Source organism: Streptomyces sp. NPDC046335 (assembly GCF_055587985.1).
This window is the reverse complement of sequence record NZ_JBVJFF010000013.1, coordinates 1-57,671: the sequence shown is the minus strand read 5'-3', so window position 1 is coordinate 57,671 and position 57,671 is coordinate 1. Positions and strand designations below refer to the sequence as shown.

Genomic DNA, 57,671 nt, shown 5'->3' with positions numbered 1-57,671 from the left:
ACCCCGACACCGAGGCGCCGGCCGGGGAGGCTCTGGAGACGCTGGACGAGCTGGTGCGCCAGGGCAAGGTCGTACACATCGCCTCGTCCAATGTGGACGCCGGGCAGCTCGACGCCTCCGCGGGCCTGGCCGCCGCCCGGTCGCTGGCGCCGTTCCGCGGCACCCAGTTCGAGTGGAACCTGTTGTCCCGTGCGGCGGAGCGAGAGCTGGTGCCCGCGGCGCGCAAGCACCGGATGGGCTTGGTGCCCTACTTCCCACTGGCCTCCGGACTTCTCACGGGGAAGTACCGCCGGGGGCAGGCGTATCCGAGTGGGTCCCGGCTGGACACGCTCGCGTTCTTCGCCGACAGGGTCGACGAGACCGACTTCGACCGGGTGGAGGAGCTGACCGTGTTCGCGCGCGAGCGGGGGCACACGATTTTGGAGCTGGCCATGGCCTGGCTCGCGGCGCAGGACGGCGTCACGTCGGTGATAGCCGGTGCCACCACGCCGAAGCAGGTGCGGGCCAATGTCGACGCGGTGTCCTGGACGCTGAACGGGGAGGATCTGGCCGCGATGCCCTGATGAGGGCCGGGGGGGGCCACGGCCCGGCCCGGTTCCTCTTCTGCCGTCCCCGGCTGGAGAGGCCGGGGGCGGACCGAACGCGGCGCGGGGCACCGGACGACCGGTACACCGCGCCGCGGGCTCAGCGGGTGACGCTGCCGCCGTTCAGATCGATCGTCTGGCCCGTGAGCCACGCGGCCTCTGGCGACACGAGGAACGCTACGGCGGCTCCGGCGTCCTCGGGGCGGCCCCGCCGTCCGACCGGGATACCGTCCGAGATATCGGTGACCCCGGGACCACCCGCACTCTGCATCAAGCCGAGGGCGAGTGTGTTGGCCGTGATGCCGGCTGACGCCTCCTCCTGGGAGACGTGCCGGACGAAGCCCTCGACCCCGCTCTTGCCGGATCCGTACAGCGACACGCCGATCGACAGTCCGGTCCGCCCGGCCCCCGATGAGATCTGCACGATGCGCCCCCAGCCTGCCTCCCGCATCCCCGGAAGGACGCTGTGCACACAGTTCATGGCTCCGAACAGATTGATCTCCACCGGCCCGCGCCAGCGTGCCGGGTCGAGGTCGCGAAAGGGCCCGTACCCCATGTCAGCCGGTATACCGGCGTTGTTGACCAGGATGTCGACGGTTCCGCCGAGCATCTCGCCAGCTCGCAGGACACTCGCGCGCACGGCTTCCCGGTCCGTGACGTCGAAGGGCGTCGGCACGGCCGTGCCGCCCTCCTTCACGATCTCGGCGCAGGTGGCCTCGGCGCGCTCCGGACGGAGGTCATTGACCGCCACCGCGGCGCCCTGGGCCGCCAGTGCCCGGGCGATTCCCGCCCCGGCGTTCTGCCCCGCTCCGGTCACCAGCGCCACATGGCCGGTCAGGTCGAACATCGGCATCGTCGATCGGTTCCTCTCGTCGGGAATACTCAACCTGCCAAGCATTTGCTCAGCCTCAAAAGCCGTGGCTCTCGGCGTCGGGGAAGCCGCCGGGCTACTGGTCGTAGCTCACCACGATGTGTCCGGCGACGGGAACGGCCTGGCAGGCGAGGATGTACCCCTCCGCGAGGTCCTGGTCGTCCAGCACCTCGTTGCGCAGCAGTTTCACCTCTCCGGAGAGCATCCGGCAGGCGCAGGCGCTGCAGGCACCCTCCCGGCAGGAGAACGGTGCCTCCATTCCCTGTTCCAGGAGCAGGTCGAGCAGCGTGACACCGGCCGGCCAGGAGAACTCCCGTCGCTCCCCGTCGATTTCCACCACCGCCGTGGCCTCCTGGCCGGTGGGCGCGGTGACGGGATCGGCGGCCTCCGTGGGCTCATTGGGCTCCGTGGCGAAAGGATCCGATTCCAGAGATCGGTAGCGCTCGGTGACGATCCCCTTCCGCGGCAGGCCCAGCGTCGTGAGTGCCTGAGTACAGGCGTCCATGTACGGCTGGGGGCCACAGATCATCGCCAGGTCCACGTCCTCCGTGTACGGCCGGCACAGCCCGGTGAGGTACTCGGCCGTGGGCAGGCCCTGCAAGCTCTCCAGGTGGTGCAGGACGAGTAGCCGGCCCGGATGACGACCGGCGAGCTCACGCAGTTCCCGGGCGAAGATGACGGACTCCTCGTCACGGTTGGCGTAGACCACGACGACGGAGCCCTCCGGCCGGGCCAGTCGCGCCCGCAGGATGGACATGACAGGGGTGATGCCACTGCCTGCCGCGAGCAGCAGCAGATTCCGGTGCTCCTCACCGGTCACGAACGCTCCAGCCGGTGGCAGGGCCTGTATCTCGTCGCCCTGACGTAGGCTCTCGCAGATCCAGGTGGAGGCGACGCCGCCCGGCACCCGCTTGACGGTGATGGTGGGCGCCCCCTCACCGGGCGTACTCGACAGGGAGTAGCATCGGGCCGCCCAGCCACCCCCGGGGACCGGCACCCGCAGGGTCAGGAACTGGCCGGGTCGGAAGTCGAACTCCGCGGTGCCCGACGGTGGTTCGGACGTGAACCGTACAGAGACCGCGTCTCGCGTCTCGCGGACCACCTCCAGCACCCGTAGTCGCAGCGGGGACAGGCCCCTCACTCGGGCACCGCCAATTCACCGCTGCGGACCGCGGACTCGATGGAGTCACGCAGTCGGACACAGGTCAGGGCCACCTCCGTGGTCAGAAGCGTGCCGGAGGCGCGCAGGGCGGCGAACTCCGGGCAGCCGCTCCCGTCCGTGTGCCACTGCACCGAGGTGTGGGCAAGGCTGTGCTTCTCCACCAGGACGCCGGCGCCGCACGCGCGGCACGACAGGGGTTGCACGGTTGGACACTCCTTAACGTTCTCGTACAGTGCTCAAGAGAGGGGGAGCGGAACGCCGCCCTGACGTTCAAGGTTCTCGGCGACCTCCTTCTGCCAGAATCCGGTGGCGCGTTCGGTGTCGAGTTCGAACTCGAACCGGTTGGTCATCTCCGGGGTGACGTCCTCGACGTCCACGTAGAACTGTTCGTACCAGCGCCGCAGTTGGTAGACGGGCCCGTCCTCCTCACAGAGCAGGGGGTTGTCGATGCGTGTCTTGTTCCGCCAGATCTCGACGTCCTGCAGGAAGCCGGCCTCCACGCCCTTGGCGGTGGCCTGGGCGATCTGCCGCGCCAACTCGTCGGACTGGCCGGCGCTCTTCTTGACGATGACGCCCCACTGCAGGACGAAACTCGTCGGCGAGACCGGGTAGTGGCAGTTGATCAGCACGGACTCGGACTGGAACAGCCCGTTGTCACCGTGCAGCCAGTCGATCATGTACGACGGGCCGAAGTAGGTGGCCTCGGACCCGCTGACGCGCTCGGTCTCCCCGTCGGCCTTGCTGTAGTTGGAGTTGAACGTCACATCGGGGCGGCTCTTGGAGGTCATGTACTGGGTTGCCAGGTGCCCCTCGAAGACGTTCTTGAAGTACACCGGGAACGAGTAGTGGACGTAGAAGAAGTGGGCCATGTCAACGACGTTGTCGACGATCTCCCGGCAGTTCGCACCCTCGATGCGGACCGAGTTCCAGGTCCAGTCCGACCACTCGTCGGAGAAGGCCTGGTCGATGCGGGGGATGACCGCCTCCGGTGGCGGCGGATTGCCCTGCGGGTCGTGCCAGACGAAGAGCTGCTTGCTCTCCTCCAGCACCGTCCAGGCCCGAGTCCGGGCACGGGGCGGGACCCTGCGGGAGTAGGGGATCGAGGCGCACCGGCCGGAACCGGACCAGCGCCAGTCGTGGAAGGGGCAGGCGACCTCGTCCCCCTTGACCGTGCCCATGCTCAGGTCGCCGCCCATGTGGGGGCAGTACCCGTTGAGGACGTTGAGCTTGCCGTTGCTGTCGGCGAACACCACCAGCTTGGTGCCGAAGGCCTGTATCGCGTGCGGCTTGCCGTCCCGGAAGGAGTCGGCAAGTCCCAGGCAGTGCCATCCGCGGGCATACCGGGTAGGGGGCGCTCCACTTTCGATGACCCGGACCTCGTTCGTCCCCGCTGACGTCATCTGATCCTCCATTGAACGGACACACACGCTTGGCGTGCACTGCGGTGTGCGGGAGTTTCGGCTCGTCCCGTCACCCGCTCATCCTCGGGACCCGCCGACGGGACTCAAAGTCGTCTTCCCGCTCACCGGGACGGGGCGGCCCGCCACCCGGGCCGGTGCGGTGGTCGGTGGCGATGCCGAGGCGCGGATCGACGGCTGGCGCGAGGCGAGGCGTCAGAGTCGCTCGATGACGGTCACGTTGGCCTGGCCGCCGCCCTCGCACATGACCTGGAGACCGTAGCGACCGCCAGTGCGTTCCAGTTCATTGAGCAGTGTGGTCATCAGGCGGGTGCCGGTTGCCCCGATCGGGTGGCCGAGCGCGATGGCGCCGCCGTTGGCGTTGGTTCTGGCCGGGTCCGCGCCGGTCTCCCGGAGCCAGGCGAGGACCACTGAGGCGAAGGCCTCGTTGACCTCGAAGAGGTCGATGTCGTCGATGGACATCCCCGTCTTGTCGAGAGCGTGTCGGGTGGCCGGGATGGGCCCGGTCAGCATCCATATCGGGTCGTCGGCCCGCACCGACAGATGGTGGATCCTCGCCCTGGGCCGCAGGGAGTGCTCGTTCACCGCCCGCTCGGAGGCGATCAGCATGGCCGACGCCGCGTCGCTGATCTGGGACGCGACGGCGGCCGTGATCGGGCTGTCCGGGGTGAGCGGCGCCAGCGCGGCCATCTTCTCCGGCGAGGTGTCCCGGCGCGGGCACTCGTCGCTATCGAAGTCGCCGAGGGGTTCGATCTCGCCGCGGAAGCGGCCGGCGTCCACGGCGGCGACGGCCCGCCGGTGGCTCTCGTAGGCGAAGGCCTCCATCTCCTGGCGGGACACACCCCACTTGCGGGCGATCATCTCCGCCGCGCGGAACTGCGAGACCTCCTGGTCGCCGTACCGCTTCACCCAGCCCGGGGACTCGGCGAACGGGGTGGTGAAGCCGTACTCCTCGCCCACGGTCATCGCGGCCGAGATGGGGATGGCGGACATGTTCTGCACGCCCCCCGCCACGATGAGGTCGGCCGTGCCGGACATCACACCCTGCGCGGCGAAGTGCACGGCCTGCTGGCTGGAGCCGCACTGCCGGTCGATGGTCACCCCGGGCACGTGCTCGGGCAGCCCGGCCACCAGCCAGGCGGTACGGGCGATGTCTCCGGCCTGCGAGCCGATGGTCTCGCAGCAGCCGAGGATGACGTCGTCGACGGCCGCCGGGTCGGCGCCGGAGCGCCGCATCAGCGCGCTGATGACATGGGCCGCCAGGTCCGCGGAGTGCACCGCGGACAGGGATCCTCCGCGCCGTCCCACCGGGGTGCGGACGGCGTCGATGATGTAGGCCTCGGCCACGGTTGTCTCCTCCTGGCGGGTGGCGGGGTGGGGGTGGTTGTGTGCTCAGGGATGCCGGCTGCTCACCGAGACGACCTCACCCGTCATGTACGAGGAGTAGTCGCTGGCCAGGAAGACCATCACGTTGGCGACCTCCCACGGCTCGGCGGCACGGCCGAAGGCCTCCTGGGCGGTGAGGGTGTCGAGGAACTCCGCGGTGGTCACCTTGGCCAGGTGGGGGTGCATGGCCAGGCTCGGGGAGACCGCGTTGACACGGATGCCGTGCTCGGCGAGGTCCATCGCGGCGCATCGGGTGAGGGCCATCACCCCGGCCTTGGCGGCGGCGTAGTGGGCCTGCCCCTTCTGGGCCCGCCAGCCCACCACGGAGGCGTTGTTGACGATGACGCCCTTGCGGCCGGAGTGAACCATGCGGTTGCCCGCGGCGCGGACGCAGCGGAAGGTGCCGGTGAGGGTGATGTCCAGGACGCGGGCCCATTCCGCGTCGGTCATCTCCAGCAGGGACCGGGTGCCGCCGAGGCCGGCGTTGTTGATCAGTACGTCGGTTCCGCCGAAGGGCTCGGCGACGTCGAGCAGGGCCTGCACCTGCTGCTCGACCGTCACGTCGCACACCGCCGCGGCGACGCGGTCGTCACCGAACTCCTCGGCCAGGGCCTGCCGGGTCTCCTTCAGGCGCCGTTCGTGGACGTCGCCGAGAATTACGGCCCGCGCTCCCTCCTCCAGGCAGCGGCGGACCGCGGCGGCGCCGATGCCGGCCCCCGCCGCCGCGGTGACCACGACGGTCTTGTCGGCCAGCAGGTCGTGGCCGGGCACGTAGTCCGGTGCGGCCGGTCCGTTTCCGGTCGTGGTCATGGCTTCGGCTCCCTCGGCAGACCGAGCACGCGCTCGGCGATGATGTTCCGCTGGATCTCGTTCGAGCCGCCGTACAGGGTGTCGGCCCGGCTGAACAGGAAGAGGCGCTGGAGGTCGTCCAGTGCGTACGGGGGCTCCTGGGCGGTCAGCGACGCCGCGCCCGCCACCTCCATGGCGAGTTCGCCGAGGCCCCGGTGCCAGGTGGACCACAGCAGCTTGCCGACCGCGACCTCGTGTCCCGGAGCGGCGGAGGCCGACCCGGTGAGCATCCGCAACGCGTTCAGGCGCAATACCTCCAGGCCCATGTGGGCCCGGGTGATGCGGTCCTGGACGACAGGGTCGTCGATGGCACCGTTGCGCCGGGCGAGGGCCACCACGGCCTCCAGCTCCCGGGTGAAGCGGAGCTGCTGGCCGACGGTGGAGACGCCCCGTTCGAACCCGAGGGTTCCCATGGCGACCTTCCAGCCGTCCCCCGGAGCGCCGACGACCATGGAGGCGTCTGTGCGGGCGCCGTCGAAGAACACCTCGTTGAACTCCGAGGTACCGGTGAGCTGCCGGATGGGCCTGACCTCCACGCCCGCCTGGCGCATCGGGATCAGCAGGTACGACAGGCCGGCGTGGCGGGTGGATCCGGGGTCAGTGCGCACCACGGCGAAGCACCAGTCCGCCAGGTGTGCCACTGATGTCCAGACCTTCTGGCCGTGGACGACCCATTGCTGCGGGCCACTCACCTCCGAGGCGGCTTCCAGCCGCGCCCGCGTCTTGACCGCGGCGAGGTCGGAGCCGGCGTCCGGCTCGGAGTACCCCTGGCACCAGAGTTCCGTGACCTCGCGGATTCTCGGCAGGAAGCGGTCCCGCTGTTCCTGGGTGCCGAACGCGATCAGGGTGGGTCCGAGCAGTTCCTCACCGAGGTGGTTGACGCGGCCGGGACCGTCGGCGCGGGCGTACTCCTCGTGAAAGATCACCTGCCGGGCGGCGCTGAGGCCCCGCCCCCCGTACTCCTCGGGCCATCCGACGCAGGTCCAGCCGTGGGCGGCCAGATGTCTGTCCCAGGCGAGCCGCTCTTCGTACGCCTCGTGTTCGCGTCCGGAGCCGCCAAGGCCCCGGACGCCGGCGAAGTCGCCGGACAGATATGTCTCCAGCCAGTCCCGGACCTCCCGGCGGAAGGCCTCGTCCTGCGCGGAGTGAGTCAGGTCCACGATCCCCCTCGGTGAATCCGTGTTGGGCCGGAAGCTGTTCGGGAGCGGAAGCCTGACCTACACTACCCCACCAAGCACTTGTTTGGTCAATGGCCGACAGGCCCCCTGAGGAGCTCCCATTGCCTGCCGACGAGATCAGTCCCACGGAGGAAGAGGTCGTCACTTACGAGGTCCGCGGCTCCGTCGCGGTGGTGACGCTGAACCGCCCGCAGTACCGCAACGCGCAGAACTCCCGCATGACGTACGCGCTCGACGCCGCGTTCACCCGTGCCGTGGACGACGACAGGGTGAAGGTCGTAGTGCTCGCCGGCAACGGGAAGCACTTCAGCGGTGGCCACGACATCGGCACACCCGGCCGGGACATCGACCAGAGCTTCGAGCGCAAGGCCGTCATCTGGTGGGACCACACCGGCAAGGAGGGCGTCGACTCCCGGTTCGCCCGGGAGTCCGAGGTCTACCTCGGCATGTGCCGCCGGTGGCGCGAAATCCCCAAGCCTGTGATCGCGATGGTGCAGGGTGCCTGCATCGCGGGCGGGCTGATGCTCGCCTGGTCCTGCGACTTCATCGTCGCCTCGCAGGACGCGTTCTTCTGCGACCCCGTGGTGCGCATGGGCATCCCCGGCGTCGAGTTCTTCGCCCATCCCTGGGTGATGAACCCGCGCGCCGCCAAGGAGTTCCTGTACACCGGCGACCGCTTTGACGCCCGTCGCGCCCATGAACTCGGCATGGTCAACCAGGTGGTGCCGCGCGAGGAGCTGGAGGAGACCGTCTTCGCGCTGGCCGAGCGGATCAGCGCCATGCCGTCGTTCGGCCTGGCGCTGACGAAGAAGGCGATCAACCAGGCGGAGGACCTGCAAGGCATGCGCAGCGGCATGGACTCGGTGTTCGGTCTGCACCATGCCGCGCACGCCCACAACGCCGAGGTGGGTGTCGACTCCCTGGCGGGCATGGACGCCCGGACGATACGCGACGCGTCCCGCGAGAACTCCGCGGGCAACCGGTGACGTCGGCACGCCGGGCGGTGTCCGCGGAAGGGAGAGGTCATGTCGTTCGCCCCGAGTGAGGAACAGCACGAACTGGCGCTGACGGTCCGGCGGTTGCTGGACCGCCGGAGCGACAGTGCCGCGGTACGCGGGGTCACCGAGAGCCCGGCCGGTTACGACGCGGGCCTGTGGCGGACGCTGTGCGAGCAGGTCGGCGTGGCCGCGCTCGCCGTGCCCGAGGAGTACGGCGGTGCGGGCTTCTCCCTGTGCGAGACCCATGTCGTCATGGAGCAACTCGGCGCCGCCCTCACGCCCGGCCCTCTGCTCGGCTCGGCCGTACTGGCCGCGCAGGCCCTGCTGTTGTCGGGCAACACGCGGGCGTGCGAGCGGCTGCTGCCCGGTGTCGCCGACGGCACCTCGGTGGCCGCCTTGGCATGGGCGGGCGAGGACTCCCGCTGGCGTACCGACGGCTCCGACGTACGAGCGGGCCGGGAGGGCGGCGGCTGGATGCTGCGCGGGGCGGCGACTCTAGTACTCGACGCAGTGGGCGCCGACGTGCTCCTGGCCGTCGCCGCGACCGAGACGGAGGGCATCGGCCTCTTCGAGGTGGACCCGGCCGACGCGCGCCTGCGCCGCACCTCCACACCGACGATGGACACTACCCTGAGCCTGGCCCGGATCGACTTCGACGGCGTTGCCGCCGTCCCTCTGCTCCTCGATGCCGGTCCGACGCTGGAAGTGCTGCACGACATCGCCGCCGTCGCGGTCACCGCGCTTCAGGTCGGTGCGGCCCGGCGGGGTCTCGACATGACCGTCGCACACAGCAAGGAGCGGGTCCAGTTCGGCCGGCCCCTCGGGTCCTTCCAGGCGCTCAAGCACCGCATGGCCGACATGCTGGTCCAGGTGGAGACGGCGCAGGCAGCCTCCTGGGCCGCCGCGGCGTCCGCGGCCGAACGGGGGCCGGACCTGGCCCGGCGCGCATCACTGGCGAAGGCCTGGTGCTCCGAGGCGCTGAACGACGTGGCCGCGGAGACGGTCCAGTTGCACGGCGGCATCGCGATCACCTGGGAGCACGACGCCCAGATGGTGTTCAAGCGGGCACACGCCACGTCGCAGTTGTTCGGGCAGCCGCACGAACACCGGCAGCGCCTGTTCCGGCTCCTTCAACCGGCCTCCGCAGCCGCGCCCGTCCCGTCGTGACCCGCCTAGATCCCGACCGTCCGATCCGAGAGGGCTTGCCGGATGCCGTCCGTCAACCATGTGGGCATCACCATCAGCGACCTCGACCACTCGCTGGACTTCTACACGCGGCTGCTCGGCGGTGAGCACGTCGGCTCCTGGGAGCGCAGTGGGCCGCGGATCGACGCCGTGACCGGCTACCCCGGCGTCGTCGTCCGCCAGGCGTTCGTCCGGCTCTCCGACGGAGCGACGCTGATCGAGTTGCTCCAGTACATCAACGGCTCCGGGCAACGCATCGAACCGGACCACGGTCACGCCGGGGCGGTCCACGTCGCGGTCGACGTGACCGGACTCGACGCTCTTCTCACCCGGCTGCACGGCGAAGGCGTGTCGGTGCTCTCCGATCCGATCGTCGCCAGTGAGGGCCCGTTGGAAGGCTGCCGCGTCGTCTACGTGCTCGATCCGGACCGCGTGCGGGTCGAGCTGGTCGAGGCCCCCCATCAGACAGGCGCCGGTTCCGCGACAGAGCGGTCGGCGCGGAACAGGGAGATCGTATGAGCGACAAATCCATGGCCCTGGAGGACTTCTCATCGGCCGTCCGGTCCGGCATGACGATCGGCATCGGAGGGTGGGGCTCACGCCGCAAACCGATGGCCTTGGTCCGGGAGCTCCTGCGCAGCGACGTGACGGACCTGACGGTCGTCTCGCTCGGCGGCCCGGACGTGGGACTGCTGTGCGCGGCGGGCAAGGTCCGCAAGCTGGTCTACGGGTTCGTCTCGCTGGACAGCATCGCCCTCGACCCGCATTTCCGGGCGGCGCGCGAGCGAGGTGACCTGGAGACCGAGGAGTACGACGAGGGCATGTTCGTCACCGGCCTGCGGGCCGCCGCGGCCCGTCTGTCGTTCGCGCCGACCCGGGCGGGCCTGGGCTCCGACGTACTGGCCATGAATCCGGAGCTGAAGACGATCGCCTCGCCCTACGCGGACGAGGAGTACGTCGCGATGAAGGCGCTCCGCCTCGACGTGGCACTGATCCACGTCAACCGGGCGGACGCCGCAGGCAACGCCCAGTACCTCGGTCCCGACCCGTACTTCGACGACCTCTACGCCATGGCGGCGGACCGGTGCTACGTCAGTACCGAACGGGTCGTGCCCACCGAGGAGTTGCTCGCGGACGCCCCTCCTCAGTCGCTGCTGGTCAGCCGCATGTTCGTCAACGGCGTCGTCGAGACGCCGCACGGCGCCCACTTCACCTCGTGCGAGCCCGACTACCGGCGCGACGAGCCCTTCCAGAAGCACTACGCGGCCTCGGCCAAGGATCCCGCCGAGTGGGACCGGTTCCGGACGAGGTTCCTCGACAACGACGAGCATGGCTACCACAAGGCCGTCGCGGAGTTCCATGCCGCGGCCGCCGGTCAAGGGGAGACGGAACGATGACGGACATCACCAGGGCGGACGTCTGTGCCGCGGCCTGCGCAGACGCCTGGCGGGGGGCCGGGGAGATCTTGGCCCACGCCGTGGGCGTCGTGCCCGCCGTAGGAGCTCGGCTGGCCAGGCTGACGCACGCGCCCGACCTCGTTCTGTCGGACGGCGAGGCGTTCTTCGTGAGCGAACCACCGCCGCTGGGCCGGACCGCCGCCGAGGGCGGTGTCGTGGAGAGCTGGGTACCCTACCGCCGGGTCTTCGACGTCGTGGCCAGCGGTCGGCGGCAGAGCATGATGGGCGCCAGCCAGATCGACCGGTACGGCAACCAGAACATCTCCCTCATCGGGGACTGGAAGCGCCCCGACCGGCAGCTCATCGGTGTCCGCGGCGCGCCAGGCAACACTGTCAACCACCGCACCGACTACTGGGTCCAGCGGCATTCGCGCAGGGTCTTCGTCGAAAAGGTCGACGTGGTGTGCGGAGTGGGCAACGACCGGGCCCGCGGCCGATCCGACCGGTCGATGCGATTCCACCACCTCGGCGTGGTGATCACCGACCTCGCGGTCCTCGATTACGGCGACGACGGCGCGCTGCGGATCCGCTCCGTGCACCCGGGTGTCACCGTGGACCAGGTCCGCGACAGCACCGGCTTCGACCTCGACGCCACCGGAGCCACCGTGACCCGGGTGCCCGACGAGAACGAGTTGCGGCTCATCCGCGAGGTGATCGACCCGGCGGGGCTAAGGCACCACGAGGTGCCCACCAACCCGTGATCACGCCGGACGGAAACTCAGTCGTCGAGCAGACCGCCGTACAGGAGCCGCAGGTACTGCTCGGCGACCGACTCGGGCTGGTACCGGCCGCTCGGCCGGTACCAGCGGACCGAGCACCACACAGTGTCCCGGATGAAGCGATAGGTCAGGTTCACGTCGAGGCCGGCGCTGAAGGCCCCCGTCTTCTGGCCGGCCGTCAGAGTGCGCAGCCAGATCTTCTCGATCTTCTTGCTGATCCGGTCGACGTACTCAAAGCCGGCGATCCCGCTCAGTGCTGCGGCCTCGCTCTGGTAGAGCGCGACCGCCTCGGGGGTGTTCCTGATGGCGGCGAAGGCGTGCTTGACGAGTTCCTCGAGCACCCGTTGGGGATCGTCGTGTTCCTGCTCGACAGCCGTGAAAGTCTCCAGCAGGCCGCCGAGGAAGTCCCGCAGGATCTCGTCGAGCATCGCCTCCTTGGAGCTGAAGTGGTGATACAGACTGCCCGACAGGATGCCCGCCTCGTCGGCGATGTCCCGGACCGTGGTGGGCGTGTAGCCGTGCGTGGCGAACAGGCGCGCCGCGATCCGGAGCAGTTCGGCCCGGCGGTCCGAGCCGCTGCGTACGGCGGTCTTCGCGCCGGAGCCACCGTTCCTGGCCGCGGTCTGACCGGCTCCACGTGCCCCCATGTCCGTACGTCCCTTCCAGCAGGGGCCTTCCGGCCCGCAGATCTGCATGCGCCGCGCCCAGCATACCTAGCAAGCATTTGGTTCCGTGGAGGATGCCCGTGAAGAGCACGACGACGACCGCGTCGACCGTACCCCGTCTGCTTGCCGAGGCGGCCGGGCGATACGGGGACCACCCGGCCGTGGTGGACGGCGACAACCGTGTCGGTTACCGACAGCTGGCCGGGCTGGTCGAGACGGCCGCCCGTGCCTTCACGGCCGCCGGCGTGCGGCCCGGTGACCGGGTGGCCGTCTGGCTGCCGAACCGACTGGAGTTCATCCTCGCATTGCTGGGAGCCCAGTCGGCAGGCGCCGTGGCCGTACCCATGAACACCCGTTACCGAGGCCAAGAGGCGGCGGACATCCTGACGCGGTCCCGGGCCGTGGCGCTGGTCCTGGCCGACGGCTTCCTCGGCAACGACTACCGGGGCATGCTGCGTACCGCGGCGGCCCGGTCCTGGAGTGCCGACGCCACCGGGACGGGTCCGGTGCCCGGGTTGCCGCATCTGCGCACGGTGGTCGACGCCGGTACCGGAACACCGTCGGCCGGTGCCCTGTCATGGCCGGCGTTCACGAGTCTGGCTGAGCAGGTTTCGCCGGAGCATGCGGCACGGATCGCACGGGCCGTCGGCCCTGACGACATCTGCGACATCCTGTTCACCTCGGGCACCACGGGCGTACCCAAGGGAGTGATGAGCTCCCACCGGCAGACCGTGGGCGTAGGGCAGGTCTGGGCCGATGGGGCTGCCATGACCTCCGGCGACCGGTACGGCATCGTCAACCCGTTCTTCCACAGCTTCGGTTACAAGGCGGGGTTCATCGCCGCCTTCGCGGCCGGGGCCACCGTCCACCCGGTTCAGGTCTTCGAGGCCGGGGAGGTGCTGGAGCTGATCCGGTCGGCACGGATATCCGTCCTTCCCGGCGCGCCCACACTCTTCCTCTCCCTGTTGGGGCACCCGCGGTTCAAGGAGTTCGACACCTCGTCCCTGCGCTTCGCGACCTGCGGAGCGGCGACGGTTCCGACGCTGCTGTTCCGGCGGATGCGCGAGGAGTTGGGGTTCCGGACCGTGGCGCAGGCCTACGGTCTGACCGAGTGCGTGGTAGCCACGCGGTCGCGGCCCGGGGAGGATCCCGAGCACGTGGCGGAGACGACCGGGCCCGCGGTTCCGGGCCTGGAGATCCGGGTGGTCGGTCCGGACGGCCGGGACATGGCCCTCGGTGAGGACGGCGAGATACTTCTGCGCGGCGAACTCGTGACGTCCGGATACTTCGAGGACGAGGAGGCGACCCGGGCAGCGTTCGACGCGGAGGGCTGGTTTCGTACGGGGGACGTCGGCCGACTGGACGAGCACGGCTGTCTGAAGATCACCGACCGGTTGAAGGACGTGATCACGGTGGGTGGTTTCAACGTCTACCCCGCTGAGGTGGAGAACGTCCTGTGCTCCCACCCCGACGTCCAGGAGGCCGCGGTCATCGGCGTTCCCGATGACCGGATGGGGGCGGTGCCGCGCGCCCATGTGGTACCGCGCCGGGGGGCGAGTCCCGCGGCGGAGGCGCTCGTGGCCTTCTGCGCGGACCGGCTCGCGAACTTCAAGGTGCCCCGTCGGATCGTCCTCACCCCGGATCTTCCCCGCAATCCCAGCGGCAAGATCCTCAAGACGGCCCTGCGCGACGCCTCCTAGACCTGAACAGCCGCCGTGGCCCCGCCCGTTCGGGGCGGGACCACGGCGGCTGGAGACGGTGGGTTCAGCCGAGCCTCTCCAGGACCAGTGCCATGCCCTGGCCGCCCGCCACGCACATGGTCTCCAGTCCGTACCGCTCGTCGCGTTCCTGCAACGCGTGGATCAGGGTCGTGGCCATCCGTGCCCCCGTCATCCCGAAGGGGTGTCCGAGGGCGATGGCACCGCCGTTGACGTTGACCTTGCCCGGGTCGGCACCGAGCTGCCGGATAGAAGGAATCACCTGGGCCGCGAATGCCTCGTTGATCTCTAGCAGGCCGATGTCCGCCATCGTGAGGCCGGCGTGGTCGAGTGCCTGACGGCTCGCCTCCACCGGGCCGAGGCCCATGATCTCCGGGCTGAGGGCAGACACCCCGGTCGCGACGATCCGGGCCATCGGGGTCAGGCCCAGCTCGGCCGCCCGCCGGTCGCTCATCACCACCAGCGCGGCAGCGCCGTCGTTGAGGGGGCAGCAGTTGGCGGCGGTGACGGTCCCGTCGGGCCGGAACACCGGCTTGAGGGCCGAGACCTTCTCCAGGGTCACGCCCTTGCGCGGCCCGTCGTCCGCCTCGACCACGGTGCCGTCCGGCAGGGTGACGGGGGTGATGTCCCGTTTCCAGAACCCGCGGGCGTCAGCCGCCTCTGCCGCCCGCTGGCTGCGCACCGCGAACTCGTCCTGCTCCCGCCTCGACACCCCGCACATGCGGGCCACGTTCTCGGCGGTCTCGCCCATCGAGACGTAGGCGTCGGGGAGGCCCCCGGTGAGCCGGGGGTCCATCCAGTCGGCGCCGCCTCCGGCGGCCCGCTCCTCGGTGCGCCGGGCGGCGTCGGCGTACACCGGGTTGCGGGTGTCCGGCATGCCGTCGGACTTACCCTGTGTGAACCGGGAGACCATCTCCACCCCGGCGGCGACGAAGACATCCCCCTCCCCCGAGCGGATGGCGTGGAAGGCCATCCGGATGCTCTGCAGGGACGAGGCGCAGTAACGATGCACGGTGGTCCCGGGCACGGCGTCGAGGCCGAGGCGCAGCGCGATCATGCGGGCCAGGTTGTAGGCCTGCTCCCCGGCCGGCTGGGCGCAGCCCACCATGAGGTCGGTGATCCGGGCCGGGTCGAGCTCGGGTACCTGGGCGAGTGCGGCTCGGACGATGTCCGCGCCGAGGTCGTCCGGGCGCAGATCCTTCAGCGACCCCTTTCCGGCACGGCCGATGGGTGAGCGGGCCGCGGCGACGATGACAGCTTCAGGCATGGGGAGTCTTCCTCTCACGCTTCGCGCTTGGTCGCGAGCATCCGGGTGTTCGGCGAGTACTGCAGGAAGGCGGGCCATTCGCCGCCGCCGTCGACGTTGAGGACGGCGCCGCTGACGTGCGCGGCGAGCGGGGAGGCGAGCATGACGCATACAGCGCCGATCTCCTGGGGGCGGGCGAACACGCCTCGCGGGATGGTGCCCGCCATCCGGGCGGTCTGCTCGGCGTCACCGTAGTGGTCGGTGGATCCGGGGGTGGCCACCAGTCCGCAGCTGATCGCGTTGACCCGGACCCTGGGCGCCCACTCCATGGCGAGGCTGGTGGTGAGGCTCTCCAGGGCCGCCTTGGCGGCGCCGTAGACGGCGGAGCCGGGGCTGGGGCGGCGCGCGCTGATGGAGGTGATGTTGAGGACCACTCCCCCCTCTTCTTGTGCCTCCATCACCGGGAACACTGCCTGGCAGACGTAGACCGCGGCAAGGAAGTTGAGGTCGGTGATCCGGCGGTGGAAACGCGGTGAGGCGTCCACGAAGTCGGCGAAGGGCGCGCCACCCGCGTTGTTGACGGCGACGTCGACCCTGCCGCGACGCCGGACGACATCGTCGACCCATCCGGTCACCTGCTCCGGCTCGCGGACGTCGGCCTTGGTGAAGTACGCGGACCGGCCGTGCTCTGTCCGCGAGCCGGGTGGCGGTGTGCGTCCGCAGATCTCCACGTGTGCGCCCGCTTCGAGGAACACCTCCACGATGCCGTCACCGACACCTCTGGCCCCTCCTGTGACCAGGACGACCTTGCCCGACATGTCTACTGTGAGCGCCATGGCCGCTTCCTTACGTCTCGTTGCCCCGCAGTACGGGTGCTGATACGGATCAGGCGCCGTAGACAGGGGCCGGGACACGGGCCCGGTCGACCAGGGTCCGGACGGCGGGCCCGATCTCGGCCGGGTGCCAACGGCGGTCGCGGACCTCGCGCGGACCGTGCTGCCAGCCGTCGACGACGGTGATGACTCCGCCTTCGGCCTCGAATACGCGGCCGGTCACGTCACCCGAGTCGGCGGACGCGAGCCAGACCACCAGTGGCGAGACATTGCCGGGGTGCATCGCGTCGAAGCCCTCCGCCGGGACGCGCATCTTGTCCGCGAAGGCCTCGACGGCCTCGGTCATGGGGGTGCGCGCGGACGGGGCGATCGCGTTCACGGTGACCCCGTAGCGGGCGAGTTCCGCGGCAGCGGTCACAGTCAGCGCGGCGATGCCGGCCTTGGCGGCGCCGTAGTTGCCCTGTCCGACGCTGCCCATCAGGCCGGCGCCCGAGCTGGTATTGACGATCCTGGCGGCGACCGGATGTCCCTGCTTGCTGCGCTCCCGCCAGTAGGCGGCCGCGTACTTCAGCGGCGCGGCGTGGCCTTTGAGATTCACGCGCAGGACCTGGTCCCACTCGGCCTCGGTCATGGAGACCATCATTCGGTCGCGGTTGATGCCCGCGTTGTTCACCAGCGCGTCCAGCGTGCCGAACTCGCTGACGGACCTGGCCACGAGCGCCTCGGCATAGGCCCAGTCGCTGACGTCGCCGAGGTCGGCGACGGCGGTTCCGCCGTTCGCTCCGATCTCTTCGGCGACGTTCTTCGCCGCTTCGCCCAGGTCGTTCACGACCACGCGGGCGCCCTCGGCCGCCAGTGCAAGGGCGTGTTCGCGGCCCAGCCCCTGTCCCGCGCCGGTCACCACGACCACGCGGTCCTCGCAGATTCCGGTCACGTCGGTACTCCTTCGGCTGTGTCGGCGGCAGCCGCGGTCGCGGGGCCGCCGGACGGGTCGGTGACGGTCAGGCCGAGCCATTGGGCGATCAGCGCGCGGTGTTCCGCCGGGCCGCCCCAGTCGGCCGCGAGCGCCCAGGCCCGCTTGGCGTGGAGGTGCAGGTCGTACTCGGTGGTGTAGCCGATGGCGCCGTGGCACTGGAGTGCGGTACCGGCTGCCCGACGGGCCGCCTCGGAGGCGAGCGCCTTGGCCATCGAGGTGCGGGGCGCGGCCTCCGGGTCGCCGGTCGCTTCGGCCCATCCCGCGGCGAGGACGGCGGGCCGGGCGAAGCGCACGGCCAGCTCGGCATCGGCGAGCGCGTGCTTGACGGCCTGGAAGGAGCCGATCGGCACCCCGAACTGATGCCGTTCGCGGACGTAGCCGACGGTCGTCTCCACCATGCGGAAGGCGATCCCGACGAGGAGCCCCGCCGTGGCCAGTACCCCACGCCGCCAGTGGAACGCAATGGTGTCGGTGCCCTCCGCGAGCGGTTGTCCCCGTCCGTGGGACACCGTCACCCGGCCCAGGGCGCGCGAGCCGTCCACCGAGTCCAGCGGCTCGACGCTCACCTCGTCGCGTGAGCACAGGAGCAGTTGGTCGGCCACGCGCAGGACGAACAGATCTGCCCGCGTGGCAAAGGGAACCGGCGCACCCTCGGTGAACGACGCGGTGAGCAGAGCGGTTCCGTCGAGAACGTCGGTCAGGTGGCTGCTGCCGGCCGCCGCGAGCAGCGGGGCACCGACGGCGACGGTCTCCGCGGCCGGGACCGGCAAACCGTGGTGGCCCAGCACTTCCATGAGCGGAGGCAACATGTTGGCGTCCAGGCCCAGGCCACCGTCCTCTTCGGGTATCAGCGCGGCGGTGACGCCGACGTCGGCCAGCGTGCGCCAGATGGTGTCGACCCGCTCGGAACGGCCACTCGGCCAGCCGGCCCGGATGTCGTCGGCACCGGCCTGTCTGGCCAGGACGTCGGCGGTCGCCTGGGCGAGCGTCGCGTCCCCTTCGGCTACGGCGAAGCGCATGGCCGGATCACCTCCTCGGCAGGCCGAGCAAGCGCTCGGCGACGATGTTGCGCTGGATCTCGTTGGTGCCGGCGTAGATGGGGCCGGCGAGGGAGAACAGGTGGCCCCTGCTCCAGGGCCCGTCCACCTCGGCCTCGGGGCCGAGCAGTTCACCCGCCGTCTCGTGCAGCCGGATGTCCAGTTCCGACCAGAACAGCTTGTTGAGGCTCGACTCGGCGCCTGTCGGCCGCCCCTCGACGATGGAGGTCACCTGCTGGAGAGTGAACATCTGGTACGCCTGGGCGTCGATCCAGCTTCGCACCACCCGGTCCCGGTGCTCCGCCGCCGCGTCGGGGACACCGCGGGCCAGTTCCAGCAGTCGGTCCGCGGCCTGCAGGAACCGCCCCGGTGAGCGCAGGGTGAGTCCCCGCTCGGAGCCGGTGGTGGCCATGGCCACCTTCCAGCCCTCCCCCACCCCACCGAGTACATCGGCATCGGGGACGAACACGTCGTCCAGGAAGACGTCGGCGAACCCCTCGTCGCCGTCGAGCCGTTCGAAGCCCCGCACGGTGACGCCGGGGGCGTCCAGGGGGAGCAGGAAGTATGTCAGGCCCCGGTGCCGCTGCGCCTCCGGGTCGGTGCGGAACAGTCCGAACAGGTGGGTGCAGAAAGAACCGCGGGTGGTCCAGGTCTTCTGCCCGCTCAGCCGCCAGCCGCCGGCCGCCTCGTCCCGTACGGCCCGGCTGCGGATGCCCGCGAGATCGCTGCCCGCTCCCGGCTCCGACCAGCCCTGCGCCCACAGGTCGTGGGCCGCGGCCATCCGCGGCAGAATCCGCCGCTGCTGCTCGGGGGTGCCGAACTGGAAGAGGGTCGGCGCCAGCAGGAAGATGCCGTTCTGCGTGACGCGGGACGGCGCCTCCGCGCGGTAGTACTCCTCCTCGAGGATGAGCCACTGCCACAGGGACGCTTCCCGGCCGCCGTACTCCTCGGGCCAGGAGACGACCGACCAGCGGGCGTCATGGAGCGTGTGCTCCCATTCGAGGTGGGCCGCGAATCCCTCCCGGGTGTCACCGGACGGCAGTGGCGTGCGGGGCACGTTGCGGGCGAGCCAGTCGCGGGCTTCCCGCCGGAAGTCCTGGTCCTCCGGGCTCCAGGTGAGGTCCATCGTCACTCCTCGCCGTCCGGGCGGCTGCCGAAGGTGTCCCGGACCTCGTGGGCGACGCCAGAGAGGTTGAGCTCGAAGGTGAAGCCCTGCTCATAGCGGTAGCTGCGCTTGACGTCCCATAGGTCGATGCCGTTGAAGGCTTCCTTGGCGGCCCGGATCACCGTGGGGTTCTTGTCCGCGATCTCGGCGGCGACCTCACGGGCCCTCATGTGCAGCTTGTCGCCGGGGACGACGTCCCACACGGAGCCGAAGGCGTGCAGTTCGGCGGCCGTGGCGGTGGTGGTCGTGTACATCATGGCCCTGGCCTTGTGCATGGGCACCAGCCGTGACAGATGGGTGGCTGCTCCGAGTGCGCCGCGTGCCACCTCGGGCAGCCCGAACACGGCGTCCTCCGCGGCGACGATGATGTCGGAGTTGCCGACCAGGCCGATGCCACCACCCAGGCAGAAGCCGTTGACGGCGGCGACGACGGGTACCGCGCAGTCGTAGATCGCGGCGAACGCGGCGAAGCAGCCCCGGTTGACGCCGATGATGGCGTCGTTCCCGGGGTCTGCCTGGAGTTCCTTGATGTCGACGCCGGCGTTGAAGCCGCGGCCCTCGGCGCGCAGCAGCACCACGCGTACGGCGTTGTCCTGCCCGAGCCGGGTGACCGTCTCCGCAAGCCGGTACCAGCCTGCGACCGGCAGGGCATTGACCGGTGGGTGGTCGATGACGACCTCGGCGATGCCGTGCTCGTCGACGTCGGCGCTGATCATTTCGGTGCCCATCAGTTCTCCTGGGAGGACGAGACCCGGTCAGGGGTGGGTACGGGCGCGGACGGGACGTCGGCGGCCAGCCGGCCGAGTGCGGTCTCCGCCTCCGCGAGGATGCGCTGGATCAGTTCCTCGCAGCTGGGCAGGTCCTCGATGACGCCGGCGATCTGCCCGGAGGCGAGGGTGCCGAGGTCGGCGCGGCCGTCGACCATGCTCGCTCGGAGCATCATCGGGGTGTTCGCCGCCATGAGGACCTGGGTCCAGCCGAGGTCGTGCCTGCGGCGCATGGCGAGGCCTTCCTGGATCATGTCGCGCCACGCGATGCCGGAGGTCCTGCGGAAGGCGACGGCGTGCCGCACGGACCGGACCAGGCGGGGGACGGCCTTCTCGTTGAGCAGCCGTTCCACCGGCTCGGTGCGCAGCACGCGCTGGGGGATGCCGTCCAGGACGGAGGTGACGACGGTGTCGGTGACGGAGCGCCGCAGGTACTCGCGTTTCACGGCGTCGGAGACCTTCGAGTCGCTGGTGAGCAGGAAACGGGTGCCCATGGCGATGCCGACCGCGCCCTGCGCGAGGGCGGCGACCAGGCCCCGGCCGTCGCGGAACCCGCCGGCCGCGATGACAGGGATGTCCACCGCGTCGACGACCTGCGGCACCAGGATGGAGGTGGGGACGGCACCCGTGTGACCGCCGCCTTCACTGCCCTGGACCACGACGGCGTCGACCCCCCACGCCTGGACCTTCTCGGCGTGGCGGCGAGCGCCGACCGAGGGGATGACGATCAGTCCCGACTCCTTCAGCCTCCGGATGACCTTCTCGTTGGGGGCGAGCGCGAAGGAGGCGACCTTCACCCCTTCGCGGACCAGGAGTTCACCGCGTTCCAGCACGTCGGGGGCGTCACCGCGGAAGTTGACGCCGAAGGGTGCGTCGGTTCGCTCCCGTATCGCCCGGACGGCGGCCCGGCTCTCGTCGAGGGTGAGGGTGGCACCGGCGAGGATGCCGAGCCCTCCGGCCGCGGAGGTGGCGGCCGTCAGCTCCGGCCCGGAGACGTATCCCATGCCGGTCTGCACGACCGGGTACCGGACACCGACCAGGTCGCACAGCGGTGTGTGCAGTGCGCGATGGGTCGTGGAGGTCATACCGTCACTCCTTCTCGCGCCGCCCTCGTGGTCGGCGGCCTTGTGGGCGGGGTGCGACGTCCAGGGAACCGAACCGCCGTTTGGCGGCACTCGTCGCTGTAGCGGACATCCAGGGCCCACTGGGCTCCCCCGACGCCGCGCACACTACCAAGCGCTTGCTAGGTTTCCAATGGGGCGGCGATGACTGCCACGGACGCCCCGAAACGGATCAGGCCGCCACTCAGCACAGCTTGAGCACCCGGCCGACCTCGCAGGACGCACTCCCTCCGGTTCCGGACCAGGCAGAGATGCCCAACCCCCGGCAGGACCGGCGCATGGAATCGGCTCTCAAGTTCCACCAGGTCGGCGGGGTGAGCGCCGGCGAGACAGGCTCCATCAAACGGCGGTGAAGTACTCACTTTCGACCGTCACGTCGAAGACAGCGGCACTCCCCTAGTCAAAGACATCAGCCACCCGTCGAGAGCAGGTGAGCGCGCCTGATGGCGGGAGCGTGCGGCGCACAGCCAGTCGCTGCGGCCGAGCGGCGTGCGTCCGCACTGAAGGGACCACACCCGGACCGCCCAGAACGCCCGCGGCCCACTGGACAAGGGTCAGCGCGAACGTGGGCAGCACATGCAAACTACGTTCGAAGACCAGGTCCAGATCGTCGACACCGGCACAGGCACCGACGGCGAGGGCGTAAAGGATCACGACCCGCTCGCCGTAAGTCACGGTCCGGCTCCCGAGGTCACGTACGCGCCGCTGGCCCGCAGTCGACAGGTGCGCGAGGGCCGATGTCGACGGCGCGGACAACACCGAGCCGACTTGCAGCAGTCGACCCGCGACACTGCAGCTGAACATCGCCTCGCCCAAGTCGTCACTTCGCCCGCTCCACCGCAAAGGGTGGCCACAGCCACCCCCATGGTCTATCTTCCCTCTTGGATCCAATTCTGCATCACTTCCCGGCCGTGCAGTCCCAGGAGTCATTCATGACCACTCCCCTGTCCGGACTACGTGTTCTCGACCTGTCCACCACGTTCTCGGGTCCCTACTGCGGTCAGTTGCTCGCAGACCTGGGAGCGGATGTCATCAAGGTCGAAGCGCCCGGCCTGGACGTGACCCGGTCGCTGGGAACCATCCGCACTCCGGGGCTGGCCAGCGTCTTCGTCGGCGCGAATCACGGGAAGGCCGCTGTCGTTCTCGACCTGAAGGTCGACAGCGACTACGACCGCTTCCTGCGTCTGGTTTCCGCCTGCGACGTCGTCCTGCACAACATGCGCTCCGACGCCGCCGAGCGGCTGAGGATCGGCTACACGACGCTCAAAGAAGCCGCCCCGCATCTCGTCTACGCTGCCATCTCGGGATACGGCAGCAACGGCCCCTACGCGTCCCGGCCTGCGTACGACGACACAATCCAGGCGATGAGCGGTTTGGCATGGCTCCAGAGCCGCCAGTCGCCCCGTCCCACGTACATGGCGACCCCCCTGGCGGACAAGACGGTCGGTGTCATGGCTGCCCTTGCCGTTCTGGCGGCCGTGCTACACAGGACCCGCACGGGCGTCGGTCAAATGGTCGAGATCCCGATGTTCGAGACCATGGCGTCCTGGACCCTGATGGAGCAGCTCGGCGGTCACGCCTTCCTCCCGGAGGAGGGGCCGACTGGCTACGACCGCCTCCTCCACCGTCGGCCGCATGCGACCAGCGACGGCCTCATCGCCGTGGTGGTCTACCACGACGGCCACTGGCGGCGGTTCCTGGACCACGCGGGGATGGGGCATCTGCTCGACGACGAACGGTTCAGCACGGTCGCCGCCCGCATGCGGCACATCGAGGAACTCTACGAACGCCTCGGGGCCTTCGTCGCCCGGCACACCACCAAGGAATGCCTGGCGGTCTTCGAGAAGCTGGACATACCGGCGACGGAGCTGCGGTCGACCGATCAGCTCTTCGAGGACCCCCATCTGCGTGCCGTGGGACTTTTCCGGGAAATACACCACGCACAGGAGGGGACCTTCCAGGTCACGCGTTCTCCCGCGCTGTTCTCCGAGACTCCGGCAGCGGATCCCGCCGACATGGCCCCTCCGCAGTTGCCGGGCGAAGGCCGGCCACGGATACGTGAGTGGCTCGCTGCCCCTCGCCCCTGGGCCGCGTCGGGCCGGTCGGGCTCACAATCGGGCACGGCGGCGAACGCCAAGGAGGCGCAGGAAGCCGCCCAGTTCGCGACGCAGGAGCCCGCGCCGCCCGACTGAGTCAAGCGGCGAAGACGTCAGGAGACTTCCCCGTCCGGCCGGGTCCAGCTAAGTCGCGGCGGCGCCTTCGGGGCTCAGGAGTACGCGTAGCTGGGACTCGGAGCCGTGACGGTGCTGGTCCATCGTCCGTGCCAGCAACTCGTTGTCGCCGTCCCGGAGAGCCGCGATCATCGTCTCGTGCTCTTCCAGTACGTGCTTGCGGCTTTCGGCCGAGAAGAGATACACCGCGTGGTACGGCGCGGCCCACGTCCACAGCCGCTTCACCTCCCCGATGAGCAGCCGAAGGTCCGACAGTCCGAAGACGGCGAAGTGAAACTCGGTGTTGCGCTCGCGCATGCGGGGCAGATCGACCGCCTCGGCCGCCAGGGCGACCTCGTCGTTGAGATGGGAGATATGGGCGAGCTGCTCCTCCGACGCACGGGGAAGCCGCGAGATGATCTCGTCCTCCAGCAGCTTGCGCATGATGTAGATCTGGTCGAACTCGTCCTGGTTCAACCGGGTCACCATGTATCCGACGTTCGGCGTGTGACGCACCAGGCCTTCGACCGTGAGCTGGCGCAGCGCCTCACGCACGGGCAGCCGGCTGACGCCCAGCCGCTCGGCCATGTGCTCCTGCCTGACCTGTTGGCCAGGTACCAGTTCGCCAGAGACGATCATGCGGCGCATTCCGTCGACCACGCGCTCCAAAGCTGGGGCGGCCTTTGGACCAGCCACTGTTGTCTCCGATCCTGAATGCGGGGGGTGGATAGGATATCGGATCCGATCAGGCAGGTCCTTCGAGGCATCGGTCACTCCCGAATTTCGGGGGCCGCTGGTTTGGTGCCCCAGCCGGCGCGCCCCTTTCGGCCCAGCGACCACATCTGAACTCCGCGCTCCAGTTCCACGGCCGCCGGCCAGCTGAGGCCGGGCTCTTCCAGCTCCAGTGACGCCGAGTGCTTGACCCTGCGGGTGAGTTGCGGGTCACGGAGCGCCAGTCGGCACAGGCCCAGTGCGACGTCAACTACTTCGTCGCGGGGGCAGGCTCGCAGGGCCAGGCCGAGATCGACCGCCTGACGCCCGTTCACCGCGAGCCCCAGGACCGCCATGGCCACGGCCTGCTGGTAGCCGAGCGACCTGCCGAGCAGACGGAGGTGGCCTCCCCCGGGGTGGATGCCGCGGGCGAGAAAGCCGCTGTCGAGGACCGCGTCCTCGGCCACGACCATGATGTCCGCGGCCAAGGCCAAGTTGAGCCCGGCGCCCACGGCTCCGCCCCGGACGGCGGCAACGGTGGGGACCGGCAGGCTGCCGACGCGGACGAACGACTGATAGACAGCCGAGGTCCGGGCCACGGCCTCGGGCGAGGCCGGGTCGCTGGACGAGACGGCAAGGTCGCGGGTGTCGGCGCCGCTACAGAAGTACGTGCCCGTCCCGGAGACCACTACCGCCGCGATTGACTCGTCCGCCTCCACCCGGTCGCACGCGGCGAGTACTTGGTCGGCCATGTCCAGCGTGATGGCGTTCTTCCTGGTCGGGTTGTCGAGCACCAGATGGCCGAGGCCGTCCTCCACGGTGAACCGGACCTGTGACCCTCCTTCCTCGCGCGGTCCGCCGGCCATCGTCTTGCCAGGATGAGTCATGTCTTCTCCCGTGTCGGTGTGGGTGGCCATTCACGACCGGTGAGGCCCGTGACGAGCTCCCAGAGGTCCGCGCCGGCCGCGATGTCACTCACCCTCTGCTGCCAGACCAGTTCGTGCCCGTGTTCTTCCCTCCATGCCCACAGACGCGTGGTGAGAGCACCCAGGACGTGTTCGCGGGTAAAACCGATCGCGCCGTGGGCCTGGTGTGCGGCAGCCGCAATCGGCCTCGCCAGGGCCGACGCCTCGGCCTTGGCCGCCGCGACGATCAGCTCGGCCGAGTAGTCCTCGTCCCGCAGTGCGATCACGGCCGACTCGGCCGCGATCCTCATGGCAAGGCTGTCGGCCGCGAGCCGCGCCAGCGCGTGCTGTACGACCTGGAACTTGTTCAGCGGCCTGCCGAACTGCTCACGTTCCTGGACGTACCGACGCGTCACGTCCATGACGAGCTCGGCGACTCCTGCCATGGCGACGCTCCGCGCCGCGGCACCGCGCACGCTCCATCCGCGTGCCTGCTCGGCCGTCAGTCGGGCTCCGGCGACCGGGACCACGCCGTCGAGCACCAGCTCGTCGCGCGCCTCGCCGGCGAGGTTGTTTCCCCCACGGCACACGACCCCCGGCGCGTCGGGGGATACGACGTGGAGGGCGGCGACCGGCCCCTCGGTGATCAGCACGGCCGTGGCGCAGTCCCTGGCCCACGGGACGCCGTGCGCGGTCCCATGCAGCACCGTGCCGTCCCAGGTGCCTTCGAGCCTGCCGGCCGTCAAGGGACCCCGCGGCAAGTCCAGTCCAGCCTGCCGCAGTGCCGGCCCGGCGACGAGGACGGCGTCCGCGTAGGGAACCCGCGCGGTACCGAGCGCGCGCGACACCGTGGCAGCGTCGAGGAGGTCACCGCCCGTGCCACCGCGTTCTTCACTGACAGTGAGCCCGGTGAAACCGAGCTTCTCCAGTTCACCCCACAGGGCGCCGTCGAGTCCGGGAGACGGGGTGGCGTCGGGCGCCTGGTGCGAGGCAGCCACCGAGCGGGCGGCCTCGTACAGGTCGTCTAGATGGTCGTCGGGGTAGTCGGGCATGGTCACAGCCCCTTCGCCACGATGGAGCGGAGCACCTCGTTGGTGCCCCCGCGCAGGGTGAACGCCGGGGCGTGGAGCACCCCGTCCGCGAGCAGTCGCCCGAGCGGGTCGGACGCGTCACCCGGACGCACCCTCGCGAACCGGCGAACCGCTTCGACCAGGTCTCCTTCGAAGGTGGTACCAAGGTCCTTGACGAGCGCCGCCTCCGTGGCGGGGGCGCCTCCCGCCGAGAGCCGGCCCGCCACCGCGAGGGAGAGCCGGCGCAGGACGATCAGCCGGGACAGCAGGCGGCCCAATTCCAGACGGGCCGCCGAGTCCTCGGGACGGAGCGTGCGCGCCCACGCGGCGAGCAGGGGGTAGGTACTCAGGACACGTTCCGGCCCCGACCGCTCATAGGCGAGTTCCGCCGTCACCTGGGCCCAGCCACGGCCACGGCGGCCGAGGAGGGCGGAACCGTCGACGAAGGCGTTGTCGAACACCACCTCGTTGAAGTGGTGTGCTCCGTCGATGGTGATGATCGGGCGGATGGTTGCGCCCGGGTTGGGCAGGTCGACGACGAACTGGGACAGTCCGTCGTGCCGTTCGCCGGGGTCCGTGCGTACCAGGACGATCATCGCCTGAGCCACGTGCGCCACGCTCGTCCAGACCTTGGTACCGCTGATCCGCCACCCCTTTCCGTCCGGTACGGCCCGCGTACGGACGGCGGCGAGATCGGATCCGGCGTCGGGTTCGCTCATGCCGATCGCGAAAAATGCCTCGGCGTTCGCGATGGCGGGCAGGTAGCGGCGGCGCTGCGCGTCGGTGCCGTGCTTCAGGATGGAGGGAGCCATCTGGCGGTCGGCGATCCAGTGGGCCGCCACTGGGGCACCATGCGCGAGGAGTTCCTCGGTGACCACGAAGCGCTCCATGGGTGAGCGCCCTCGGCCGCCGTACTCCTCGGGGATGGTCATGCCGACCCAGCCGCGGGCGGCGAGGCGGCGGCTGAAGTCACCGTCGATGCCCGACATCCACGAGTCGACCCGGGGTACGAACGCGCCGGCCTCGATCTCGTCACGGAGAAACTGACGGACCTCCTGCCGCAAGGTGCGCAGAGCAGGGGCTGAGTCGTCGGCAGGGCGCAGGGTTCTGGTCGTCATCAGTGCTCCTCTCAACGCGACCGTAACGTATTGGATCCAATTTAGGAATACGAATTTGTTGACTCTGAAGCACCGAACGACCGAAGGAGACAGCGTGTTCAGGCTCGACGGGAATGTCACCCTGGTCACCGGGGGCAGGTCAGGGCACGGGCGCAGGCATGGCGCACGACGCGACTTCGCGGCCGTTCAGACCCGGATGCGCGAGGGCCGAGATGGTGAAGGCCGGCGCCGTGGATGCCCCGCGGATCGAGTGCAGTCGGCTCGTCGGTCATGCCGCCGCGCGGCGGGCCACCGGTGCTTCGGCCGGGTATTGCACCGGAGCCATGGCATAAGTCTTGTTGACCAGAGCGATGAAGCCGGCGTCCGTCATCGGATCATCCGGTTCCCGAAAGGCAACACCCTTGCGCCTCAGGTCGTGCATCAGGATGCCGAGCACCTTCTCGTGGGTCAGGTCGTCCGTGTGGTCCAGGTATCGGCGGGCCTCGGGCAGATCGTCGAAGACCAGCGCCGTGTAATGGAACAGCGAGCGCATGTCCTTGTCGCCGTACCGGGCGATCTCCTGCTCACCATTGCGGATCACCCAATCGTCTCCCTCGTGATGAAGCCGGGACTCCAGACGAATGTCGGGGTAATCACGGAGATGGGCCGGCCCGTTGCTCTCCCGGCGGTGATACATCAACGAGTTGTCAGACAGGACACAGGTGTTGCGGAACGGGGCGGCGAACCGCTTCGGCGCACGGTCCGGGCCGTCGGGCCAGTAGGTGAAACCCCCCTCGACATCGGAGTCATAGAAGTAGGTGATCATCTGTCCGGTCTTGATCATCCATTTACCGAAGAGGCCCGACTTGGCCATCACGCTCAGCAGCCACACCGGTGTGTTCACGATCGAGCAGCCCAGCCAGCTCCCGCTGTCGAAATGTCCGGCGTCGAAACGCACGATCCCCTCCTCCGCCAGGTAGCCGCGGAAGGTGGGTGCGACGAAGTCGGACAGTCGGGGCGGTAGAAGTCCTCGATCACCGCGGGGTGCGTGGCCGGAATGATCGGATGACGCCTCGCCATGGGGATCTGTCTCCTGGAAGTCGGGGGTCTCGACGGTGAACCGCTGCCGACCCGGTCGCAGTGCGGCCCACGCCCACGCTAGGCAGGCCGCGTCCCCCGTTCGTTTCGCGGTTCCGTTGAGTGGGACCAGGGCGAGGACGGCCTGACCACGGGGAGAGACGGATTCGGAAACAAGGAACTCCCGGGCGAGGTCACGCTCGGGATCGCGCACGGCCGCGTATGGACAGGGGCCCAAGTCGGCTACAGGGCGGTGAGCAGCAGTCTGGCGGCGAGCCGCAACTCTTCCTCGCCCTGCGCCTCGGGGGTGTGGTGGTTGAGAGCGGACACGAGGACGCCCCACCAGCTGTAGGCGAGCAGGCGCACGGCACAGGCCTGCTCGTGGCTGGGAGCGTCCCGGCCGAGGGTGTGCAACACGACCTGGCACAGCCGGTCCTCGGCGTGCTGGACGTAGTGGTCGGGGTTTACGGTGTAGTCGACGGCGGTGGCCTGCACCATCGCCGAGGACAGCAAGGGCCGCTCCAGCAAATACCGGGTCAGGGCCACCAGCTGATCACCGACGGTGGCCACCGGGTCGTCATCGGGCTCTGGCCAGTTCTCCTCGACGAAGCCGACGATGTGCGACTTCCACAGCGCGGCGAACAGGTGCACTTTGGAGGGGAAGTAGCGGTAGAGCGTGCCGAGCGCGACGTCGGCGGCCTTGGCGACCTCCTGCATCTGCACACGTTCGTAGGCCACCTCGGCGCCCAGCTCTGCCGCAACCGACAGGATGCGCTCACGCCGCGCAATCTGGTTCTTCGACGCGGGAGAGGCGGGCAGCCTCACCTCGGGGATTCGTGCCACGTTGCCCCCTGTCCTGTCGCATCCGTACTCGGACCACAGGGTAATGGGCGTGCACGTCGGCCCCGTCGTACGGTCAAGCGTCCTCGTCGGGCCGGGTCGACAGGGTCAGGTAGCCGGCTGGGGGTGGCTCGGCAATGGAGAGGTGTAGGAGAAGCGGGTGAGCAGCGCCTCGGCGCCAAGTGCTTCCACACCGACCACGCGACCGGTGAAGCCGCCGGCGACCTCTGTGGACACGTAGCGGCCGTCGACGTGCGTGAGGGAGTGGAAGCGGCCGTCCTCCTGGAAGCCGAGTTCGAGACGGTCCGGTCCGTTGTGCAGGCTGAGGCGGTCCGACGTGTCCAAGGCGCGGATGACCAGCGGAACGTCGGAGTCCCGCACGGTGGCAGAGGCGAGCTTCTGGTCGCACGGGCCGATGACGGCGCGAGCGGTCACCGTGTTGCCGGTCCGTTCGACCGCTGCCCAGTGCCCGTCGTCGATTCGCACCACCAGCACCACGTCACCCTTCGGGACGGTCGCCTCGGCCTGCCACTCGGCATCACGTGTACGCACTGCGAGCAGGTGCACGGCTTCGCGGGACTCGGGGGCGCGACCACCGGCGAGCACGATGCCGCAGCTGTCGGTGGTGTCGTCATGGCGGACGAACGTGCTGGGGGCGATGCCGGGTGACACCCACCGGGGATGAAGTCCGGGAGCGGCGAAGTCGTCCGAGAAAGTGGTTGGCTGCGGCGGCACCTCGAAGGCGTCCTCGATGACGACCGGCCAGTCATCAGCCCATTCGACGCCGGCCAGGAAGGTCTCACGTCCGTTGACGTGGAACTGCGGGGTGCTGCCGCGAGGCCGGACACCGAGGTGGGTCATCGCCCATCGTCCGTCGGGGAGTTCGACGAGATCGGCATGACCGGTGTTCTGTACGACGTGATCGGTGCTGCGGTGCGAAAGAACGGGGTTGGCCGGGTGCGGCTCGAACGGTCCGGTGATCGAGCGTGAGCGGGCCACTGAAACGCAGTGGCCACGTTCGGTTCCGCCCTCGGCGATGACGAGGTACCACCAGTCGCCTCGACGGTAGAGATGCGGGGCCTCGGGATGCGCCATTCCCGTTCCCCTCCACAGTAGCCGTGGCTCGGAGAGCAGGCGGCCGGTCAGGGGGTCTACGGCTGCCTGCTGAATCCCGGACGCGCCCTGCGCCCAGGTCAGGTAGCAGTCGCCGGCTTCGTCCCACGCCAGGTCGGGGTCGATACCGATCGTGCCCAGGGTGTGCACAGGATCGCTCCAACCCTTGGCGGGGTCAGTGGACCGCACAATGATGTGTCCCGTGGCGTAGTCGGCCATGTTGGTGGTCACCAGCCAGAAGACCCCGTCGTGGTGCCGCAGCGTCGGAGCGTAGATACCGGTACTGCCTGCCTCCAGACCACGGGTGACCCTGAGCTGCTCGGGCCGGTCGAGCGCGTTACCGACCTGTTCCCAGTTGAGCAAGTCGGAACTGCGGAATATCGGGACTCCAGGGAAGTACTCGAAACTGGAGGTCGCAAGGTAGTAGGTGTCGTCCACACGACAGATGGACGGGTCCGGGTAGAAGCCCGGCAGAATTGGGTTGGTACTCATTACCCTTGATCCTTTCTGGTGACTAGGGCGCACGAATGCGAGGGGTCTCAATGCCAGCGGGTGGCTGACTGAAACGGCGACTGACCGCCGAAAGAGCGATGGAAGAGCGCCGTTGCGCTGTCCTGTACCCATCCCCGGGCCGCGTGCTCTGGTGCATCGCTCTCTCCACAACTGCCGCCCTGCCCGTCGCAGATGTGGCCGCTACACGTGGACCCGGTGTCAGCCACGGCTGAGTACTTTCCGGAGCGCACGGAGCGGACGACCGTTTCCGATCGCGATCATCACGTCGAGTGCCTTCCAGGAGAGCCGGCCGCCTCCGGTGAGCACGATCTGGCGCAGGGGCATCTCATTCGTCACTTCGCGGACCATCGCCAGTTGCACATGGTCGGTGGCCGCCGCCTCCGCCCCGCGAAGGACCATCTTGCGCAAGAGCCGCCCAATGCCCACGGCCGCGAAGTCTCCGAGGGCGCTGTCGCGATGGAACGGCCTCAGCGGCGTGGGCGCGGGGACCCCGTGGCCGAGCCGGGTGGCGAACTCCGCATCGGTAGCGGCTATCGGTGATGTCCCTGCCGGTTCCGCCGAATCCTCGACCCCGTCGACGATGTCGACGAACAGAGTGGCCTCGATCTGCTGGCTGGAGCGTGCCACCTCCAGCTCGATCCGTCCTTTCGGCAGCCTCCATTCGTTCACTCGTACATCCCAGAACGCGAGGGATCGTGAGGCCACGGGGACCACGACGCGCTTCTTCCGGCCCGGATCCGTCTCGACCCGGACGAAACCCACGAGTTCCCGCCGCGGGCGCAGCACGACTCCACTCCGGTCGTGCGCGTACACCTGCACGAGGTCACTGGTCGCACGGTTCCCGGTGTTCTCGACAGTGACCGAGATGGTCAGCTCGTCCTGTCCGGCGAGTTCCGTCTCGTCGATCGAGGCGTCGGACCACTTCGTCGTGCCATATCCCAGGCCGTGGCCGAACGGGAACAAGGGTTGCACGCCCGCAGTGGTCGCATGCCGGTAGCCCACGAAGATTCCTTCGCGATGTTGCGTCTGGTCCGCGGCTCCGGGGAACCAGGGGTCGGACCCGGCATCAGCCTGTGTCGCGGGAAAGGTCTCCGCAAGCCGGCCAGCGGGTTCGACGGTTCCCAGCAGCACATCGGCAACGGCGCCTCCGCTTGCCTGGCCCCCGAGACAGCAGTGCAACAGCGCGGCGACCTCGGCGTGCCAGGGCATGAGTACCGGTGACCCGCCACTGACGACAACGACCGTCCGTGGGTTCGCCCGCACCACCGCACGCACGAGCTCGTCGTGCTGAGGCGGCAACGACATGGAGCTACGGTCGTAGCCCTCGCTCTCGGAGATCTCCGGCAGACCGACCATGACGACGGCGACATCTGCTCGTTCCGCCGCGGCGACCGCCTCGTCGATCAGCGCGTGGTCGCGCTCCGCGGTGATCGGGTCGTAGCCGGGCGCGTAACTGACCTCTACTTCCGCGTCCTTCAAGGCGTCGAACGCGGTGGTCACCTTGGCGGCGTTCACATACGCGCTTCCGCCGCCCTGGAACCTCGGGGTCCGACCGAAGGCGCCGATGAGCGCGACACGCGCGGTGCGAGCCAGGGGAAGGATGCCGTCGTTGGTCAGCACCACCGTGCTCGCTGCCGCCGCCCGCCGCGCGAGCGCATCGTGTCGGTCACGCATGGGCCGAAGCGCGGTCGCGGACGGCGTGGTTGCTCGGGCGAGGTCCTGGAGTCCGAGAATCCGAGAGACGGCGAGCGCGACGTCTTGGGAGTCGAGCCGCCCCTCCTCGATCGCGGCGCGGAGTTCCGCCCGCCGGTCGAGGCCTCCCGGCATCTCCAGGTCCATCCCAGCCGTGATGCCCTTCACGCGGTCGGACTCGGCTCCCCAGTCGCTCACGACGGCTCCGTCGAACCCCCATTCGTCCCGGAGGATCTCGGTGAGGAGCCGACGGTCGTCCGAGCAGTATTCTCCGTCGATCTTGTTGTACGCGGACATGACCATGCGCGGGTGGGACTCCTTCACGGCGATCTCGAAGCCGCGCAGGTACAGTTCCCGCTTCGTCCGTTCGTCGGCTATCACGTCAGTGAGGTTCTTGCGACGCTCGTGGTTGTTCATGGCGAAGTGCTTCAGACAAGCCCCGGTGCCGGTCGACTGGATCCCCATCACGGTTGCCGCAGCCAGGCGGCCCGACAGCAACGGGTCTTCCGAGTAGTACTCGAAGTTGCGTCCGCCGAGCGGGTGCCGCTTCAGGTTCAGACCCGGCCCGAGCACCACGCCTACCCCGAGTGCGCGAGCCTCCTCTCCGACCGCCACACCGATCGCACGCAACAGTTCGCCATCCCAACTGGCGGCCAGTGTCGACGCGGGGGGAAAGCACGTGGACGGGACGCTCTCGCCCAAGATGCTGTCGCCGCCCCCCGCGGCGACCACCCGCAACCCGTTGGTCCCGTCGGCCACCCGCACAGATTCGATTCCCGCACGTGGCACTGACTTTGTCTGCCAGTAATTCTCTCCGGACAGCAGTGAGAGCTGCTCATCAAGGGTGAGGGGGGTCAATTCGGTATAGTCAGTCATCGACTTAGGCACTTTCCTGCGGCTAGATACCGCGCTCGTCTCATGGGGCGGGGCACGGACCGTTTCCCGTGGCCCAGTGGAGAGGTACCGGCAGACCCATCACAACACTGACTTCATCTGTTTGGCTATGATGCGAGTGGCCCATTTCGGCGAAATCCGGCACAGCCTGTCGAGCAGACGGGCGTCTGTGCCGATCAGCACCCTGAAACTACCTTTCGCGAGGCCGTCGACGATCTCGCGGGCAGTCCTTTCGGGTGTGGTCGCGCGCACCTTCCGGTCACCGACGTCGATCATCGTCACACCGGAATTTCCGCTGATGTTGGTGCTGATATTTCCTGGAAACACAGTGGTGACAGCCACGTTTGTATCGATGAGCTCTTCGTAAAGACCCTCGCTGAACTGCTTTACGGCCCCCTTCGTGGCTCCGTAGAAGCCCTGTCCGGCAAACGCGACCAGTCCGGACAAGCTGGAGATGTTGACAATACTGGCAGCCGGTCGCGATCGAAGAGCAGGCAGGAACGCGAGAGCTGTGTTGACGGTCCCCCAGAAATTCACATTGACAATACGCTCCAGCTCGTCCCGTGACAGCTCGGCGAGCGGGACGAACCGATGAATGATGCCTGCGACATTGATGACTCCGTCAACCTGCTTGTGGGCTTCGAGCACGATGTCGGGAAGCCCCTGAACGGCGGCGTTATCGCCCACGTCGAGGACGTGGGTGGTGAGTCGGTGATCGTTCGGACAGGCCAGAGAACGGGTTTCCTCAAGGCCGTCGAGGCTGAGATCGACCGCCGCCACTCGTGCACCGCGGGAAAGCAGTTCGAGTGTGACTCGCCTACCGATTCCGTTGCCACCCCCCGTGACGACGAACACGTTGCTCTTGATCTCCATGGATTCTCCCTCTGGGCGAATAAGGATCGGGGAACTCGGATTTCCGCAGCCGGCCGTTCCGGCGATGAGAACGGCCGACTGAGGAGGGGGGGCGACTGGCCGATGCCCGTCACGGTGGCACCGGGCCGTCCGATCAGGTCAGCGTGCGCTTGCGGGCAATCGCCCCAAGCCAGGCGAGGCTGGGCTTGGGGGTACGGACGAACGTTTGCCGGTCGACGGCGATCAGCCCGAAGGTGGGCTCCCAGTGGCCCCACTCGAAGTTGTCCAGGGCGGACCAGTGCAGGTAGCCGAGCACGTTCACACCCTCGTCCATCGCGTCACCCAGGTGGCGCAGCGCCTGGGAGGTGTAGGCGATGCGCCGTTCGTCGTCGCCGGTCGCGATTCCGTTCTCCGTTACCAGGATCGGCATGCCGTCCAGGAGCTGGTGCGCGTGGCGGACCGCGATGCCCAGGGCGTCCGGCCGGTAAGGCAGTCCCACCAGGGTGTTGTCAGGGCTGGGCTCGTGCGGGACCAGCCCATTCTTGTCGACGGTCTGGGTGCTGTACGCCTGGATCCCGACGAAGTCGTCCCCGCGGCAGCCCTCCAGGTACATGTCCTCCCACAGGTAGCGCACCTCGGCGAGCTTCTGCTCCGCGCCGGGGGCGGCTTCCTGAGCCTGGGCGGAGACAGTCATCCCGATCTTCGCGCCGGTCGCCTCTCGCAAGACGGGCACGGCTGCCCGGTGCGCGGCGATCAGCATGCGTCCGATGGACTCGTCGGGGGAGGCGAGCACCGCCGGGTCGATCTGCTCGCCGCGTGCTGCGCGGACTCGCATTCCGTGCATGACCGCAACCATGTTCGGTTCGTTGATGGTGCATACCCAATCAACGTCGTGCAGTATCTGTGCCGTGAACTCGACGTAGCGGACGAACGCTCCCACGGCGTCGTCACTGAGCCAGGCCCCCTGCTCTTCGAACCAGGTCGGGTGGGTGAAGTGGTGCAGCGTCACCACTGGTGTCAACCCAAGGCCCTTCGCGGTGTCGATCATCCGACGGTAGTGGGCGAGTTCAGCGCGGGAGAATTCGCCGGGGGAAGGTTCGACGCGGGCCCATTCGATGCTGAACCGGTAGGCGTTCAGTCCGGCATCGGCGAGGAGCTGCATGTCCTCGGCGAAGCGGTGGTAGGAGTCGAGGCCGTCGCCGCTGCGCTGGAGCCCGTACGGCCCCTGTTCTATCAGCCACCAGTCGCTGTTGACGTTGTTGCCTTCCACCTGGTGAGCGGCGGTCGAAGCGCCCCACAGGAAGTCGTCGGAGAAAAGTTCGGGCATGAGTACTGCTCCTTGTATGCGTCGTGGCGAAAGGAATCGGGCACCGTCACGGATCCCGGCCCTCTCAGGTTCGGAACATTCGGCTCACTGGACGCTCTGCACCCGCCAGGCGGTGATGCCGGCGCCGGTGGCGATGAAGGCCGCTGTCAGGTAAAGGGCCGTGTAGTTCTGTCCGCCGCCGGTCATCAGGATCAGCGGTGCCGCGACGGGAGCCACCGCTGAGGGGATGTAGCCGGCCACGTTGAGGATCGACATCCACCGGCCCGCCTCGGCACGGTCAGGTACGACGTCGCTGGCCAGGGCGAGGTCGACGGAACCGAACAAGCCTGCGGCGGCGAGGATGAGGAGCGTCGCGATCGCGTAGCAGACCACGTTGGGCGCGAAGGCCATCACGGTCAGACCGGCTGTTGCGAGGGCGGAAGCGACATACATGAAGGGCTTGCGCCGCCGCAGTCGATCGGAGAGTAGCCCTCCGACGACCGCGAAGCCAGTGGTGACGACGATACCGATCCCACCGACCAGGGCCAGCTTCTGACCGGCGTCCTTCGGGGCCAGACCGATCTGGTCCAGGAGGAAGTAGAGCTGGTAGGTGCTGAAAAAGGTCATCCCGACCTGCAGCAGGAATCGGCCCAGCCAGACGAGTGCGAAGTCGCGGTGCTTACGGGGGTCGAACACCAGCTGCTTGAAGACGGCGGAGAGGGGACCGTGATCCACCGAACTCGATGAGGGCCGATCCGGGATGGCGAAGACGTAGAACATGAACGCGACGACGAGGACAGCGACCGGAGACAGGAACATCAGCAGCAGGTGGTCGGTCATGGCGCTGCCCACGAGGCTCGCGGCAACGCCGGCCAACTGCACGGAGACTCCGGTGAACGCACCCACTTTGCCGCGCTGTGACTCGGGAACCTGGTCCGCTATCACGGGAGTCAGTGCGCTCAGGATCGCGGCGAGACCGATGATGTAGACGACCCAGGCGACGGCGATGGCCAGGACGGTCGAGGTGAGCGCGATGGCGGCCCCGGCCGCCGCACAGATGACGATGCCCGCAGCGACCCATGGCCGTCGGCGGCCCCAGCGGCTCCTCGTCCGGTCCGTGAGCACCCCTGCGAGCGGGGTGACCACGATGTTGAACAGGGCGCCGATGCCGACCACGAGCCCCAGGCTCGACTCCTTGCTCCCCGGGTCGACCAGCTGGATCTTGTATGCCAGGCCGAACAGCATCGGCGCGAGCATGGTGAGGTTCGCGCCGAACATGGTCAGCGTGTAGACGGAGATGAACCATGCCGATACGCGCGGCGGCTCACTGGGCTCGGTGGCATCCGCGTCGACGGGCGGATTCAGATCCTCGTCGAGGCCAACTCCGGCCACGGGTTGCTGAGACGGTAGGGCAGAAGACATGACAGGACTCCATTTTCGGTCGAGGAGGAGCGCGGGGTCGGTACTATCCGGCTTCCAGCGCTGACATCGCGGCAGGCAGGAGCCCGGCCTCGGATGCTTCCCCTGACGTTCCGCCATGCGCGTCCTCGCGCGCGGCAGTGAGCTCGATCTCGGCCTCGCCGTGCACGGCAGAGCGGGCGAGGAGACTTATGACGCCGCCATCTCCGGTGGGCCTCAGCACCGCCAACGCGCGGCCCCGGTAGGTGGTGCACGTGGCTTCTACAAAGGACTCCTCCGTGGCCGGAGCAGAGGTGCCGAAGGCGATGAGTTCGGCCGGCCCGCTGATCTCGAGCGTGACTTGATCGTCGGCAAGCATCTCCACGACGCCGTCCGCGTCCGTGACCGCGACGGTGATGAACGCGAGGTCGTCACCGACCAGAACCCGATGCTCCGTCGCCAGCCGAAGGCTGAGCGGCCCCGAGGAGGAGCACAACATGCTGCGACTCGCCATGGCTCCGCCCCGATAGCCGATGGCCACCAGTTCACCCGGCTCGTACGACGTCCTGAAGCGGGCGCGGAATCCGCGCCGGGCGCCGGCCTTGCGGCGACCGAGGGAACGACCGTTCAGGAGCAGCTCGATCTCCTCGTCGGCCGAGTACACCTCGATTTCCGCCGACCGGCCTTCGCAGCCACGCCATGACCAGCTCTCGACCGCGTCTGTGCTGCGCCACGCCGAGCGCACCACGGGCTGTCCGCTCCGGTCGACCGGGCGGACAGCGATGGCCGGTTCTTGCAAGGACCCCCACGCCGCCTGCGCGAGACGCAGCGACGTGTCAGGGCGCCCGGTCAGATCAATCATGCCGGGCCCAGCGATGATGTAGGGATACGGCTTCGACAGGCCCGCGCGCTTCCCCGGCACCCACACGCCGACACCCGCTTCGCCGAGGTACTCCCAGCCCGCCCAGACGAAGTCGCCGATGACTGCGGGATGGGTTTCGACCAGGGACCACGCCCGGGCCACATCCCCGGGGAGGGTCTCGGTGCCGAGAATGACACGGTCCGGGTACGCCTTCACGTCCTGGCGGTAGCGGGCGAGGCCGTAGTTGTAGCCCGCGACGTCCACCACCCCGAACACGTCTCGGCTGGCCTTGTCGGCCCGGCGCAGCCGCGACACGAGGTTCATCATCCGACCGATCTGGTTGACCATCCTGTTCGCCTCCGTGCTGCCCGCCATCGACGTCTGCTTGTCCGACGTGACGTTCGCGGTCTTCCCCGGCTTGTAGGGGGAGGCGCCCAGGGAAACCAGGACGTTGAGGAAGATGTTCACGGCGACGGTGACCGGCCGGCCGGGGTCCGCGGCGTGGAAGTAGCCCGTGATCTCGCGGGCGAGTTCGACACCCTCAGGAGTCGCGGTCTCGGGAATCTCGTTGCCGATCGCGTACATCACCACGCTGGGCCGGTTGCGGTCCTTCCCGATCAAGGTCGCCGCGTCCTCCCGCCACGTGTCGCGGAACCGGTCCGCGTGATCATGGGCGGTCTTCTTGACGAACCAGTAGTCGGCGAACTCGTCGACCACATACATGCCCAACTCGTCGCAGGCGTCCAACAGGTGGCGGGACATCGGGTTGTGTGCGCTGCGGATGGCGTTGAACCCGGCCTCCTTCAGGATCCGCACCCGGCGGAACTCCGCACTGCGGTGCGTGGCGGCGCCGAGGATCCCGTTGTCGTGATGGATGCACGCGCCCCGGAGCAGTACCGTGTGGCCGTTGATTCGCAACCCCTGCTGTGCGTCGACAGCGACGGTGCGCAACCCGACCCACTCACGCCGCTCATCGATGACTTCACCGTCGCGCTCCACCCGGGCGATGAGCCGATACCGATGAGGGGCGTCGGCCGACCACGGCCTCGGCCGGCCGACCACCATCGTGGCCACCCCGGTGGCGGGGAGTCCCGTTGCGGAGGCCGCCCTGACGGTGCCGTCCCACAGCTCCACGGTCACCGAGAGCTCGTCCGAGGACGGATTCGTCACCTCGTAGGCAACCTGGACGTGCGCGTCCGTACCGATGGCGAGGGTACGCAATCGCAGCCCGTCATCGGCGAAGTGAACCGGCGGGCGCAGCACCACGTACGCGGGCCGGTAGAGGCCGGAGCCGGAGTACCAGCGGCTATTGGGCTGATCGCTGTTGTCGACCTCGACCCGGATGTCGTTGTCGGCCCCCCACCTGACCGCGTCCTGAACGGACAGCTCCCTCTCGGTGTACCCGCCTCTGACCCGTCCCACGAACTGTTCGTTGACGTAGACGTCCGCGTCACCCTGTACACCTTCGAACCTGATGGCTGCGAGAAGGCCCTCCTCGGAGCCGGCCGCCCAAGTGGTGCGGTACTCGTACTTCCCGCCGAAGAACCAGCCCGCATCGGCGCCACCAGGGCTGGACGGCCCCCGCTTCTCGCCGATCATCGCGTCGTGCGGCAGCCGCACCGCGGTGCTCTCCGCTGAGGAGTCTCGCCGAAACTCCCACGTTGCGAGCGGAATCTCCGTGGTTCGGCCGACCGGATCGGGCCTGGTCAATTTCTGCCTCACTTCACCTCGGTGGCTACGCGGAGCGCGTACGGAGAAGGACAACACTCCGGTTGTCTCGCGTCAATACTCAAGTTGCTTACTTGTTAAATTGGCAGGTCAGCGAGGTGTAACCATGCGTTGCTTCGCGTTAATGAACTATGGATTGTCCCGTGTTAACGTGCTGCGGGAGGCGAGGATCAATGACAAGCAGCAAGGATGTGGCGGCGCGCGCGGGGGTCTCACGGTCGACGGTGAGCCAGGTTCTCAATGGCCATGGAGACCGCTTCTCGCCGGAGACGGCCGCCCGGGTGAGGGAAGCCGCGGAGGGTCTGGGATACCGTCCTTCGACTGCGGCGCGGACGCTGGCACGAGGCACGAGTGACATCGTGATCACCCTGGTGCCCAACATCACGTTCGGACCCCGACTGCGGGACTTCCTCGACGTGCTGACCAGCGGGCTCGAACGGGAGGGCTACGTGAATCTGCTCCGTCTCGCGACCGCGGCAGAACCGATCGAGGATGCTGTACTCGGCCTTCGGCCGTACGCCGTCGTCAGCCTCGCGCCGCTGGAGGAGTCCGACCGCAGGCGACTGCAACGCCATGGTGCGCTCGTCGTGGAGCAATCACGTGCATCGCAGGAGCACCTGGACACCGCGATCGGTCAGCGACAGGCGAAACACCTGGCCACCTGCGGATACCGGACGATCGTCGCCGCCATAGCGGTGGACGCGCGCGAACACCGGTTCGCCTCTCCGAGGGCAGCAGGCGTTCACGAATGGAGCCTGCGCAACGGTCTCCACGTCCTTCCGACGCTGCACGTCGACCTCACTCAGGAAGGATCGGTCGGTTCCCTGGCGCAGTTGCCCGACGTTCCCGTCGGGATCGCTGCCTACAACGACGAGGTGGCACTGGCCGTTCTCGGAGCCGCCCAGCAGCTCGGACGGAACATTCCCGACGACGTGGGGATCATCGGGGTCGACAACTCCCCTCTCGCCCGCATCGCCACGCCCGCCATCACGTCCATCGACTTCGACATCGAGTTCAGTGCCCGAAGCATGCTGCGCACGATCCTCGATCACGAGACCTCGTTCGAGGATTCCGCGGCCGCCGAGGTCGAAAGACGTCTTCGGGTCGTCAACGGCCGCAGCACCCTGCCGGTCGCCCGGGCCTGAGTTCGACGGGGAAGACGCACTTGCCCCCGCGGGCGGCCCATCGAGGGCCCGCGGGGGGGAGCGTGTTCAAGCGGACGGTTTCGTCACTCCTCTGTGGAGGTGCGGTGGGCACCGACCGAAGTGGGCTGCCGGGCGAGGTGCGGTTCGTCAGGCCGGTGGGGCGCGGTGTGCAGCTGAGCCAGGCGTTCACCCTCGATGTCCACCTCGGGCAGCCATCGCTGGAGAATACGGGGCAGCCACCAGGCCTTGTGTCCGAGGATGGCCATGACCGCGGGCACCAGGGTCATACGGACCACGAAAGCGTCCAGCAGGACTCCGACGGCGAGCGCGAAGCCCATGCCCTTGATCACCTGCAGCTCGGCGAAGACGAAGGACGCGAAGATAGCGATCATGATGAGGGCCGCGGCGGTGACCACCTGCGAGCTGTGCCCGAACCCGCGGACCATCGCCTCGGTCGGCGGCTTGCCGTGCTTGTACTCCTCGCGCATGCGGGAAACGAGGAAGACCTCGTAGTCCATGGCCAGTCCGAACAGAATGCCCACCAGCAGCATGGGCAGGAAGCTGAGCACCGGGCCGGTCTGGGTGATGCCGAGCAGATCGGACAGCCAACCCCACTGGAAGACCGCGACCAGCGCCCCCAGGGAAGCGGCCAGGGAGAGCATGAAGCCCAGGGCGGCCTTGAGCGGGACGGCGATGGCGCGGAAGACGACGATCAGCAGCACCAGGGCCAGCCCCATCACCAGCAGGCAGTACAGGGGGAGAGCGGAGGAGAGCTTGTCGGCCACGTCGATGTTGACGGCGGAAGTGCCGGTGACGTTCAGGGTCGTGTCGGTGCGCTGCTCGATGCCACCACGAACCTCGCGGATCTCGGCCAGGAGGTCCTTGGTGGCCTCCGATTCCGGACCGCTGGAGGGGGTGACGTTGACCAGGGCGGCGTCACCGGAAGGAGCCGGTACGGGAGGGGAGACCGCGGACACGTCCGGCAGCTGCTTCACCTGGGAGGCGAGGTCGGTCGCGGCCGACATGACGGCGGTCTTGTCCTGCCCCTGGGTGAGGACGACCAGGGTGCCGCTGTAGCCGGGGCCGAAGCCCTCGTCGATGAGGGCCTGCGCGCGGCCCGCGGAGCTGTGCGGGTCCGCCCCACCGCCCAGTCCGAGCCGCAGGTCCGCCGCCGGGACAGCCATGATGCCGAGGCCGAGTACGCACGTGACCAGCACCATCCATCGCCGGCGGGCGACCAGCGACGCCCATCGCTGCCCAGGGGCGGCGTGCCCCGAAGCGGTCACCCGGCGCTGTGTGCCCTGGGCCGACCGGCGCAGGACGGGCACGGTGCTGGTGGCTATCTTGGCGCCCATGAGCCCCAGCACGGCCGGCAGCAGGGTGACGGCGATCAGGACGGACACGACCACGGTGGCGGCCGCACCCAGGCCCATGACCGTGAGGAAGGGAATGTTCACGACCGCGAGCGCCGCCAGGGCGATCACCACGGTGGCACCGGCGAAGACCACGGCCCCGCCGGCTGTACCGGTCGCCAGCCCGGCGGACTCCTCCGGGTCCATACCTTGCCTGACCTGGGTCTGGTGGCGGGAGACGATGAACAGCGCGTAGTCGATGCCCACGGCAAGACCCAGCATCACGGCCAGGATGATCGAGGTGCTGTCCATGGTGATCACGCTGGTCATGGCCAGCAGGGACAGCACTCCGATGGCGACGCCGACGAGAGCAGTGGCCACGGGGATGATCGCGCCTCGCAGGGTGCGGAAGACGAAGACCAGGAAGCCCAGAGCGATCAGGACGCCGACGGCTTCCATGGGGCCGAGGACCTTGAGCTCGGGAGCGAAAGCGTCACCGCCGAGCTCGACACTCAGCCCTGCCGCGCGGCCCTCGCCGGCTGCCGTCTCGATCTCCTGCTTCGTGGCATCCGAGATCTCGTCCGCCTTGTCGGCAGCGAAGGTGATCTGAGCTATGCCGGTACGGCCGTCGGCCGAGACCGTACCCGTCTCGGCGGAAGGAGCCGTAGCCGCTTCCACGCCGGGCGCGCGTCCTGCGTCCCGGGTCATGTCGGCGACAGCCTCCGCGGGACCGCCCGCGGTGATCTTCTGTCCATCAGGAGCCCGGAAGACGATCTTGCCGGTCACGTTGCCGTCGTCGGACGGGAACTGCTTCTCCATCACGTCCAGGGTGCGCTGCGCCTCCGTCCCCGGGATGGAGGTGGACGAGCTGAACGGCTTCATAAGGCCCAGCGCGGCTATACCCGCCACCAGCAGCACGGCGAGCCAGGCACCGATGACGGGCCATTTGTGCCGATAGGCGAAACGGCCCAGGCGATACAGGAAGGTGGACACGCGAAGACTCCTGGAATGTCAGAGAACGAGGGCGCGCTTGCGGCTGGGCAGGAGGCCGATGCGCTGCTGCCCCCGATGCGGGGCGTACTCCACGCTAGGTCGGTGACTCGCGGGTACTCGGCGCAACGGGCCTCTCAGGCCGGTCTTCACACGGAACTCCCATGGAACACCGCTCGCCGATCGGACAAGCTCGAAGAAGACCGACCTCACGCGACAGGAAAGACACACGGATGACGGAGCAGATCTCTACGGACACCGGAGCGCCCCCGGCACAGTACGGCCGGCTGCTGGTGGTCGACGACGAACCAGCGATCCTCGACACCGTCAGCCGCTTCCTGCGGTTTCTCGGCTACGACGTCCGTACCGCCGCCACCGTCTCCGAGGCGCTCGCCACAGCCCGCTCCTTCCTCCCCGAGCTCATCCTGCTTGACGTGATGCTGCCCGACGGCGACGGCTTCGAGGTGATGCGGCGTCTACGCCAGGACGGCCTGCCATTCGCCGTCGTCTTCCTCACGGCCCGCGACACCCGGAAGGACCTGATCAAAGGACTGACCGCAGGTGGGGACGACTACGTCACGAAACCGTTCGGGCTCGACGAGGTCGCTGCCCGCATCACCGCCGTGCTGCGCCGCACCCGGCACCAGGAGCTCAGCGATCCAGTGCTGCGTGTCGCCGACCTGGAACTCGATACGGTCGCCTACACCGTGCAGCGCGCCGGGGTACCGCTGGATCTGTCGCCCACCGAATTCCGTCTGCTGCGCTACCTGATGCTCCACCAGGGGCGCGTCGTGACACGGTCCCAACTCCTGGACCACGTGTGGTCCTATGACTTCAACGGCGACGACACCATCGTCGCCACCTACATCAGCTACCTCCGGCGCAAGACCGATCCGCTGGGACCACCGTTGATCCACACCCAGCGCGGCGTCGGCTACAGCATTCGAGAACCGCGATGCTGAGGCGGCCTCTGTACACCCGGCTCAGCGCGGTCGTGACCGCCTTGTGCGCGTGCGCGATGGCCGCCACCGCGTTCACGTGGTTCGGCACGGGCGGGGACGCCGCGGCGATCGTGATCGTCGAAGTGGCCGGACTGCTCATCGTGGCGACGGCTACCACTGCCGTCGTACGACGTGAGCTGCGCCCACTGGAGCACGCGGCGGCCACGGCCGACTCCATCGCGGCGGGCGACCTTTCGTGTCGCGTCACGGAAGCCACCACCGCCCCTGCCACCGAGGTCGGTCGGCTCGCCGTGGCGCTCAACCGCATGCTTGACCAGATCCAGGCCGCACTCACCGCACGCGAGGCGTCCGAGGAACGCATGCGCCAGTTCGTCGCGAACGCCTCCCATGAACTGCGCACCCCGTTGCAGTCCCTGCGCGGCTACGCGGAGCTCTACCAGCACGGAGCCCTGATGGACACCGCCGCGGTCGACACGGCCATCGACCGCATGCTCTCCGAGGTCCATCGCATGACTCGGCTGGTCGAATCCCTTCTCATGCTGGCCCGCTTCGACGAGGAGGACCCATCAGAACGTGAACGCGTCGACCTCAGTCGTGTGGTCGCCGAATCCTGTCAGGACGCCGCGGCTGTGGAGCCGGACCGCCCCCGCAGCGTCCACATCGAGGACGGGGTGATGGTGCTGGGCGACGCGGCGCAGCTCCGCAGCCTGGTGGCAAACCTTCTCGGCAACGTCCGCATGCACACCTCTCCCGAGGCCTTCTGCGGCGTCGAGCTGACGGCCACCTCCGACTCGGCGACGCTCAGGGTCGAAGACCAGGGGCAGGGTATCCCCCAGGAATCGCAAGCCCATGTCTTCGACCGCTTCTACCGCGCGGACAAGGGTCGCAGCCGTGCGGTCGGCGGCACCGGTCTCGGCCTGTCCATCGTCGCCGCCATCGCAGAGCTCCACCACGCCCGCGTACGTCTCGACAGCACGCCCGGGCTCGGCACCGTGGTCGAGATCACCTTCCCGTTCAGCGCGTGAGCGTCATTCGAGGACTTCCGGTCACGCCGAAGGCGGCGTCAGGGCACTCCTGTCCCGTACACCGGGACCGGCACTTTCCGACCCGTCCCGTCCCGTACGACACTCGCCGCACCGTGCAGCAGCACCACGAGGAGACCGCCATGCCCGACAACGTACTGACTCTCGTTCCGGCCGTCGACCGCACCACCGTCGATCTGTTGGTCGTCGGCGCGGGCACCGGCATGGCCGCCGCCCTCGCCGGGCACGAAGCGGGTCTCAGTACCCTGATCGTGGAAAAGACCGAGTACGTCGGCGGTTCCACGGCCCGCTCCGGCGGTGCCTTCTGGATCCCTGCCAGCTCCCTGCTGGCCGCCGAGGGTGCCGGCGACACCGCCGAACGCGCCCGTACCTACTTGCAGTCCGTGGTCGGCACGAGCACCGTGGAGGAGCGGTGGAACAGCTTCCTCGAGCACGGCGAGGAAACCCTGCGAATGTTGCGGCGAGTCACCCCGATGCGCTTCTTCTGGGCCCGCGGCTACGCCGACTACCACCCGGAACTGCCCGGCGGCTCCGCCGTCGGCCGTACCTGCGAATGCCGCCCCTTCGACCTGTCCGTACTGGGCAGAGAGCGGGCCCGGTTGCGTCCGTCCGTGATGGAGTCGCCCGTGCCGATGCCGATCACCGGCGCCGACTACCGGTGGATGAACCTGGTGGCCCGCCTGCCGCGCTCCGGCGTCCCGCGCATCGCGAAGCGCGCGGCGCAGGGCCTCGGCGGAAAACTGATCGGCCGCGAGTACGCCGCCGGCGGACAGGCGCTGGCCGCCGGCCTGTACGCCGGGGTACTGCGCGCCGGAATCCCGGTGTGGACGCGGACCGCGCTGCGCCGCCTGATCACCGACGGAGACCGGGTCACCGGCGCTGTGCTGGAGCAGGAAGGCCATGAGGTGACGGTGATCGCCCGGCGGGGAGTGGTGCTGGCCGCCGGCGGGTTCGACCATGACATCGAGCAGCGCCGCACCCACCAGTCCAAGCACCTCGAGCCGGGCTGGAGCCTCGGCAGCCCGGGCAACACCGGGGACGCCATACGTATGGCGCAGGACATCGGTGCCGATACCGATCTGCTGGAGCAAGCCTGGTGGTTCCCCGCGGTCGCGCCGCTCCCCGGCGGTTCCCCGCAGGTCCTGCTCGCCGAACGTGCCCTGCCCGGCTCCCTCATCGTCGACGGCAGCGGTCGGCGTTTCATCAACGAGGCCATCGACTACATGAGTTTCGGACAGCGCCTGCTGGAACGGGAGCGCGTCGGCGATCCGGCCGGCCCCCTGTGGCTGGTCTTCGACCAGCAGTACCGCAACAGTTATGTGTTCGCGGGGGCCAGTTTCCCGCGAATGGCCCTTCCCAAGGAATGGTACGAGGCAGGCATCGCCCATCGGGCCGGTAATGCCGCCGCTCTCGCCCGCGGCGCCGAGCTGCCGGAGGATGCCTTCACCACCACGCTGCGCCGCTTCAACGACATGGCCGCGGCCGGAAACGACGACGACTTCCACCGCGGCGCCAGCGCGTACGATCGGTACTACGGCGACCCGACGGTCACCCCCAACCCCAACTTGCGACCACTGGCAGGGCAGCTGTACGCCGTCCGTGTCGTCCTGAGCGACTTGGGCACCTGCGGTGGACTACGGGCCGACGGCGACGCCCGTGTCCTACGGCCGGACGGCTCCCCCATCGACGGTCTGTACGCCATCGGCAACACCGCCGCCAACGCCTTCGGCACGGTCTACCCCGGTGCAGGCGCCACTATCGGCCAGGGTCTGGTGTACGCATCCGTGGCCGCCCGGCACGCCGCCGGACGGATGTGAACGGCCCGATGTCGGGAGAGCACACCCGACGAACGCGGGCGCGGACGGTCCGGCCGAGGAAACGCGGTTGAGCCGTCGGCATGGGCGGGGTGGTCATCCCTGCCCAACTCCTGGACCAAGTCGCCTACGCGGGTGACAGTCCTGAAGGCCAGGACCAGCCGACTGTGCCGTAGAGGGGCGTGGGCGAGGCGCCTACAGCGGTTGGACCAGTTCGAGTCGGTGGCCCTCGGGGTCGAGAACGAAGGCCACCGAGATACCGAACTCGGGCATTGCCTTCGGCGGCTGAACTACGGTGCCGCCCGCCACAATGGCCCGATCCACGGCAGCTTCGACGTCCGGCACACGGAAGCCGAGCACGGCCTCCCCGGGGGCCGGCTTGGGTCGGTTGAGGTAGCGCAGGAGCACCAGCGTCGGGGCACCGCCGTGGGCCGAAGTCATGATGATCTCTTCGAGGGCGTCGTCCCCTTCTCCGTGGCTGACGCGGTATTTCTCTGCCATGCCCAGCACGGAGGAGTAGAAGGCGAACTGAGCCTCGGGGTCGGTCACCAGGATCTTGCTGAAGTGGAAGTGGGCCTCGTCGTTGGTCATGCTTTCCCTTCGTCCTTGCCGAGTATGACCGCCGCGCACCCTCCAAAGCAATTGCTTGGTTGGAATGACCGAGCGGCGATCGGCACCCGTCGGCACTTACCCCTGGACGACGACGACCGGGACCACTCCCTCCGGCAGGCCGGGCAGCGTCAGGTGCGGCTTCGCGTGGCCTCGCTCCCCCGCGAACCGGATGAGGACCGACTTACCGACGGTCCCGCTGAGCGGGACGGCCGAGGGCGGTGTCGTCGGCCGCTTCCCTAGCCTCACCACCGGCAGCTCGGGCGGCGCGCGCGGACCGGACGGTACTGGACCCGTCACGGCCCACGACACCGCCCTCGGCGCACGCACGGAGGCAGCAATGACGACCGTCACGGCTCATCCAAGACGTCGAGATCCGGCTCGGCAAGACCAGGACCGACGAGCAGTGCTAGTCGACGTCGACCCAGCGGTTCGAGTACGAGATGGCAGAGCGCGGCGGCGGTGGACCGCCTCGCGACCTGCGGGAATGCCGCCACAGCACTCCTCGCCTCCCGCCACAGTGGGCGTCGAGCTCGACGGGAAGCGGCACGAGCTTCCCGGGCACGACTGAAAGGTCACCACGCCCCCCGCCCGACGGCCCGCCCCCTGCGCTCTTCCACCACGGAGAAAGGTACGACCATGACCCGCCGCCTCCCCACCCCTGACCGGGACGCTGCCGTGTTGTACGAGGCACGGCGCGCCGCACGCTCCGCCACCATGCGCGAGACCGGCCTCACGGCGGTGCGCGCCGGCCTGGAAAGCATGCCGCACCCGGCCGAGATGCCGGAGATGGCCGCCGTGAAGGATCTGACCATCCCGTGCGGGCACGGTCTGCTGCCGCTGCGGGTGTACAGCCCCACCGCGGACGGCGAGTCGCCGGGAATCGTGTACTTCCACGGCGGCGGCATGGTGATGGGCTCCAACCACTCTTTCGAGCCGTTCGCACGTGCCATCGCCGCATACACCGGGCACCACGTGGTCGCCGTCGACTACCACCTGGCGCCCGAGCATCCGCCGCCCGGACAGGTCGAAGACGCTTGGGCGGCCACCGAGTGGGTGGCCGCCCACACGGCGGAGCTGGGCGTGCTGCCCGACCGGATCACCGTCGCCGGGGACAGCGCCGGCGGCACCCTGGCCGCGCTCGTCGCCCTGCGCGCCCGCGACCGGGGCGCGCCCCGGCTGATGTCCCAGGTCTTGATGTACGGGGGCCTGGACCGGGACATGGCCGCCGCATCCGTGCAGGAGCTGGCCGACGCCCCGGTGCTGACCCGCGACGACATCTTCTACATGCACGAACTCGCCAGGGACGGAGCGTCCGGAGCCCCGGGCGCGGACGAGATCCCCGCGTACGCCGACGACCTGTCCGGGGTCGCGCCCGCGATTGTCGCGGTGGGAGAGCTCGACCCGCTCCGTGACTGGTCGGAGCGTTACGCCCGACGACTGCGCGAAGCCGGAGTGCAGACCACCCTGACCCGCTACCCGGGGGTGGGGCACGGCTTCCTGATGCAGCTGTACCACCTGGCCCGCGGGCGGCAGGCGCTGGCGGAGATAGCCGGGGTGCTGCGGGCCAGGGCGGCGCACCCGCTGCCCTGGTGAACTCCGCCCACCGCAGGTCAGTTACGCCGTTCTTCCCGACCGAGTGAGGACCCATGACGACGTCCGTTGTCCGTGACGACCGGCCGACCCGGGAGGTCAATCCGGTTCCCGACGCGGATCCCGTACAGCTGCGCACCGCGATCGACATGGCCGAGCCCGGTCCCCTGCTGATGGCGCTGGTCCACATGACCGGGGACCGCACCCTCCCAGCCGAGTTCCGCGAACGGCTGGCCGCGGCGAAGGCCGCCCGCCCCGACCGTGTGCTGCTGCCCGGCCAGTACCCCGAGGAGGTTGCCAGGGAGGTGCGCCGCCGAGCCCACCAACTGCTGTACCGCGGCCTCGAACCCGTGCTGCGCGATCCGGACGACGAGCTGTTCCTGGAAATGGCGCGAGTCGCCACCGACGACGTGATAGGCCTCGAATATGGCCCCTACCTGCGTGAGCAGGCAGGCTTCGGGCCGTCGTCCGGTCCGAGACAGCAGCACCGGCCCGTCCCACCGGACTTCCGGGTCGCCGTGGTCGGCGCCGGGATGGTCGGGATCAACGCCGCGGTGAAACTCGCCGAGGCGGGCTTCACCTACCAAGTGTTCGAAGCGGGCGAGGACATTGGTGGTACGTGGTCCCGCAACACCTACCCAGGGGCCGCCGTCGACACCCCCAGCCACTTCTACTCGTACTCGTTCGAGCTCAACCCGGAGTGGTCGAAGTTCTACCCGACTGGTCCGGAGTACCTGCGCTACCTGCACCACGTCGCCGACAAGTATCGGATCCGCCCGCACATCGCGTTGCGTACCAGGGTGCTGGGCTGCGAGTGGCTCGACGAGCGACAACTGTGGCGGGTGACCACGACCGGCCCCGACGGCCGCGAGCAGGCGTACGAGGCGAACGCGGTGATCACCGCGACCGGCATCCTGAACAGCCCCTCCGTGCCGGACATCCCCGGGGCGGACACGTTCGCCGGTACGGCGATGCACACCGCCGAGTGGGACGAGAGGATCGACCTTACGGGCAAGCGAGTGGTCGTACTCGGCACCGGTTGCACCTCCGTGCAGGTGGTGGCGAGCCTCGCGGGTCGGGCCGACCACGTGGACGTGGTGTTCCGTCAGCCGCATTGGATCGCCCCGGAGCGCAATGTGGTCAGCCGAGTCGCCGGGCCCACCCGCTGGGCGATGCGGCACATGCCGTACTACCAGCAGTGGTACCGGCTGGTCACCCACTGGTTCACGGCCGACAAGAGCTACGACATCCCGCGCATCGACCCGCAGTGGTACGCCGACCACGTCTCCGCATCCCCAGCCAACGACCGCCTCATGCAGATCTGCCTGAAGCACCTGCACGAGGAACTGGGCGACCGACCCGACCTGCTGGAGATACTCACCCCGGACTTCCCGCCGTTCGCCAAGCGGATCGTGAAGGATCCGGGCTTCCTCGCCGCGGCCCGCCGCGACGACGTGGCGCTGCACCGGGCCGGATTCGAGCACATCGAACCGACCGGAGTGCGCCTGACCAACGGAGAATTCCTCGAGACCGACGTGATCATCTGGGCCACCGGGTTCCGGCTCGAATACCTGAGCTTCCTGGACGTCGTGGGACGCGACGGCACGACCCTCGCCGATGAGTGGGACGGCGGGGGTGACCCTCGCGCCCACCTGGGGGTGACTGTCCCCGGCTTCCCCAACTTCTTCGTCACCGCCGGCCCCAACTCGGCCCCCAATCACGGCGGCGGCCACAACGTCACCAGCGAGGAACACGTCCACTACGCGATCGCCTGTCTGCGGCACCTGGTGGACCACGGGTACACGGCTATGGAGCCCACTCGTGAGGCCACAGAGGCGTACAACGCGCGGGTCGACGAGGAGCTGGACCGGACCGTGTGGAAGCACGGCGGCACTGCCAACGGCTACTACCGCAACGCCTCAGGCCGGGCCTGGGTGACTTGCCCTTGGCGCCTTGTCGACTACTGGACGATGCTGCGCGCACCCGACCCGGACAGCCTGCTCCTGCACCGGGGCTCCTCCCGGTCTGGGAGTGACTGAGCTGGGAGTTGCGCGGTCGCGCCGTGGCACGAGGAGGCGCGGGCTACGAACCGCTCGCACTTCTCTTTGTGGTCCCCACCGCCGCCGCCTTAGAGCTCGTCGATTCCTGCCGTGGCGAACCACGGCGTTCCGGGACGGCCGTCAGCTCATCATCAGTGAAGCGGCGGCCTGACCAATTGCCCGTCGACAAGCCGTCCACTGACCGGGACAACCGCGTCGGGCCTCCTCACATCCGGCCTAGCCTCAAGCAGCCAGCGGGACGACAGCCACCGCACGCACCTGACATGCCATGCCCCACTCCACGCCGCGCCTAGCACGAGGAGAGCTGTGATGACCGTCCCGCGCCGGCTCCGCCATCATCGCGATGCCCAGGAGGACCCGTGACCGACACCGCTGTCGATCCGTTCGCAAACGCCCTCGACATCACACCGCAACTGCTTTCGCGGGGCTACACGTGGGCTGAGTGCCCTCGTTGGCACGAAGACACGTTGTGGTTCAGCGACATGTACGCGCACCGGATCGTGCGGCTCGACGAGGACGGCAGCGCGCAGACCGTGGTCGACCTCTCCAAGCGCGCACCGGAGAACGGAGTCGAGCCCATCCCGGGCGGCTTCGGATGGCTGCCCGACGGGCGGCTGATCGTGACCTCAATGCACGAGCGACTCGTCCTGGCGTTCGACGGAGAACATCTCTCCGAACACGCAGACCTGCGCCAACTGGCAACCGGCCCGATCAACGACATGGTCGTCGACGCCGACGGCCGCGCGTATGTGACGCAGCTCGGCTTCGAGTTTTTCCAAGGCGAGGAGCCCCATGATTCGGCGCTACTCGTCGTGGAGCCCGACGGCACCGCCCGCGCGTTGACCGAACTGGGCGGCTTCTCGGGCGCCAACGGCATAGCCCTCAGCTCGGACGGCGATCGGCTGGTGACCGCGGAAGCATTCGCCAACCGTCTCACGGTGCTGGACCGTGACGAGCACGGACGGCTCAGTGAACGCCGGGTCCTCGCCACCACCCCCTATCTGCCCGACGGCATCTGCCTGGACGACGAGGGCGGGGTCTGGGCCGGAATGCCCTCGGTTCCGGCCGTGGCCCGATTCCTCGAGGGTGGAGCGGTCACCGACATAGTGCGGTTCTCGTCCGAGCGTGCCCTGCCTCCTGCCTGCGTTCTCGGTGGTCACGACCGGCACACCCTGTACATCTGCGCCGGACTGGACGTCCTGGACTGGGACGAGTCCCGTCGAAATCGCAGAGGAACGGTCTGGACGGCCCCGGCCCGCGCGAGCGGCGGCGCCAACCGCCCCTGACCGCCAACCAGGTCGTGCTTGCCGGCGCGGCCGAAGCCGACAGCGTACGCGTACAGCGCTCCGCTCTTCAGATGGGAACTTTGCTGTGGAACCCCTCTCCTTCAGCGACCGCGTCGTGGTCGTGACCGGTGCCGGGCGTGGCATCGGCCGGGCACACGCCCTGCTGCTCGCCGCTCGCGGCGCCGGGGTCGTCGTCGCCGACCTCGGGGCCCGGGTGGACGGAGCGGGCCGGGACGGTGACGATCCCGCCGGCGACGTCGTCGCCGAGATCCACTCAGCCGGCGGCCATGCCGTGGCCAGCCGAGCCGACATCTCCACCGAGAGCGGAGCCGCGGAGGTCGTCCAAGCCGCCGTCGATGAGTTCGGTCACCTCGACGCAGTCGTCAACAACGCGGGTATCGTCCGCACCGGGCACTTCGACGAGGTACCCATCGAGGAGTACCAGCGCCATCTTGATGTGCACTTCTTCGGATCGCTCCACCTCTGCCGCGCGGCCTGGCCCCACCTGACCGCCTCCGGAACCGGCCGCATCGTCAACACCATCTCCGCCGCCATGCTGGGCAACCCGCTGATGACCCACTACGGCAGCTCCAAAGGGGCGGTGTTCTCCCTCACCCGCAATCTCGCCATAGAGGGTGCCGAACACGGTGTTCTGGTCAACGCCCTGGCTCCCGGGGCGGGCACCCGCATGGTGGAGAACTCCTCCGATTCGCTGGAGCCGGACGTACTGAACTACCTGCGCACCGAACTTCTGCCGGAGCACGTCGCCCCCGTGGCCGCATTCCTCGTCCACCCCTCGTGCCAAGTGACCGGCGAGGTCTTCAACGCCGCCGGTGGTGCGGTGACCCGCACAGCCCTGGTGAACACCACCGGCATCCACGATCCGGCCCTGACAGTCGAAGCCGTATCCGAGCACTTCGACGAGATCATGGCCCTGCCGCCCGGGTTGAACCCCGAGGTCGTCGCAGCCGCCCAGACCCACACCACCTGACTCGCATCGGAGAGAACCACCATGACCGAGACCACCAGCGCGGGTGGCGTCGAGTTCCCTTTCGCTCCTCTGCCCGCCCCTGAGGCAGTGGAGCATCTGCGGCGTCTCATGGCGAACCGCCCGATGACCAGGACAACCATGCCGTACGGCGGAGACGTCTGGGTGGTGCACCGCAACCGCGCGGCCAAGGAGGTGCTCAGCGACCCCCGGTTCGTCCGCGAACCGTTCCGCACCGGTGAGCGTGTGGTGCCGTTCTTCGTGCCGTTCCCGGACTTCCTGCGCACCACGCTGCAGTTCGAGGACCCACCCCAGCACACGAAGCTGCGCAAGCTGGTCCAGAAAGCCATTTCGCCGCGACGGGTGCGCGACATGCGCGCCTCCGCGGTGGCTTTCGCCAATGAGCTGATCGACGGCATGATCGAGCGCGGAGGGGTGCGCAATTTCATCTCGGAGTACGCGGTTTCGCTGCCCATCGAGATGCTCAGCTCCCTGCTCGGGGTGCCTTCCTCGGACCGGGAGAAGTTCGAGCGATGGGCTTCGTCCATGCTCGCCGTGGCGGGAAAGACCGAGGAAGAAATCGCCGCTGACATGGTCGAGCTCGCCGGGTACATGTCCGACCTGATCACCCAACGGCGCGAGGAGCCGCGCGACGACCTGCTCAGTGCGCTGGCGCATGCCCGCGACCGGGACGAGACCCTCACGGACGCCGAGATACTGCCCATCGCATTCATTCTGATCGCCGGCGGGTTCGACAATACCGCCAACTTCCTGACCACCGGCGTGCTGTCGCTGCTGCGCTCTGACGAGCAGCGGGCACTGTTCCTGACCGACCCTGACGGCTTGGCGCCTACGGCCGCGGAAGAGGTGCTGCGGCACGGACCGTTCGAGATGGGGGGTCCGGTGGGCGGTGCGGGGGGTCTGGTGCCGTTCGTCGCGACGGAGAACGTGGTTGTGGATGGCCAGCTGATCGCCAAGGGTGAAGCGGTCAGCATCGATCCGACCGCTGCCGGACACGACCCGGACGCGGTGGAGGACCCAGGACGGTTCGACATCACCAGGCAGGCCAACCCACACCTGACGCTCAGCCATGGTCTGCACCACTGCCTCGGGGCCCCTCTGGCCCGCATGGAGCTTCAGGTCGGAATGGCTGAGATCTTCAAACGCATCCCGAACTTGCGCCTGGTGGGTGAGCCGGTCGTTCGTGAGGACGTGCTGACGCGGCCCATGACCAGCGTCCCGGTTACTTGGTGACGGAGAGGAACACGCACGTGCCGAAAGTCTTCTACAACCAGCCGGACGGTGTCGAGCGAGTGGTCGAGGCGATGGCCGGCGACTCCGTCATGCAGACCGCTGTCCGCAACGGCATCTCGGGCATCCTGGGCCAGTGCGGCGGCGTGCTGTCTTGCGCGACCTGCCACGTGTTCCTCGCCGAAGAGAACGCGGGCGACTTCGCGCCGGTCAGTGAGGACGAGGACGAGATGCTGGACTGTGCCGCCTCCGACCGCGAGGAGAACTCCCGGTTGTCGTGTCAGCTGGTTCTGGCACCGGGGCAGCGGGTCCGCGTGACCGTACCGGAAGCCCAACTGTGAGCGTCGACGGCCGCCTGCTCGTCGTGGGCGCGGGGCAGGCAGGGATACAGGTGGCAAGCAGCGCACGCAGGTTCGGATGGGAGGGTCCCATCACCGTGGTCGGCAAGGAACCGCACGCTCCCTACGGCCGCCCCCCGCTGTCCAAGAGCTTCCTGCGGGGGGAGTCCTCCCTAGGGTCCCTCGCGTTGCGGACCAGCTCCTTCTACGCGGAGCAGCGGATAGATCTGCTGCTGAACGAGGAGATAAGCCACCTGAGTCTGGTCGGAGCCGGAGCAGGTACGGCGACGTCTGCCTCGGGCCGGTGCTGGGAGTTCGAACGGTTGGTGCTGGCCACAGGGGCGCGGCCACGGCGCTTGCCGATCGAGGGCGCCGACCTCACGGGGGTGCTCGTACTCAGGGACGTCCGCGACGCTCAGGGCCTCGCTGAACGCCTGGCCGAAGTCACTGACCTCGTCGTCATCGGAGGCGGCTTCGTCGGCCTGGAAGTGGCCGGCACCGCGTCGGCGATCGGCGTCCGGACCACGGTCGTGGAGACGGCGCCCGCTCTGTTGAACCGTGTGGTCAGCCGGGCTGCAGCGGAGATCGTGGAAGCGGCCCACACCGAGGCAGGTGTTCGCGTACTCACCGGCGCACGTCCCCGTCGCTTGCACGGCGACGCGGACGGAACCGTTACGGGTGTCGAACTGGATGACGGCCAGCAACTGCCCGCACAGCTCGTCCTCATGGGTGTGGGCGCCGAGCCCCGCGAAAGCCTGGCTCGCGCCGCGGGCCTGCACTGCGACAACGGGATCGTCGTGGACGGCTGCTCGCTCGCCTCCGACGGTCATACCCTTGCGGTGGGCGACTGCGCGAATCTCCCCGACCCATCGCCAGGACAGGAGGACTTGCCGAGGACACGGCTGCGGCTGGAAAGCGTTGACAATGCCATCGAGCAGGCCAAGGCGGCGGCCCTGACTCTTGTCGGAGGTGGTACGACGTACCGAAGCCTTCCGTGGTTCTGGTCCGAACAGGGAGATGTCAAGATACAGATCGCGGGATTGGCCCGTCCGGACGACGACAGCATCGTGCGCCCTGGAGCACGTTCGAGCCGGATGACCGTTCTGCGGTATCGGGGCGAGAACCTGGTCGCAGTTGAGTGCGTCAACAACCCCGCTGAATTCCTCGTCGTGCGCAAGGCGCTCGCCATGGGCGCGCCTCTGCCACGGGAGAAGGCCGTGGACACGACGCTCCCCCTCAAGAAGTGCATCGCCAGACAGTCGCAGCCCAGCCGCGCTTGAGGCAATGGCTAGCGGCGGGCACGGGACTTGCCGAGCACACCCACATCCCCGTCGCCCCCCCATCACGGTGAGCCCTGGGCCGCCCTGCCGCGGAGGTGTTTCCGCGCCCTGGCCCGTACGTCGCGCTGGGCGCGGTCGCAGGACCCGCATCGCTCGGGCATCGCCAGTGCGGACGCCTCGGCTGGCCGGCGACCTGAAGCCAGCGGGAGAAGTCCCTCGCTTCAATGCGGCTCGCTCGGTCCCACGGCACCTCGACAGCCCAGAGGAAGCTTCTCTGCACTTGGCAAGCTGCCGTGCCTGGCAGCGCGAAACCCGTGGCCCGAGGGCTGGAGGTTCCGTAGCGTGTCGGTCATGCCGATGCCCGTCCTGTACTGCCGTGATTCGTTGAACCCTCGACGCGTAGACGAACACTTCGCGCTGGAAGCTCGGGAGGTCCGCGCCTGTGGCGGGGCAGTAGGGATGATCGACCACGACGCGCTGTTGCAGGGCGACGCGCAGCAGGCAGTTGCACAAGTTCCAGCTGGGCTGGGAAGTGCGTGGTACCGAGGCTGGATGATTCCCAGCGATCGATACACCGCGTTGGCTGGGGCCCTGAGCCGACGTGGCACCGAGCTGCTCGTGACACCGGAGCAGTACCGCACCGCTCACGAACTGCCAGGGTGGCATGCAATGTTCGTCGACATCACGCCCGCGAGCGTGTGGCGTCCCACGAAGCCCGGTGAGATGCTGACCCCCGACGACCTGGCTGCTCTCTCCGAGCCTCTGTTGCCAGGCTCGGGAATCGTGAAGGACTACGTCAAATCGCGCAAGCACGAGTGGGAGCAGGCGTGCTTCATTCCCGATCTCGCCGACGCCGTGGGTCTGACACGGGTCGTGCAGCGCTTTGTGGAGTTGCAGGAGGAGTTCCTGGCTGGTGGGATCGTTCTCCGCGCCTTCGAGACGTTCTCGCGGCTTGAGTCCGTCGCGGCTGAAGTGCGCGTCTGGTGGCTGGATGGTGAACCCAGGCTGCTGACGCCCCATCCGGATAGCCCGTTTGAGCGCGGGCTGGTGCCCGACCTTGATCACATCGGGCCTGCAGTGCGGCGCCTAGGATGCCGGTTCGTCACAACCGACGTGGCCCTTCGCTCGGACGGGGTTGTGGCGGGTCGTCGAAGTCGGTGACGGCCAAGTCAGTGATCTGCACGAGTCGAGCAGCCGAGGCGAATTGGCCGCACTACTGGTCGGTCCGTAGCACTTGCGCTCCTTCCCCGTACCAAGTCAACTGATGTGCTTGTCGGAGCTCGACCGGTTCCTGGGCGAGAGCCAGTCGTCTGTGTCGCGGTGGCGGCCGAGTCCGACTGCGGCGAACTCGTCAACG

50 protein-coding genes and 1 pseudogene (1 of these 51 running past the window's edge) are annotated in these 57,671 nt (G+C 68.7%); 20 read left to right on the top strand and 31 right to left on the bottom strand.

Annotated elements, in window-relative coordinates; genetic code table 11:
• On the top strand, window positions 1-563 hold the 3' portion of the coding sequence (locus ACZ6JY_RS30355) for an aldo/keto reductase (protein WP_469200937.1). 358 nt of this gene lie to the left of the window's left edge; 563 of the gene's 921 nt are visible here — the last part of the coding sequence; its start codon lies beyond the left edge, outside the window; it ends in the stop codon at window positions 561-563.
• A gap of 121 nt (window positions 564-684) precedes the next feature.
• Here ACZ6JY_RS30355 and ACZ6JY_RS30350 read toward each other — a convergent pair whose 3' ends face one another.
• The 7 genes from ACZ6JY_RS30350 to ACZ6JY_RS30320 form a co-directional block, all read right to left on the bottom strand.
• Window positions 685-1,437 (bottom strand): SDR family NAD(P)-dependent oxidoreductase, encoded by a 753-nt coding sequence (locus tag ACZ6JY_RS30350; RefSeq protein WP_469200935.1) that lies wholly within the window; start codon window positions 1,435-1,437, stop codon window positions 685-687.
• 94 nt (window positions 1,438-1,531) lie between these two features.
• Window positions 1,532-2,596, bottom strand: a complete 1,065-nt coding sequence (locus ACZ6JY_RS30345) for a 2Fe-2S iron-sulfur cluster-binding protein (RefSeq protein ID WP_469200932.1) — start codon at window positions 2,594-2,596, stop codon at window positions 1,532-1,534.
• Complete coding sequence (locus ACZ6JY_RS30340; RefSeq protein ID WP_469200930.1) at window positions 2,593-2,820, bottom strand: hypothetical protein; 228 nt, start codon at window positions 2,818-2,820, stop codon at window positions 2,593-2,595. The genes ACZ6JY_RS30345 and ACZ6JY_RS30340 overlap by 4 nt, the downstream gene beginning before the upstream one ends.
• A 33-nt stretch (window positions 2,821-2,853) precedes the next feature.
• Entirely contained in the window at window positions 2,854-4,017 is a 1,164-nt protein-coding gene (locus ACZ6JY_RS30335; RefSeq protein ID WP_469200928.1) for a Rieske 2Fe-2S domain-containing protein, read from the bottom strand.
• 213 nt (window positions 4,018-4,230) lie between these two features.
• Window positions 4,231-5,382, bottom strand: coding sequence for an acetyl-CoA C-acetyltransferase (locus ACZ6JY_RS30330; protein WP_469200927.1), 1,152 nt, complete (start codon window positions 5,380-5,382; stop codon window positions 4,231-4,233).
• A gap of 45 nt (window positions 5,383-5,427) precedes the next feature.
• The gene (locus tag ACZ6JY_RS30325; RefSeq protein WP_469200925.1) at window positions 5,428-6,231 is read right to left on the bottom strand and encodes an SDR family oxidoreductase; all 804 of its coding nucleotides are present in this window, start codon (window positions 6,229-6,231) and stop codon (window positions 5,428-5,430) included.
• Entirely contained in the window at window positions 6,228-7,430 is a 1,203-nt protein-coding gene (locus ACZ6JY_RS30320; protein ID WP_469200924.1) for an acyl-CoA dehydrogenase family protein, read from the bottom strand. The genes ACZ6JY_RS30325 and ACZ6JY_RS30320 overlap by 4 nt, the downstream gene beginning before the upstream one ends.
• A gap of 119 nt (window positions 7,431-7,549) precedes the next feature.
• On the opposite strand from ACZ6JY_RS30320, the gene ACZ6JY_RS30315 reads away from it, so the two are divergent.
• From ACZ6JY_RS30315 to ACZ6JY_RS30295, 5 genes are read left to right on the top strand one after another with little or no spacing between them, the layout of a single operon-like run.
• Window positions 7,550-8,434 (top strand): enoyl-CoA hydratase, encoded by an 885-nt coding sequence (locus ACZ6JY_RS30315; protein WP_469200923.1) that lies wholly within the window; start codon window positions 7,550-7,552, stop codon window positions 8,432-8,434.
• 39 nt (window positions 8,435-8,473) lie between these two features.
• Window positions 8,474-9,613, top strand: coding sequence for an acyl-CoA dehydrogenase family protein (locus ACZ6JY_RS30310; RefSeq protein WP_469200922.1), 1,140 nt, complete (start codon window positions 8,474-8,476; stop codon window positions 9,611-9,613).
• Between the two features lie 42 nt (window positions 9,614-9,655).
• The gene (locus tag ACZ6JY_RS30305; protein WP_469200920.1) at window positions 9,656-10,150 is read left to right on the top strand and encodes a VOC family protein; all 495 of its coding nucleotides are present in this window, start codon (window positions 9,656-9,658) and stop codon (window positions 10,148-10,150) included.
• Complete coding sequence (locus ACZ6JY_RS30300) at window positions 10,147-11,028, top strand: CoA transferase subunit A (RefSeq protein WP_469200919.1); 882 nt, start codon at window positions 10,147-10,149, stop codon at window positions 11,026-11,028. The genes ACZ6JY_RS30305 and ACZ6JY_RS30300 overlap by 4 nt, the downstream gene beginning before the upstream one ends.
• Window positions 11,025-11,789, top strand: a complete 765-nt coding sequence (locus tag ACZ6JY_RS30295; RefSeq protein WP_469200917.1) for a CoA-transferase subunit beta — start codon at window positions 11,025-11,027, stop codon at window positions 11,787-11,789. The genes ACZ6JY_RS30300 and ACZ6JY_RS30295 overlap by 4 nt, the downstream gene beginning before the upstream one ends.
• A gap of 17 nt (window positions 11,790-11,806) precedes the next feature.
• Here ACZ6JY_RS30295 and ACZ6JY_RS30290 read toward each other — a convergent pair whose 3' ends face one another.
• Window positions 11,807-12,454: a TetR/AcrR family transcriptional regulator gene (locus ACZ6JY_RS30290; RefSeq protein ID WP_469200916.1), complete on the bottom strand. Its 648-nt coding sequence runs from the start codon at window positions 12,452-12,454 to the stop codon at window positions 11,807-11,809.
• 92 nt (window positions 12,455-12,546) lie between these two features.
• Between ACZ6JY_RS30290 and ACZ6JY_RS30285 the strand changes: the two genes are divergently transcribed.
• A complete protein-coding gene (locus ACZ6JY_RS30285) occupies window positions 12,547-14,172 on the top strand; it encodes an AMP-binding protein (protein WP_469200914.1) in 1,626 nt (541 codons plus the stop codon).
• A gap of 64 nt (window positions 14,173-14,236) precedes the next feature.
• Here the strand turns inward: ACZ6JY_RS30285 and ACZ6JY_RS30280 are convergent, their stop codons facing one another.
• The 8 genes from ACZ6JY_RS30280 to ACZ6JY_RS30245 form a co-directional block, all read right to left on the bottom strand.
• Window positions 14,237-15,457: an acetyl-CoA C-acetyltransferase gene (locus tag ACZ6JY_RS30280; protein ID WP_469200912.1), complete on the bottom strand. Its 1,221-nt coding sequence runs from the start codon at window positions 15,455-15,457 to the stop codon at window positions 14,237-14,239.
• A gap of 14 nt (window positions 15,458-15,471) precedes the next feature.
• Window positions 15,472-16,272: an SDR family oxidoreductase gene (locus tag ACZ6JY_RS30275; RefSeq protein ID WP_469200910.1), complete on the bottom strand. Its 801-nt coding sequence runs from the start codon at window positions 16,270-16,272 to the stop codon at window positions 15,472-15,474.
• Window positions 16,273-16,321: 49 nt separating this feature from the next.
• A complete protein-coding gene (locus ACZ6JY_RS30270) occupies window positions 16,322-17,203 on the bottom strand; it encodes an SDR family oxidoreductase (RefSeq protein ID WP_469200909.1) in 882 nt (293 codons plus the stop codon).
• On the bottom strand, window positions 17,200-18,264 hold the full coding sequence (locus tag ACZ6JY_RS30265) for an acyl-CoA dehydrogenase family protein (protein WP_469200907.1): 1,065 nt from the start codon (window positions 18,262-18,264) through the stop codon (window positions 17,200-17,202). The genes ACZ6JY_RS30270 and ACZ6JY_RS30265 overlap by 4 nt, the downstream gene beginning before the upstream one ends.
• Before the next feature lie 7 nt (window positions 18,265-18,271).
• Window positions 18,272-19,408 (bottom strand): acyl-CoA dehydrogenase family protein, encoded by a 1,137-nt coding sequence (locus ACZ6JY_RS30260; protein ID WP_469200906.1) that lies wholly within the window; start codon window positions 19,406-19,408, stop codon window positions 18,272-18,274.
• A gap of 2 nt (window positions 19,409-19,410) precedes the next feature.
• Window positions 19,411-20,175, bottom strand: a complete 765-nt coding sequence (locus tag ACZ6JY_RS30255) for an enoyl-CoA hydratase family protein (protein ID WP_469200905.1) — start codon at window positions 20,173-20,175, stop codon at window positions 19,411-19,413.
• A complete protein-coding gene (locus tag ACZ6JY_RS30250) occupies window positions 20,175-21,299 on the bottom strand; it encodes an NAD(P)H-dependent flavin oxidoreductase (protein WP_469200903.1) in 1,125 nt (374 codons plus the stop codon). The genes ACZ6JY_RS30255 and ACZ6JY_RS30250 overlap by 1 nt, the downstream gene beginning before the upstream one ends.
• A 432-nt stretch (window positions 21,300-21,731) precedes the next feature.
• Window positions 21,732-22,010: a hypothetical protein gene (locus ACZ6JY_RS30245; RefSeq protein ID WP_469200902.1), complete on the bottom strand. Its 279-nt coding sequence runs from the start codon at window positions 22,008-22,010 to the stop codon at window positions 21,732-21,734.
• A gap of 257 nt (window positions 22,011-22,267) precedes the next feature.
• Here ACZ6JY_RS30245 and ACZ6JY_RS30240 point away from each other — a divergent pair, with 257 nt between their 5' ends.
• Window positions 22,268-23,527, top strand: coding sequence for a CaiB/BaiF CoA transferase family protein (locus ACZ6JY_RS30240; protein WP_469200901.1), 1,260 nt, complete (start codon window positions 22,268-22,270; stop codon window positions 23,525-23,527).
• Between the two features lie 48 nt (window positions 23,528-23,575).
• Here ACZ6JY_RS30240 and ACZ6JY_RS30235 read toward each other — a convergent pair whose 3' ends face one another.
• The 12 genes from ACZ6JY_RS30235 to ACZ6JY_RS30180 all read right to left on the bottom strand — a co-directional run bounded on the left by ACZ6JY_RS30235 (window position 23,576) and on the right by ACZ6JY_RS30180 (window position 39,495).
• Window positions 23,576-24,241 (bottom strand): GntR family transcriptional regulator, encoded by a 666-nt coding sequence (locus ACZ6JY_RS30235; protein ID WP_469200900.1) that lies wholly within the window; start codon window positions 24,239-24,241, stop codon window positions 23,576-23,578.
• Between the two features lie 74 nt (window positions 24,242-24,315).
• Window positions 24,316-25,143 carry an enoyl-CoA hydratase-related protein gene (locus tag ACZ6JY_RS30230; protein WP_469200899.1) on the bottom strand — a complete coding sequence of 276 codons (828 nt, stop codon included), beginning with the start codon at window positions 25,141-25,143 and terminating at the stop codon, window positions 24,316-24,318.
• Entirely contained in the window at window positions 25,140-26,213 is a 1,074-nt protein-coding gene (locus ACZ6JY_RS30225) for an acyl-CoA dehydrogenase family protein (RefSeq protein ID WP_469200898.1), read from the bottom strand. The genes ACZ6JY_RS30230 and ACZ6JY_RS30225 overlap by 4 nt, the downstream gene beginning before the upstream one ends.
• Window positions 26,214-26,215: 2 nt before the next feature.
• Window positions 26,216-27,349 (bottom strand): acyl-CoA dehydrogenase family protein, encoded by a 1,134-nt coding sequence (locus ACZ6JY_RS30220; protein WP_469200897.1) that lies wholly within the window; start codon window positions 27,347-27,349, stop codon window positions 26,216-26,218.
• Between the two features lie 268 nt (window positions 27,350-27,617).
• Complete coding sequence (locus ACZ6JY_RS30215) at window positions 27,618-28,619, bottom strand: hypothetical protein (RefSeq protein ID WP_469200896.1); 1,002 nt, start codon at window positions 28,617-28,619, stop codon at window positions 27,618-27,620.
• 29 nt (window positions 28,620-28,648) lie between these two features.
• Window positions 28,649-29,248, bottom strand: coding sequence for a TetR/AcrR family transcriptional regulator (locus ACZ6JY_RS30210; RefSeq protein ID WP_469200895.1), 600 nt, complete (start codon window positions 29,246-29,248; stop codon window positions 28,649-28,651).
• A 105-nt stretch (window positions 29,249-29,353) separates the two neighbouring features.
• Window positions 29,354-30,850: a glycoside hydrolase family 43 protein gene (locus ACZ6JY_RS30205; protein WP_469201131.1), complete on the bottom strand. Its 1,497-nt coding sequence runs from the start codon at window positions 30,848-30,850 to the stop codon at window positions 29,354-29,356.
• A gap of 219 nt (window positions 30,851-31,069) precedes the next feature.
• Entirely contained in the window at window positions 31,070-33,439 is a 2,370-nt protein-coding gene (locus ACZ6JY_RS30200; protein ID WP_469200894.1) for a glycoside hydrolase family 3 C-terminal domain-containing protein, read from the bottom strand.
• 99 nt (window positions 33,440-33,538) lie between these two features.
• Window positions 33,539-34,330 carry an SDR family NAD(P)-dependent oxidoreductase gene (locus ACZ6JY_RS30195; RefSeq protein ID WP_469200893.1) on the bottom strand — a complete coding sequence of 264 codons (792 nt, stop codon included), beginning with the start codon at window positions 34,328-34,330 and terminating at the stop codon, window positions 33,539-33,541.
• 133 nt (window positions 34,331-34,463) lie between these two features.
• Window positions 34,464-35,636, bottom strand: coding sequence for a glycoside hydrolase family 1 protein (locus ACZ6JY_RS30190; RefSeq protein WP_469200891.1), 1,173 nt, complete (start codon window positions 35,634-35,636; stop codon window positions 34,464-34,466).
• Between the two features lie 84 nt (window positions 35,637-35,720).
• Window positions 35,721-37,154, bottom strand: a complete 1,434-nt coding sequence (locus ACZ6JY_RS30185; RefSeq protein WP_469200889.1) for an MFS transporter — start codon at window positions 37,152-37,154, stop codon at window positions 35,721-35,723.
• Window positions 37,081-39,495, bottom strand: a complete 2,415-nt coding sequence (locus ACZ6JY_RS30180; protein WP_469200887.1) for a glycoside hydrolase family 2 TIM barrel-domain containing protein — start codon at window positions 39,493-39,495, stop codon at window positions 37,081-37,083. The genes ACZ6JY_RS30185 and ACZ6JY_RS30180 overlap by 74 nt, the downstream gene beginning before the upstream one ends.
• Window positions 39,496-39,734: 239 nt before the next feature.
• Between ACZ6JY_RS30180 and ACZ6JY_RS30175 the strand changes: the two genes are divergently transcribed.
• Window positions 39,735-40,748, top strand: a complete 1,014-nt coding sequence (locus ACZ6JY_RS30175) for a LacI family DNA-binding transcriptional regulator (RefSeq protein ID WP_469200885.1) — start codon at window positions 39,735-39,737, stop codon at window positions 40,746-40,748.
• Between the two features lie 83 nt (window positions 40,749-40,831).
• Here the strand turns inward: ACZ6JY_RS30175 and ACZ6JY_RS30170 are convergent, their stop codons facing one another.
• A complete protein-coding gene (locus ACZ6JY_RS30170; RefSeq protein ID WP_469200883.1) occupies window positions 40,832-43,093 on the bottom strand; it encodes an MMPL family transporter in 2,262 nt (753 codons plus the stop codon).
• 230 nt (window positions 43,094-43,323) lie between these two features.
• On the opposite strand from ACZ6JY_RS30170, the gene ACZ6JY_RS30165 reads away from it, so the two are divergent.
• The 3 genes from ACZ6JY_RS30165 (at window position 43,324) to ACZ6JY_RS30155 (ending at window position 46,912) form a co-directional block, all read left to right on the top strand.
• Window positions 43,324-44,052, top strand: a complete 729-nt coding sequence (locus ACZ6JY_RS30165; protein WP_469200881.1) for a response regulator transcription factor — start codon at window positions 43,324-43,326, stop codon at window positions 44,050-44,052.
• The gene (locus ACZ6JY_RS30160; RefSeq protein WP_469200880.1) at window positions 44,046-45,077 is read left to right on the top strand and encodes a sensor histidine kinase; all 1,032 of its coding nucleotides are present in this window, start codon (window positions 44,046-44,048) and stop codon (window positions 45,075-45,077) included. The genes ACZ6JY_RS30165 and ACZ6JY_RS30160 overlap by 7 nt, the downstream gene beginning before the upstream one ends.
• 140 nt (window positions 45,078-45,217) lie before the next feature.
• On the top strand, window positions 45,218-46,912 hold the full coding sequence (locus ACZ6JY_RS30155) for a 3-ketosteroid-delta-1-dehydrogenase (RefSeq protein ID WP_469200878.1): 1,695 nt from the start codon (window positions 45,218-45,220) through the stop codon (window positions 46,910-46,912).
• A 192-nt stretch (window positions 46,913-47,104) separates the two neighbouring features.
• Here the strand turns inward: ACZ6JY_RS30155 and ACZ6JY_RS30150 are convergent, their stop codons facing one another.
• Together ACZ6JY_RS30150 and ACZ6JY_RS30145 are read right to left on the bottom strand one after the other, a co-directional pair.
• Window positions 47,105-47,500 (bottom strand): VOC family protein, encoded by a 396-nt coding sequence (locus ACZ6JY_RS30150; RefSeq protein WP_469200876.1) that lies wholly within the window; start codon window positions 47,498-47,500, stop codon window positions 47,105-47,107.
• Between the two features lie 96 nt (window positions 47,501-47,596).
• Window positions 47,597-47,818, bottom strand: coding sequence for a hypothetical protein (locus ACZ6JY_RS30145; RefSeq protein ID WP_469200875.1), 222 nt, complete (start codon window positions 47,816-47,818; stop codon window positions 47,597-47,599).
• A 339-nt stretch (window positions 47,819-48,157) separates the two neighbouring features.
• Here ACZ6JY_RS30145 and ACZ6JY_RS30140 point away from each other — a divergent pair, with 339 nt between their 5' ends.
• The 8 genes and pseudogenes from ACZ6JY_RS30140 to ACZ6JY_RS30105 all read left to right on the top strand — a co-directional run bounded on the left by ACZ6JY_RS30140 (window position 48,158) and on the right by ACZ6JY_RS30105 (window position 57,545).
• Window positions 48,158-49,114 carry an alpha/beta hydrolase gene (locus tag ACZ6JY_RS30140; RefSeq protein ID WP_469200873.1) on the top strand — a complete coding sequence of 319 codons (957 nt, stop codon included), beginning with the start codon at window positions 48,158-48,160 and terminating at the stop codon, window positions 49,112-49,114.
• Window positions 49,115-49,167: 53 nt separating this feature from the next.
• Window positions 49,168-51,150: a flavin-containing monooxygenase gene (locus ACZ6JY_RS30135; protein ID WP_469200871.1), complete on the top strand. Its 1,983-nt coding sequence runs from the start codon at window positions 49,168-49,170 to the stop codon at window positions 51,148-51,150.
• A gap of 380 nt (window positions 51,151-51,530) precedes the next feature.
• Complete coding sequence (locus ACZ6JY_RS30130; protein WP_469200869.1) at window positions 51,531-52,457, top strand: SMP-30/gluconolactonase/LRE family protein; 927 nt, start codon at window positions 51,531-51,533, stop codon at window positions 52,455-52,457.
• An 85-nt stretch (window positions 52,458-52,542) separates the two neighbouring features.
• Window positions 52,543-53,448: an SDR family NAD(P)-dependent oxidoreductase gene (locus ACZ6JY_RS30125; protein ID WP_469200867.1), complete on the top strand. Its 906-nt coding sequence runs from the start codon at window positions 52,543-52,545 to the stop codon at window positions 53,446-53,448.
• Window positions 53,449-53,469: 21 nt separating this feature from the next.
• Window positions 53,470-54,699 (top strand): cytochrome P450, encoded by a 1,230-nt coding sequence (locus tag ACZ6JY_RS30120; protein ID WP_469200864.1) that lies wholly within the window; start codon window positions 53,470-53,472, stop codon window positions 54,697-54,699.
• Window positions 54,700-54,716: 17 nt separating this feature from the next.
• Window positions 54,717-55,037 (top strand): 2Fe-2S iron-sulfur cluster-binding protein, encoded by a 321-nt coding sequence (locus tag ACZ6JY_RS30115; protein WP_469200862.1) that lies wholly within the window; start codon window positions 54,717-54,719, stop codon window positions 55,035-55,037.
• Window positions 55,034-56,314 (top strand): NAD(P)/FAD-dependent oxidoreductase, encoded by a 1,281-nt coding sequence (locus tag ACZ6JY_RS30110; protein WP_469200860.1) that lies wholly within the window; start codon window positions 55,034-55,036, stop codon window positions 56,312-56,314. The genes ACZ6JY_RS30115 and ACZ6JY_RS30110 overlap by 4 nt, the downstream gene beginning before the upstream one ends.
• A 351-nt stretch (window positions 56,315-56,665) precedes the next feature.
• Window positions 56,666-57,545: pseudogene (locus ACZ6JY_RS30105) on the top strand (ATP-grasp domain-containing protein).
• Window positions 57,546-57,671: the final 126 nt, after the last annotated feature.

Bases quoted from the DNA above. Each gene is read 5' to 3' on its own strand.
- ACZ6JY_RS30335 (WP_469200928.1), bottom strand. From the start codon at position 4,017: ATGACGTCAGCGGGGACGAACGAGGTCCGGGTCATCGAAAGTGGAGCG.
- ACZ6JY_RS30185 (WP_469200889.1), bottom strand. From the start codon at position 37,154: ATGGCGGAACGTCAGGGGAAGCATCCGAGGCCGGGCTCCTGCCTGCCG.
- ACZ6JY_RS30230 (WP_469200899.1), bottom strand. From the start codon at position 25,143: ATGACTCATCCTGGCAAGACGATGGCCGGCGGACCGCGCGAGGAAGGA.
- ACZ6JY_RS30265 (WP_469200907.1), bottom strand. From the start codon at position 18,264: ATGCGCTTCGCCGTAGCCGAAGGGGACGCGACGCTCGCCCAGGCGACC.
- ACZ6JY_RS30240 (WP_469200901.1), top strand. From the start codon at position 22,268: ATGACCACTCCCCTGTCCGGACTACGTGTTCTCGACCTGTCCACCACG.
- ACZ6JY_RS30150 (WP_469200876.1), bottom strand. From the start codon at position 47,500: ATGACCAACGACGAGGCCCACTTCCACTTCAGCAAGATCCTGGTGACC.
- ACZ6JY_RS30190 (WP_469200891.1), bottom strand. From the start codon at position 35,636: ATGCCCGAACTTTTCTCCGACGACTTCCTGTGGGGCGCTTCGACCGCC.
- ACZ6JY_RS30255 (WP_469200905.1), bottom strand. From the start codon at position 20,175: ATGGGCACCGAAATGATCAGCGCCGACGTCGACGAGCACGGCATCGCC.
- ACZ6JY_RS30280 (WP_469200912.1), bottom strand. From the start codon at position 15,457: ATGCCTGAAGCTGTCATCGTCGCCGCGGCCCGCTCACCCATCGGCCGT.
- ACZ6JY_RS30250 (WP_469200903.1), bottom strand. From the start codon at position 21,299: ATGACCTCCACGACCCATCGCGCACTGCACACACCGCTGTGCGACCTG.
- ACZ6JY_RS30310 (WP_469200922.1), top strand. From the start codon at position 8,474: ATGTCGTTCGCCCCGAGTGAGGAACAGCACGAACTGGCGCTGACGGTC.
- ACZ6JY_RS30225 (WP_469200898.1), bottom strand. From the start codon at position 26,213: ATGCCCGACTACCCCGACGACCATCTAGACGACCTGTACGAGGCCGCC.
- ACZ6JY_RS30275 (WP_469200910.1), bottom strand. From the start codon at position 16,272: ATGGCGCTCACAGTAGACATGTCGGGCAAGGTCGTCCTGGTCACAGGA.
- ACZ6JY_RS30155 (WP_469200878.1), top strand. From the start codon at position 45,218: ATGCCCGACAACGTACTGACTCTCGTTCCGGCCGTCGACCGCACCACC.
- ACZ6JY_RS30200 (WP_469200894.1), bottom strand. From the start codon at position 33,439: ATGACTGACTATACCGAATTGACCCCCCTCACCCTTGATGAGCAGCTC.
- ACZ6JY_RS30300 (WP_469200919.1), top strand. From the start codon at position 10,147: ATGAGCGACAAATCCATGGCCCTGGAGGACTTCTCATCGGCCGTCCGG.
- ACZ6JY_RS30325 (WP_469200925.1), bottom strand. From the start codon at position 6,231: ATGACCACGACCGGAAACGGACCGGCCGCACCGGACTACGTGCCCGGC.
- ACZ6JY_RS30195 (WP_469200893.1), bottom strand. From the start codon at position 34,330: ATGGAGATCAAGAGCAACGTGTTCGTCGTCACGGGGGGTGGCAACGGA.
- ACZ6JY_RS30205 (WP_469201131.1), bottom strand. From the start codon at position 30,850: ATGAGTACCAACCCAATTCTGCCGGGCTTCTACCCGGACCCGTCCATC.
- ACZ6JY_RS30175 (WP_469200885.1), top strand. From the start codon at position 39,735: ATGGATTGTCCCGTGTTAACGTGCTGCGGGAGGCGAGGATCAATGACA.
- ACZ6JY_RS30295 (WP_469200917.1), top strand. From the start codon at position 11,025: ATGACGGACATCACCAGGGCGGACGTCTGTGCCGCGGCCTGCGCAGAC.
- ACZ6JY_RS30160 (WP_469200880.1), top strand. From the start codon at position 44,046: ATGCTGAGGCGGCCTCTGTACACCCGGCTCAGCGCGGTCGTGACCGCC.
- ACZ6JY_RS30285 (WP_469200914.1), top strand. From the start codon at position 12,547: ATGCCCGTGAAGAGCACGACGACGACCGCGTCGACCGTACCCCGTCTG.
- ACZ6JY_RS30165 (WP_469200881.1), top strand. From the start codon at position 43,324: ATGACGGAGCAGATCTCTACGGACACCGGAGCGCCCCCGGCACAGTAC.
- ACZ6JY_RS30135 (WP_469200871.1), top strand. From the start codon at position 49,168: ATGACGACGTCCGTTGTCCGTGACGACCGGCCGACCCGGGAGGTCAAT.
- ACZ6JY_RS30140 (WP_469200873.1), top strand. From the start codon at position 48,158: ATGACCCGCCGCCTCCCCACCCCTGACCGGGACGCTGCCGTGTTGTAC.
- ACZ6JY_RS30120 (WP_469200864.1), top strand. From the start codon at position 53,470: ATGACCGAGACCACCAGCGCGGGTGGCGTCGAGTTCCCTTTCGCTCCT.
- ACZ6JY_RS30290 (WP_469200916.1), bottom strand. From the start codon at position 12,454: ATGGGGGCACGTGGAGCCGGTCAGACCGCGGCCAGGAACGGTGGCTCC.
- ACZ6JY_RS30350 (WP_469200935.1), bottom strand. From the start codon at position 1,437: ATGCCGATGTTCGACCTGACCGGCCATGTGGCGCTGGTGACCGGAGCG.
- ACZ6JY_RS30220 (WP_469200897.1), bottom strand. From the start codon at position 27,349: ATGACGACCAGAACCCTGCGCCCTGCCGACGACTCAGCCCCTGCTCTG.
- ACZ6JY_RS30260 (WP_469200906.1), bottom strand. From the start codon at position 19,408: ATGGACCTCACCTGGAGCCCGGAGGACCAGGACTTCCGGCGGGAAGCC.
- ACZ6JY_RS30305 (WP_469200920.1), top strand. From the start codon at position 9,656: ATGCCGTCCGTCAACCATGTGGGCATCACCATCAGCGACCTCGACCAC.